The sequence below is a fragment of the Hymenobacter sp. 15J16-1T3B genome (genome assembly GCF_020711235.1).
Classification (GTDB): domain Bacteria; phylum Bacteroidota; class Bacteroidia; order Cytophagales; family Hymenobacteraceae; genus Solirubrum.
Genome location: NZ_JAJFAV010000009.1, coordinates 1 through 56,152, shown reverse-complemented (window position 1 = coordinate 56,152; position 56,152 = coordinate 1). Strand labels below are relative to the sequence as shown.

General features: G+C 62.9%; 51 protein-coding genes and 2 tRNA genes (1 of these 53 cut by a window edge). 21 read left to right on the top strand and 32 right to left on the bottom strand.

Translation table 11 applies throughout. The annotated features are described in order from the left end of the window. On the top strand, positions 1–444 hold the end of the coding sequence (locus LJ737_RS15895; protein ID WP_227767468.1) for a sensor histidine kinase. 573 nt of this gene lie to the left of the window's left edge; the window shows 444 of its 1,017 coding nt (coding positions 574–1,017); the start codon falls outside the window, past its left edge; it ends in the stop codon at positions 442–444. Between the two features lie 33 nt (positions 445–477). After that, a complete protein-coding gene (locus tag LJ737_RS15890; protein ID WP_227767467.1) occupies positions 478–1,224 on the top strand; it encodes a LytR/AlgR family response regulator transcription factor in 747 nt (248 codons plus the stop codon). 76 nt (positions 1,225–1,300) lie between these two features. On the opposite strand, the gene LJ737_RS15885 is transcribed toward LJ737_RS15890, so the two are convergent. After that, positions 1,301–2,095 carry an alpha/beta fold hydrolase gene (locus LJ737_RS15885; protein WP_227767465.1) on the bottom strand — a complete coding sequence of 265 codons (795 nt, stop codon included), beginning with the start codon at positions 2,093–2,095 and terminating at the stop codon, positions 1,301–1,303. A 230-nt stretch (positions 2,096–2,325) separates the two neighbouring features. On the opposite strand from LJ737_RS15885, the gene LJ737_RS15880 reads away from it, so the two are divergent. Next, positions 2,326–3,888, top strand: coding sequence for a M28 family metallopeptidase (locus LJ737_RS15880; RefSeq protein WP_227767463.1), 1,563 nt, complete (start codon positions 2,326–2,328; stop codon positions 3,886–3,888). 80 nt (positions 3,889–3,968) lie between these two features. On the opposite strand, the gene LJ737_RS15875 is transcribed toward LJ737_RS15880, so the two are convergent. The 4 genes from LJ737_RS15875 to LJ737_RS15860 all read right to left on the bottom strand — a co-directional run bounded on the left by LJ737_RS15875 (position 3,969) and on the right by LJ737_RS15860 (position 5,845). Continuing rightward, the gene (locus tag LJ737_RS15875; protein WP_227767461.1) at positions 3,969–4,262 is read right to left on the bottom strand and encodes a hypothetical protein; all 294 of its coding nucleotides are present in this window, start codon (positions 4,260–4,262) and stop codon (positions 3,969–3,971) included. 19 nt (positions 4,263–4,281) lie between these two features. Beyond that, positions 4,282–5,139, bottom strand: coding sequence for a dienelactone hydrolase family protein (locus tag LJ737_RS15870; protein ID WP_227767453.1), 858 nt, complete (start codon positions 5,137–5,139; stop codon positions 4,282–4,284). Between the two features lie 71 nt (positions 5,140–5,210). Then, positions 5,211–5,582 carry a cupin domain-containing protein gene (locus tag LJ737_RS15865; protein ID WP_227767451.1) on the bottom strand — a complete coding sequence of 124 codons (372 nt, stop codon included), beginning with the start codon at positions 5,580–5,582 and terminating at the stop codon, positions 5,211–5,213. A gap of 8 nt (positions 5,583–5,590) precedes the next feature. Then, positions 5,591–5,845 carry a Kazal-type serine protease inhibitor domain-containing protein gene (locus LJ737_RS15860; protein WP_227767448.1) on the bottom strand — a complete coding sequence of 85 codons (255 nt, stop codon included), beginning with the start codon at positions 5,843–5,845 and terminating at the stop codon, positions 5,591–5,593. Between the two features lie 268 nt (positions 5,846–6,113). On the opposite strand from LJ737_RS15860, the gene LJ737_RS27270 reads away from it, so the two are divergent. Both LJ737_RS27270 and LJ737_RS15845 read left to right on the top strand, forming a co-directional pair. Next, complete coding sequence (locus LJ737_RS27270) at positions 6,114–6,548, top strand: YtxH domain-containing protein (RefSeq protein ID WP_410779955.1); 435 nt, start codon at positions 6,114–6,116, stop codon at positions 6,546–6,548. A 152-nt stretch (positions 6,549–6,700) separates the two neighbouring features. Beyond that, positions 6,701–7,162 carry a YtxH domain-containing protein gene (locus LJ737_RS15845; protein ID WP_227767447.1) on the top strand — a complete coding sequence of 154 codons (462 nt, stop codon included), beginning with the start codon at positions 6,701–6,703 and terminating at the stop codon, positions 7,160–7,162. Between the two features lie 664 nt (positions 7,163–7,826). Here LJ737_RS15845 and lysS read toward each other — a convergent pair. From lysS to LJ737_RS15810, 7 genes are all read right to left on the bottom strand, one after another. Continuing rightward, positions 7,827–9,389, bottom strand: a complete 1,563-nt coding sequence (gene lysS, locus LJ737_RS15840) for a lysine--tRNA ligase (protein ID WP_227767445.1) — start codon at positions 9,387–9,389, stop codon at positions 7,827–7,829. A 187-nt stretch (positions 9,390–9,576) separates the two neighbouring features. Continuing rightward, positions 9,577–10,005: a DUF1810 domain-containing protein gene (locus tag LJ737_RS15835; protein WP_227767443.1), complete on the bottom strand. Its 429-nt coding sequence runs from the start codon at positions 10,003–10,005 to the stop codon at positions 9,577–9,579. A gap of 175 nt (positions 10,006–10,180) precedes the next feature. Beyond that, positions 10,181–11,230, bottom strand: coding sequence for a hypothetical protein (locus tag LJ737_RS15830; protein ID WP_227767441.1), 1,050 nt, complete (start codon positions 11,228–11,230; stop codon positions 10,181–10,183). A gap of 259 nt (positions 11,231–11,489) precedes the next feature. Beyond that, entirely contained in the window at positions 11,490–13,628 is a 2,139-nt protein-coding gene (locus tag LJ737_RS15825) for a carboxy terminal-processing peptidase (RefSeq protein WP_227767439.1), read from the bottom strand. Between the two features lie 222 nt (positions 13,629–13,850). Then, positions 13,851–14,819 (bottom strand): hypothetical protein, encoded by a 969-nt coding sequence (locus LJ737_RS27155; RefSeq protein WP_317206656.1) that lies wholly within the window; start codon positions 14,817–14,819, stop codon positions 13,851–13,853. Between the two features lie 250 nt (positions 14,820–15,069). Further along, complete coding sequence (locus tag LJ737_RS15815; RefSeq protein WP_227767437.1) at positions 15,070–15,453, bottom strand: hypothetical protein; 384 nt, start codon at positions 15,451–15,453, stop codon at positions 15,070–15,072. Positions 15,454–15,558: 105 nt separating this feature from the next. Then, positions 15,559–16,758: a proline dehydrogenase family protein gene (locus LJ737_RS15810; protein WP_227767436.1), complete on the bottom strand. Its 1,200-nt coding sequence runs from the start codon at positions 16,756–16,758 to the stop codon at positions 15,559–15,561. Between the two features lie 156 nt (positions 16,759–16,914). Between LJ737_RS15810 and LJ737_RS15805 the strand changes: the two genes are divergently transcribed. Next, entirely contained in the window at positions 16,915–17,997 is a 1,083-nt protein-coding gene (locus LJ737_RS15805; protein WP_227767433.1) for a bifunctional 3-deoxy-7-phosphoheptulonate synthase/chorismate mutase type II, read from the top strand. A 9-nt stretch (positions 17,998–18,006) separates the two neighbouring features. Here the strand turns inward: LJ737_RS15805 and LJ737_RS15800 are convergent, their stop codons facing one another. After that, complete coding sequence (locus tag LJ737_RS15800) at positions 18,007–18,423, bottom strand: hypothetical protein (RefSeq protein ID WP_227767431.1); 417 nt, start codon at positions 18,421–18,423, stop codon at positions 18,007–18,009. A 106-nt stretch (positions 18,424–18,529) separates the two neighbouring features. On the opposite strand from LJ737_RS15800, the gene aroB reads away from it, so the two are divergent. Together aroB and LJ737_RS15790 are read left to right on the top strand one after the other, a co-directional pair. Continuing rightward, positions 18,530–19,567: a 3-dehydroquinate synthase gene (aroB, locus tag LJ737_RS15795; protein ID WP_227767429.1), complete on the top strand. Its 1,038-nt coding sequence runs from the start codon at positions 18,530–18,532 to the stop codon at positions 19,565–19,567. A 63-nt stretch (positions 19,568–19,630) separates the two neighbouring features. Further along, the gene (locus tag LJ737_RS15790; RefSeq protein ID WP_227767428.1) at positions 19,631–20,869 is read left to right on the top strand and encodes a 3-phosphoshikimate 1-carboxyvinyltransferase; all 1,239 of its coding nucleotides are present in this window, start codon (positions 19,631–19,633) and stop codon (positions 20,867–20,869) included. 113 nt (positions 20,870–20,982) lie between these two features. Here LJ737_RS15790 and LJ737_RS15785 read toward each other — a convergent pair whose 3' ends face one another. The 6 genes from LJ737_RS15785 to LJ737_RS15760 all read right to left on the bottom strand — a co-directional run bounded on the left by LJ737_RS15785 (position 20,983) and on the right by LJ737_RS15760 (position 27,101). Then, positions 20,983–21,753, bottom strand: a complete 771-nt coding sequence (locus LJ737_RS15785) for an ABC transporter substrate-binding protein (RefSeq protein ID WP_227767791.1) — start codon at positions 21,751–21,753, stop codon at positions 20,983–20,985. 255 nt (positions 21,754–22,008) lie between these two features. Then, the gene (locus LJ737_RS15780) at positions 22,009–22,560 is read right to left on the bottom strand and encodes a hypothetical protein (protein ID WP_227767426.1); all 552 of its coding nucleotides are present in this window, start codon (positions 22,558–22,560) and stop codon (positions 22,009–22,011) included. 182 nt (positions 22,561–22,742) lie between these two features. After that, on the bottom strand, positions 22,743–23,615 hold the full coding sequence (locus LJ737_RS15775; RefSeq protein WP_227767424.1) for a glycosyltransferase family protein: 873 nt from the start codon (positions 23,613–23,615) through the stop codon (positions 22,743–22,745). 261 nt (positions 23,616–23,876) lie between these two features. Beyond that, positions 23,877–24,947, bottom strand: coding sequence for a M42 family metallopeptidase (locus LJ737_RS15770; RefSeq protein WP_227767423.1), 1,071 nt, complete (start codon positions 24,945–24,947; stop codon positions 23,877–23,879). Between the two features lie 307 nt (positions 24,948–25,254). Next, a complete protein-coding gene (locus LJ737_RS15765; RefSeq protein ID WP_227767420.1) occupies positions 25,255–25,518 on the bottom strand; it encodes a hypothetical protein in 264 nt (87 codons plus the stop codon). 14 nt (positions 25,519–25,532) lie between these two features. Then, entirely contained in the window at positions 25,533–27,101 is a 1,569-nt protein-coding gene (locus LJ737_RS15760; RefSeq protein ID WP_227767418.1) for an acyl-CoA carboxylase subunit beta, read from the bottom strand. Between the two features lie 249 nt (positions 27,102–27,350). On the opposite strand from LJ737_RS15760, the gene LJ737_RS15755 reads away from it, so the two are divergent. Then, positions 27,351–28,088 carry a restriction endonuclease gene (locus LJ737_RS15755; protein ID WP_227767416.1) on the top strand — a complete coding sequence of 246 codons (738 nt, stop codon included), beginning with the start codon at positions 27,351–27,353 and terminating at the stop codon, positions 28,086–28,088. Positions 28,089–28,149: 61 nt separating this feature from the next. Here the strand turns inward: LJ737_RS15755 and LJ737_RS15750 are convergent, their stop codons facing one another. Together LJ737_RS15750 and LJ737_RS15745 are read right to left on the bottom strand one after the other, a co-directional pair. Further along, a complete protein-coding gene (locus LJ737_RS15750; protein WP_227767414.1) occupies positions 28,150–30,747 on the bottom strand; it encodes an ATP-dependent Clp protease ATP-binding subunit in 2,598 nt (865 codons plus the stop codon). A gap of 52 nt (positions 30,748–30,799) precedes the next feature. Then, positions 30,800–31,477, bottom strand: a complete 678-nt coding sequence (locus LJ737_RS15745; RefSeq protein WP_227767413.1) for a WbqC family protein — start codon at positions 31,475–31,477, stop codon at positions 30,800–30,802. Positions 31,478–31,743: 266 nt separating this feature from the next. On the opposite strand from LJ737_RS15745, the gene LJ737_RS15740 reads away from it, so the two are divergent. Beyond that, positions 31,744–32,634 carry a hypothetical protein gene (locus LJ737_RS15740; protein ID WP_227767411.1) on the top strand — a complete coding sequence of 297 codons (891 nt, stop codon included), beginning with the start codon at positions 31,744–31,746 and terminating at the stop codon, positions 32,632–32,634. A 44-nt stretch (positions 32,635–32,678) separates the two neighbouring features. Further along, positions 32,679–33,539, top strand: coding sequence for a lysophospholipid acyltransferase family protein (locus LJ737_RS15735; RefSeq protein ID WP_227767410.1), 861 nt, complete (start codon positions 32,679–32,681; stop codon positions 33,537–33,539). A gap of 73 nt (positions 33,540–33,612) precedes the next feature. On the opposite strand, the gene LJ737_RS15730 is transcribed toward LJ737_RS15735, so the two are convergent. After that, positions 33,613–34,242, bottom strand: a complete 630-nt coding sequence (locus LJ737_RS15730) for an L-threonylcarbamoyladenylate synthase (RefSeq protein ID WP_227767407.1) — start codon at positions 34,240–34,242, stop codon at positions 33,613–33,615. Between the two features lie 359 nt (positions 34,243–34,601). Between LJ737_RS15730 and mltG the strand changes: the two genes are divergently transcribed. The 5 genes from mltG (at position 34,602) to LJ737_RS15705 (ending at position 37,641) form a co-directional block, all read left to right on the top strand. Then, on the top strand, positions 34,602–35,675 hold the full coding sequence (gene mltG / locus LJ737_RS15725; RefSeq protein WP_227767405.1) for an endolytic transglycosylase MltG: 1,074 nt from the start codon (positions 34,602–34,604) through the stop codon (positions 35,673–35,675). A 137-nt stretch (positions 35,676–35,812) separates the two neighbouring features. Next, positions 35,813–36,256 (top strand): acyl-CoA thioesterase, encoded by a 444-nt coding sequence (locus LJ737_RS15720; RefSeq protein WP_227767404.1) that lies wholly within the window; start codon positions 35,813–35,815, stop codon positions 36,254–36,256. Between the two features lie 58 nt (positions 36,257–36,314). Continuing rightward, the gene (locus LJ737_RS15715; RefSeq protein ID WP_227767401.1) at positions 36,315–37,283 is read left to right on the top strand and encodes a YihY/virulence factor BrkB family protein; all 969 of its coding nucleotides are present in this window, start codon (positions 36,315–36,317) and stop codon (positions 37,281–37,283) included. A gap of 131 nt (positions 37,284–37,414) precedes the next feature. Further along, positions 37,415–37,501: transfer RNA gene (locus tag LJ737_RS15710), tRNA-Ser, on the top strand. A 55-nt stretch (positions 37,502–37,556) separates the two neighbouring features. Further along, positions 37,557–37,641 (top strand) — tRNA-Ser (locus LJ737_RS15705). 509 nt (positions 37,642–38,150) lie between these two features. Here LJ737_RS15705 and LJ737_RS15700 read toward each other — a convergent pair. From LJ737_RS15700 to LJ737_RS15690, 3 genes are all read right to left on the bottom strand, one after another. Next, entirely contained in the window at positions 38,151–38,576 is a 426-nt protein-coding gene (locus LJ737_RS15700) for a cupin domain-containing protein (protein ID WP_227767399.1), read from the bottom strand. A 505-nt stretch (positions 38,577–39,081) separates the two neighbouring features. Then, a complete protein-coding gene (locus LJ737_RS15695) occupies positions 39,082–39,348 on the bottom strand; it encodes a DUF2798 domain-containing protein (RefSeq protein WP_227767397.1) in 267 nt (88 codons plus the stop codon). 43 nt (positions 39,349–39,391) lie between these two features. Next, positions 39,392–40,447, bottom strand: a complete 1,056-nt coding sequence (locus LJ737_RS15690) for an alpha/beta fold hydrolase (protein WP_227767395.1) — start codon at positions 40,445–40,447, stop codon at positions 39,392–39,394. Between the two features lie 1,134 nt (positions 40,448–41,581). Between LJ737_RS15690 and LJ737_RS15685 the strand changes: the two genes are divergently transcribed. The 5 genes from LJ737_RS15685 to pgl all read left to right on the top strand — a co-directional run bounded on the left by LJ737_RS15685 (position 41,582) and on the right by pgl (position 48,825). Continuing rightward, positions 41,582–42,160 carry an efflux RND transporter periplasmic adaptor subunit gene (locus LJ737_RS15685; protein WP_227767393.1) on the top strand — a complete coding sequence of 193 codons (579 nt, stop codon included), beginning with the start codon at positions 41,582–41,584 and terminating at the stop codon, positions 42,158–42,160. Between the two features lie 52 nt (positions 42,161–42,212). Beyond that, positions 42,213–44,837 carry a BamA/TamA family outer membrane protein gene (locus tag LJ737_RS15680; RefSeq protein ID WP_227767391.1) on the top strand — a complete coding sequence of 875 codons (2,625 nt, stop codon included), beginning with the start codon at positions 42,213–42,215 and terminating at the stop codon, positions 44,835–44,837. A gap of 266 nt (positions 44,838–45,103) precedes the next feature. After that, complete coding sequence (gene gnd, locus LJ737_RS15675; RefSeq protein WP_227767389.1) at positions 45,104–46,531, top strand: NADP-dependent phosphogluconate dehydrogenase; 1,428 nt, start codon at positions 45,104–45,106, stop codon at positions 46,529–46,531. Positions 46,532–46,577: 46 nt separating this feature from the next. Further along, positions 46,578–48,092, top strand: coding sequence for a glucose-6-phosphate dehydrogenase (gene zwf / locus LJ737_RS15670; protein ID WP_227767387.1), 1,515 nt, complete (start codon positions 46,578–46,580; stop codon positions 48,090–48,092). A 19-nt stretch (positions 48,093–48,111) separates the two neighbouring features. After that, positions 48,112–48,825: a 6-phosphogluconolactonase gene (pgl, locus tag LJ737_RS15665; RefSeq protein WP_227767385.1), complete on the top strand. Its 714-nt coding sequence runs from the start codon at positions 48,112–48,114 to the stop codon at positions 48,823–48,825. On the opposite strand, the gene rpiA is transcribed toward pgl, so the two are convergent. The 7 genes from rpiA to LJ737_RS15630 all read right to left on the bottom strand — a co-directional run bounded on the left by rpiA (position 48,822) and on the right by LJ737_RS15630 (position 56,035). Further along, positions 48,822–49,589: a ribose-5-phosphate isomerase RpiA gene (gene rpiA, locus LJ737_RS15660; RefSeq protein WP_227767383.1), complete on the bottom strand. Its 768-nt coding sequence runs from the start codon at positions 49,587–49,589 to the stop codon at positions 48,822–48,824. The genes pgl and rpiA overlap by 4 nt on opposite strands. 112 nt (positions 49,590–49,701) lie before the next feature. Beyond that, a complete protein-coding gene (locus LJ737_RS15655; RefSeq protein WP_227767380.1) occupies positions 49,702–50,775 on the bottom strand; it encodes an NAD(P)H-dependent flavin oxidoreductase in 1,074 nt (357 codons plus the stop codon). A gap of 96 nt (positions 50,776–50,871) precedes the next feature. After that, positions 50,872–51,279: a cupin domain-containing protein gene (locus LJ737_RS15650; protein ID WP_227767378.1), complete on the bottom strand. Its 408-nt coding sequence runs from the start codon at positions 51,277–51,279 to the stop codon at positions 50,872–50,874. Positions 51,280–51,380: 101 nt separating this feature from the next. Continuing rightward, complete coding sequence (locus LJ737_RS15645; RefSeq protein ID WP_227767376.1) at positions 51,381–52,658, bottom strand: alpha/beta fold hydrolase; 1,278 nt, start codon at positions 52,656–52,658, stop codon at positions 51,381–51,383. 349 nt (positions 52,659–53,007) lie between these two features. After that, entirely contained in the window at positions 53,008–53,865 is an 858-nt protein-coding gene (locus LJ737_RS15640; protein WP_227767374.1) for an oxidoreductase, read from the bottom strand. Between the two features lie 154 nt (positions 53,866–54,019). After that, positions 54,020–54,949, bottom strand: a complete 930-nt coding sequence (locus tag LJ737_RS15635; protein WP_227767372.1) for an NAD(P)H-binding protein — start codon at positions 54,947–54,949, stop codon at positions 54,020–54,022. Positions 54,950–55,039: 90 nt separating this feature from the next. Then, on the bottom strand, positions 55,040–56,035 hold the full coding sequence (locus tag LJ737_RS15630) for a nitrilase-related carbon-nitrogen hydrolase (protein WP_227767370.1): 996 nt from the start codon (positions 56,033–56,035) through the stop codon (positions 55,040–55,042). Between the last annotated feature and the right edge of the window lie 117 nt (positions 56,036–56,152).

Genomic DNA, 56,152 nt, shown 5'->3' with positions numbered 1-56,152 from the left:
GCCGGGCTCATGCGCTACCAGCTCGACAGCTCCCGGCAGGCCCACGTGACGGTGGGCACCGAGGCCGAGTACCTGGCCAACTACATCGGCCTGGAAAAGCTGCGCCTGCGCGACAACACCCGGGTGGAGTTCGTGGCGGAGCTGCCGCACCCCGAGCGGCCCGTGGCCCCGCTGCTGCTGCTGCCGCTGGTCGAAAACTGCTTTAAGCACGCCATCGGGCCGTCTGGACCCAACACCATCCGCATCGTGCTCACCCAAACCGACGCCGGCCTGACCCTGCGCACCGACAACAGCATTCCGCCGCACTTCCGGCCGGCGCCCTCGGGGCTGGGGCTGCCTACCTTGCGCCGCCGCCTGACGCAGTTTTACCCCGGCCCGCGCCACCAGCTCACCGTGGAAGCCACCGCCACGCGCTACGCCGCCACGCTTACCCTCGTCGGCTGATTTCGCCGCTAACCGCCCGTTCTTGTTGCCCCCATGCTGCCCGCTGCTACTCCCGCGCCCCTGCGCTGCCTGATCGTCGATGATGAGCCCCTGGCTCACACGGTACTGCGCACCTACCTCGACCGCCTGCCCGGCCTGGTCAGCTGGGCTGGCAGTTGCTACGGCTCGGTGGAGGCCCTCACCGTGCTGCGCACCACCCCGGTGGACGTGCTTTTTCTCGACGTGGACATGCCCGAGCTGACCGGCCTGGAGCTGCTGCGCGCCCTGCCCCAGCCGCCGGCCGTGGTGCTCTGCACCGCCCACGCCAACCACGCCCTCGATGCCTTCGACCTCGGCGTGGCTGACTACCTGCTCAAGCCCGTGCGCTTCGACCGGTTCGTGAAAACCATCAACCGCCTGCACGCCCAGCAGCCCGCTGCGGCCGCCGCGCTGCCCGTGGCCGCGCCCACCACCGCCCCGGCGGCGCCCGACTTCGTGTTTATCAAAACCGACGCCGGTACCGAGCGGGTGCGCTTCGCGGAGCTGCGGTTCGTGGAGGGCTACGGCAACTTCGTGAAGTGCCACCTGGCCTCGGGCCGTGTGCTGCTCACCGCCGAAACCATGAAGCAAATGGAAAATCAGCTGCCGGCCGCGCAGTTTGTGCGCACCCACAAGTCCTACCTCGTCAACCTGAGCGGCGTGGAGCGGCTCAGCGGCAACAGCCTGCTGGTGGGCGGCCGCGAAGTGCCGGTGGGCGCCACCTTCCGCCAGGAGGTGCTGCGCCGCCTGAACCTGCGCTGATGGCGGTACTGTAGCCGAGAGGCCAAAAGTCCGGCGGCGCAAACGCGGGCTGGCCGTGAGGCGGACTGGGGCTGGATCAGGCGGCCATGTAGGCTTCCAGGGCCGCCAGCGTCTCGCGCGGGGCACTCACGTGCGGGCAGTGCCCGCTCACCGGCAGCGTGACCAGCGTGGCCTGCGGAATGGTTTCGCGCAGGTAGTCGCCGACTTCCAGCGGGGCAATAAGGTCTTCGGCGCACTGCACCAGCAGGCAGGGCGTGCGCAGCTGCACCAGATCCGGGCGGTTGTCGGAGAGGAAGGTGACGCGGGCAAACTGCTTGGCAATGGCCGGGTCGTTTTGGCAAAAGCTGTGGATGAGCTCAGCCGAGAGGGTCGGCCGGTCGGGGTTGCCCATGATGAGCGGCGCAAACGAATCGGCCCACTCCACGAAGTCACGCTCCATGAAACCGAGCATGTTGTCGATGTCGGCCCGGTCGAAACCGCCGTGGTAGTCGGCCTCGTTGAGGTAGTAGGGCGAGGGGCAGAGCAGCAGCAGCCGGGCAAACCGGTCGGGCTCCCGGATGGCGGCCAGCGCCCCAATCATGCCGCCGACGGAGTGTCCTACCAGCGTCACGTCGCTCAGGTCCAGCTCCTGGCAAATGTCGAGTACGTCCTGGGCGTAGCCCTGCAGCGAGGCGTACTTCAGCGGGTCGTACGCCTTGGCATCGGAAAGGCCGGCCCCGACGTGGTCGAAGAGCACCAAGCGGAAGTGCTCGGCCAGCGCGGGCAGGATGTAGCGCCAGATGGTTTGGTCGCAGCCGAAGCCGTTGACAAACAGCAACGCTTGCTGGCCGCGGCCGGCTACGTGCACGTTGTTGCGTTTCAGCGCGCTCATGCGACAGGATTTAGGAGTGATACTACTGGGATAATATCGGGAAAAAACGGCAGAAGCAAGGCGTGCCCATATTGGGAAATGCCGGCATCGACTAAAGCTGACCAGGGCACGCTCTAGCCCGTTGGTGCCTCAAATCGGGATAAAGCGGCGGCAGCGCAACGCCTAAGTAAAAACCTCGTCCCTTTCGCGTTTCTTGGGTCCTCGCACAACCGCACCCCATTCGCTGCCCCATGCAAAAACTACTCTACCTGGCCGTTGCCTACGGCCTCACCGCTACCGCACCCGCGCTGGCCCAGCAAGCCGCCGAAAAACTCGACCAGGCCACCCTGGCCAAAATCCGCGACGAGGGACTGAACCGCTCCAAGGTTATGGAAACGGCCTTTTACCTCACCGACGTGTGCGGTCCGCGCCTGGCCAACTCCGAGGGCCTGAAGCGCGCCAACGAGTGGACGCAGAAGCAAATGGCCTTGTGGGGCCTCTCGAACGCGAAAATCGAGCCCTGGGGCGACTTCGGCCGCGGCTGGGACATCGAGAAGTCCTACGTGGCCATGACGGCGCCCTACTACCACGCCATGATCGGGGCGCCGAAAGCCTGGACGCCGGGCACCAACGGCGTGCTGAAAAAGCAGGTGGTGCTGGTGAAAGCCGCCGCGGAAGCCGACCTCGACAAGTACAAGGGCCAGCTGCGCGACAAAATCGTGCTGACGGAAGTGGCGCAGGAGCCCAAAACCACTTTCACGGCCGACGCCAAGCGCTACACCGACGACGAGCTGCAGAAGATGACCGCGCCGGCCGAGGCCAATGCCGCCCGCCCCGGCGGCGACGAGGCGGCCCGCAACGCCTACCGGGCCCGCGCCGCCTTACGCACCAAGATGACGGAAATGTTCCTGCAGGAGGGCGCCGCGGCCGTGCTCAGCACCCGCGGCGGTTCGCACGGCACGTTCTTCACCTCCAACGGTGCCCCTTACGCCGCCGACGCCAAGCCCGTGCTGCCCGAAATCGAAATGGCACCCGAGGACCAGCTGCGCCTAATCCGGCTGGTAGAAGCGGGCATCCCGGTAGAGTTGGAAATGGAGACTAAAACCAAGTTTCAGACCCAGGACCTGAAAGGCTACAACGTGGTGGCCGAAATTCCCGGCACCGACAAAAAGCTCAAGAGCGAAGTCGTCATGCTCGGCGCCCACCTCGACTCCTGGCACGCCGCCACCGGCGCCACCGATAACGCCGCCGGCTGCGCCGTGATGATGGAAGCCGTGCGCATTCTGAAAACCCTCAACGTGAAGCCGCGCCGCACCATCCGGGTGGCCTTGTGGGGCGAGGAGGAGCAGGGCCTGCACGGCTCGCGCAACTACGTGAAGAATCACTTCGGCGACCCGGCCACCATGAAACTGCTGCCCGAGCACGAAAAACTGGCCGCTTACTTCAACCTCGACAACGGCTCGGGCAAAATCCGCGGCATATACGCCCAGGGTAACGAGCAGGTGCAGCCCATCTTCACCGAGTGGCTCCGGCCTTTTGCCGACCTAGGCGCCACGACGGTGACGCCCCGCAACACCGGCGGCACCGACCACTTGGCCTTCGACGCGGTGGGCCTGCCCGGCTTCCAGTTCATCCAGGACGGGCTCGACTACAACACCCGCACTCACCACACCAACATGGACACCTACGAGCGGCTGCAGCCTGACGACTTAAAGCAGGCCTCCGTCATCGTGGCTTCGTTCGTGTATAACGCCGCTATGCGCGACCAAAAACTGCCGCGCAAACCGCTGCCCGCCCCGCAACCGAAGTCGTAGCTTGCCGTAGGCCAGTCAGCAAAAAGCCCCGACGGTACCAGTTACCGTCGGGGCTTTTTGCGTTATGCTGCTGGCGCTATTCAGGCGGCGTGCCGTTGATATAGCCGGAAGCCCACGGCGAAGCCAAAACCAAGCACAACGTGCAGAGTCACGGCCAGCAGCGCCCCAAAGGCTTGGCGCAGGCCGTATTCATCGTGCCCAAAACGGAGCAGCTCCGTACCAAAGAACAACATCAGGTAGCCCGCCAGCAGCGCCAGATTCAGCAGGAAGAATTGCCAAAAGCGGCGCCAGTCCAGTAACAGCACCACACTGACCATCCAAAGCACCGGCGAGGCCAGCAGCAGAAAGAGGAAGACGAATAATGCAACATCCATAACACGCAGGGGAAGTGGCCTATCCTAACTTCTGTTTGAACAGCTTTAGCGTCCGCTCCCAGGCCAGCTTGGCGGCGGCTTCGTTGTAGCGCGCCGGCGAGGAGTCGTTGTTGAAGGCATGTTGGGCGCCCTCGTACAGGTACTGCTCGTACTTCACGCCGGCATTCGTGAGGGCCATGGCCCAGGTCGTGAGCCCGGCATTCACCCGCTCGTCGAGGCCGGCGTAGTGCATCATCAGGTGGGCCTTCACTTTGGGCGCGTCGGCCGCGTCGGGCTGCCGGCCGTAGTAGGCCACCGCGGCATTCAGCTTCGGGTCGTGCACCGCCAGCTGATTGGCCAGGGCCCCGCCCCAGCAGAAGCCCACGCAGCCGGTTTTGCCGTTCGAGTCGGGCCGGGCGCGCAGGTACTCCAGCGCCCGCAGGTAGTTGTGGAGGTTTTGCGTCGCGTCGAGCTTGCCAATCAGCTCCCGGCCTTTTTCCTCGTCCGTCGGCGTGCCGCCCAGCACCGACAGCGCATCCACGCCCAGGGCCAAGTAGCCGGCCTTGGCCACGCGCCGCGTCACATCCTTGATGTGGGGTGTCAGGCCGCGGTTTTCGTGGATAACCACCACCGCGCCGCGCTTTTTCTTGCCCTTGGGGTGCACCAGGTAGCCCGTTACGGTGGCGCCCTCGCCGGGCCAACTCACCTCTTCCGTCACCAGGTCTTGGTCGTCCTCGGGCACCGTGGCGGCTTCGGCGTAGCCCGGGTCGAGCAGGCCCAGGGCCGTGGTGGCCAGGGCGAGGCTGCCGGTGAGCTGCACCAGCCGCCGCATAAACTCCTGCCGAGTAAGTGGGCGGTGGGTGTATTCGTCGAAAAGATTGATGATGCGCTGATCCATGGGCCGAGGGATAGATGAAAACGAAAAAGGCGCCTGAATATAGGCGCCTTTGCTGGGCATTGAATAGCCGCTTACTCGTCTTCGCGGTGCACCGTAGCCGGGCTGAAGGCCGGCACGCAAATCGACCAGTATTCGCACTCCGCGTCGAAGGGGTTGGAGTAGCGTACCCGCGCCCCGCCCTTGATGAGCAGCGCCTGCCCGGCGGCCAGCTCCACCACGTCGCCGTCGATTTCAAAGCGCTTGCGCCCGCGCACCACGATGGTAATTTCGTCGAACTCCGGGCGCTGGTGCGGCTCGCTCCACTGGGGCGGGGCCACCATGTGCGCCAGGCTATACTGGCCGCTGCCGGTGCTGGCCAGCCCCACGTGCTCCTCGATGAGCTTGCCGTCGGTGGTGGGCACCACAAAGGGCGCCGGGTTCAGGATGTAGCGTTTGTCAGCCATGCGGTGGGTTAGTTTTGGGTGCCGGGGCAGGCGCCGGGGGTGAAGGTTTTCACGCCGGCGTTGCTGGCCTGGCAGGCGTTGCTGTAGGTTTTGTTGTCGCAGCCGCACACCGGGTTGTACTCCATGGTGCACATGGCGTCTTTGCGAATCTTGCTGGGGTCGATGCAGTCGGCGGCGGTTTCGGTGGGCGCCGCGGCGCGGTGGCAGGCGCCGCTGAGCAGCAGGGCCAGCAGGGCGGCGGCCGAAAGCAAGCGGTTGGTCATGGGAAAGCGGCTTGGTGAGCGGAAAAATACGGCGAAAGCCGGAGCCGCGGTCATGCGCCGCGGTAAATGCCAGGGGTTCAGCGGACAGCCCGCGGTCTTAATATATTTTTAAAACTATATTGTTGCCGGCCGGTATTGGATTTCGCCGCCGCGCTTACAACCCGACCGTAGGCCTTCCGTATAGGCAGGTCAAATCGACTGTCGGATATATAGGCCGACCGGTTTATCAACCCCGAACCTTTCTTTCAACCCTACATCCTCCTTCACCATGTCTTACAACGAAGACAACAACACGGGCAAAGTCCTGCTGGCCCTGCTGGCCGGCGCCAGCGCTGGTATCGTAGCCGGTCTGCTCATCGCTCCCGACAAGGGCAGCGCCACCCGCGGCAACCTGAAAAACTACGCCGGCAAATACGGCGACCAACTGGGCGAGCAGCTGAACAAATTCGGCACCCAGCTCGACGGTTCGTTCAAGACCCTCGTGGAGAAACTGGAAGACCTGGGCGTGACCGGTGCCGGTTCCAGCCTGAACCTGAAGGGCGACTGGAACGAGTCGAAAGGCAAGCTGAAGCAGCAGTACGCCCAGCTCACCGACGAAGACCTGGAGTACTCCGAAGGCGCCGCCGACGAACTGGTGGGCCGCCTGCAGGAGAAGCTCGGCAAAGGCAAGCGCGAAATCGTGAAACTGCTCAACGACCTGTAGGTCTGAGCTGCTTAGTAGTTCTCAAAACGCCCCGTACCGGCCCGGTACGGGGCGTTTTGCATGATAACTTTCCCTGCACATTATCGTTAGCAACTACCGGCCCCGGCGGCCACCTGCATTCTTCCCCCACATCCAAACTCATCTAGCTTGTTATGAAAGACAACAGCGGTAAAGTACTTCTCGCCCTGCTGGCCGGTGCCAGCGCCGGCATCGTAGCCGGCCTGCTGATGGCCCCCGAAACCGGCACGGCCACCCGCGAAAACTGGGGCAAGTCGCTCGGCAAATTCGGCGACGACCTCAACAAGCTCCTGCAAGACGGCCTCTCCAAGCTCGATGCCCTTAAAGGGGGCGCCAGCGGCAGCGGCGAAGGCGACAACGCCGACCGCTCGGGGGCCGAAGACGCCCTGGCGGGCCTTGGCAGCAGCAGCGGCAAAAGCACCGGTAGCAAAGGCGGCGGAGGCCGCAAAACCTCGGGCAACGGCTCGTCGTCTGGTTCCGGTCCCGTCGACGGCCCTGATTCCGCCTCGACGGCTACGTATTCGCAAGGCACCGGCAGCCCCGAGGATGCGGCTGGTACCGGCGGAACGACCGGCGGTAGTGGCGTCGGCAGCTAAAAAAATTGCCGGCTGCGTAACCTTCCTGTAACGCGGCCGTTAAGGAGAGTAGAAATTGCCTTAGACAAATCACTGCATTTGTACTCCGAAGCAAAATTGCCAACGAGTTGAGCTTCTGTACGGATTGGTTTAACAACCGTGTCAGCAAAATCAACCTGATTTCTGGTAAGCTTCTTCGGCTTTTCAAGCAGTTGAATTAGCTACAGACAGTTTCTCAAAGAAAGGCCTCGTACCCGTCAATGCTGGTGCGAGGCCTTTCGACTTTTTGGGTTCAAAGGCAGCACACCGCTGCCGGACGCAAACAAAAAAAAACTTCCGGCTGCGTAACCTTCTCGTAATGCGGCCGTTAAAGACAGTGTAATCAGTTTAGTAAGAAGGTCGGATAAACCTTTGGAGTAAAATTGCCGACGGTGGAGCTTCTGCAAGGATCTGGTCAAACAACCTCGCAGCAAAATCGCACTTGTCCATCGCACATTTCTCCGATGTGTACTGACTGGAATGGTTAACTGATTAATAGAAGAAAGCCCCCCGTGCACGTTATTAGCACGAGGGGCTTTCGACATTTACGGCGGGTACCTTCCCTTCGGCCTGCCTTGCTTTAAAAGCCAAAACGCCCCGCCGGTGACTCCACCGGCGGGGCGTTTTGGCTTTTAAAGCAAGGCAGCTATTCCACCGGCTTTTCGCTCTTCTCGGTTTTCTTTTCCGCCTGTTCGGGCTTCATCTGCGGGAAAAAGAGCACGTCCTGGATGGAGTTGGAGTTGGTCATGATCATCGAAAGGCGGTCGATGCCAATGCCCAAGCCAGCCGTAGGCGGCATGCCGTACTCCAGGGCGCGCAGGAAGTCCTCGTCGAGCACCATGGCTTCGGTGTCGCCGCGCTTGCCCAGCTCCAGCTGGTCTTCGAAGCGCTGGCGCTGGTCGATGGGGTCGTTCAGCTCCGAGAAGGCGTTGCAGATTTCCTTGCCGTTGCAGATGGCTTCGAAGCGCTCCACCAAGCCCGGCTTGGAGCGGTGCTTCTTGGCCAGCGGCGACATTTCCACCGGGTAGTCGGTGATGAACGTGGGCTGAATCAGCTTGGGCTCCACGTGCTCCCCGAAGATTTCGTCGATGATTCTGGCCTTGCCCATGCTCGGCTCCAGGCCCACTTTCAGGTCCTTGGCGGCGGCACGCAGCTCGTCTTCGCTCTTGCCGTCGATGTTGAAGCCGGTGTAGTGCTCGATGGCCTCGGCCATGGTGAAGCGCTTCCAGGGGCGCTGGAAGTTGATGACGTTCGGGCCGACCTGCACTTCGGTTTTGCCGTGCAGGGCCAGGGCCACACGCTCCACCATTTCCTCCACCAGATCCATCATCCAGTAGTAGTCCTTGTAGGCCACGTACAGCTCCATCTGGGTGAACTCCGGGTTGTGGAAGCGCGACATGCCCTCGTTGCGGAAGTCCTTGCTGAACTCGTACACCCCGTCGAAGCCGCCCACGATGAGGCGCTTCAGATACAGCTCGTTGGCAATGCGCAAGTACAGCGTCATGTCCAGCGTGTTGTGGTGGGTCTTGAACGGGCGGGCGGCGGCCCCGCCGTACAAAGGCTGCAGGATGGGCGTTTCCACCTCCAAGTAGCCTTTGTCGTTGAGGTAATTGCGCATGGCCTGCACCAGCTGGGTGCGCTTCACAAAGGCGTCGCGCACGTGCGGGTTCACCACTAAGTCCACGTAGCGCTGGCGGTATCGCTGCTCGGGGTCGGTAAAGGCATCGTAGGTGATTTTCTCACCGGTGGCCTCGTCCACGCGCTCCTTCACCACCGGCAACGGGCGCAGGGCCTTGCTCAGCAGCGTGAAGCCCGTGACGTGCACGGACGTTTCGCCCACCATGGTTTTGAACACGTGGCCTTTCACGCCCACGAAGTCGCCCAGGTCCACCAGCTTCTTGAAGACGGTGTTGTAGAGCTCCTTGTCTTCGCCAGGGCAGATTTCGTCGCGGTTGATGTACAGCTGAATGCGGCCCGAGGCATCCTGCAGCTCGGCAAACGAAGCCTTGCCCTTCACGCGAATTGACATCAGGCGGCCGGCCAGGCTCACGTCCTGAAAGTTGTTTAGCTCGGGGTGGTAGTTGTCGTGAATCTCCTGGGCGTAGAAGGTCACGTCGAACAGCTCCGACGGGTAGGGCTCGATGCCGAGCTTCTGCAGCTCGTCGAGCTTGTTGCGGCGAATGATTTCCTGTTCGCTAAGGTGGTGCATGGCACGAGGCGTAAAAACAAGGCCCACAGCGGGCCGCAAAAGTCAAGCTGCAAAGATAGACCACGGACCGCCAATGATGATAGCCGGGCATTTAGAGATACGGTCGGGCCGGTTTGCAAACCGGCGCTTGTATTTCCGCGGGGCCCCGAAGTACACATTGGACAGTGTGCGTGATAGGGTTCAACATCTAGCTTGGATGGAGCAGGCGCAGCGTGTTGGCATCGGGCTGCCCCCGGAAGAACTTGTCCAAAACTTCCTGAAAGATAGGTTGGTCGGGACACACGGCGTCGAACAGGGTCATGCAGGAGCGCAGCTTCATATCGTCCGGGCTGCCCATGATGCGGGTCGCGTTATTGCCCGGCAGCGCGAGCAAGGCGGCACAGAGCAGCAGCAAACGGCTACCCAACTGCGGGTGCTGCGCGTAGGCCAGAGCTTCGGCGGCACCGTGCAAGCCGTAGTAGTGCGCGGTGCTGCTGCGGCCCAGTCCCTGCAATTGGGGAAAGATGTACCACATCCAATGGCTTTGCTTCTGGCCCTGCTGCAGCTCGGCCAAGGCCTTGGGGAAAGCCGTTTCTTGGGCCTCCAGAAATCGTTGCAGGGATTCGTCATGGTTCATGGGAATACGCGGTCATAGGGTTGATAACCTCAGCTACGCGCGTTAGCCGACTAGGATGCTACTGCTTAAAGCCAAGCCCGCTGTCGGGCCGGTGGTGGTCAAACAAAAACCGCCAGCCCAATGGGCCAGCGGTTACGTGTATATGCAGTCGTAAGTAGTCGGTGGTGCGGGCCGCTTAGGCCGCCATGCCCAATTGCGGCTCGCCTTCGGTCAAGGTAGGCGCAACGCGGGTGCGCAGGCGCTCTTCCACGAAGCCGTGCTGCAAGTGCTTGGGCAGGTTGTTGACCAGCTCCTGGTAACGCTCCAGGCCGAGGGCCTTGGCCACGTAGGTCTCGTGAATGCCGTTGAGGTAGCTCACGATGTCGAGCAAGGACTGGTGGAACAGGCGGAAGTCGATTTCGGCTTCTACGAAGCGCTCAATCTCGCGGCTGGTCTGCGAGATGCGCAGGCGGCCCAGCAAGTCGAAGATGGTGGTGTAGCCCAGGCGCCAAGTAATCTGCTGCCAGTGCTGCGCCGTCCACTTCTCCAGCGGCTGGCCCGTTTTCTGGCTGCGGATGGCCGTGCTGGGGTTAGCTTGCAGCTGCTGCCGCACGCTCACGGCTTTCTGCTTGCGGGTGGTGCGCAGAAACTGCCCGATCTGGGCCTGCGCATCGATAGCCTTGCTGGCAATCTGCAGCCCGGCCTTGTAGCCGGCCAGCGGCAAGCGGTGGATGCTGAAGTCGCCGTAAGAACCAGCGGCGTAGAAGGCCACCGGACGCGGGTAGGCGTTGCGCACGACCAAGCGGCCCACTTCGCGGCGAATCAGCGCGGGGTTGTTGGTGCGCACGCCGGCCGTATGCAGGAAGGCCTGCAGGCCAGCCATGATGGCGTGGTAGGCCTGCGGGAACGTCCAGTGCAGGGCGTTGCGCAGGTAGTCATCGTCGCCGAGGTCAGCGGTGGCGCGCAGGGCGTACTCCGTGCTCCAGCAGCTGTGCAGGTATTTCTCCACGGCGGCGCGGTCGGCTTCGGTCAACTCGGCTTGGTGGGCCCGGAAGAAGGGGAGATGCTGCAGCCCACCCGTCGCGTCGTCCGCCTCGCGGATGTGGTAGCTCAGGGCGAAGAAGTAGTTCAGGAACACCTGCGCCGGGATGGACTTGCGCCATGCCTCATCATGCTGAAGCTGTGCGTCGTCGGACACGGGCAATTGCAGGACGTTGTCGGTCAGTTGTTCGTTGTTCGTCATCATATCTGCTCAACGCAAGTTAACCCGATATGGTGCCGATTTGCTAATTTTTTTGGTATGATTTTACTAAAAATATTTAGTTGATAATCAATGTATTGAATGAGTGTTAGATAAATTTGTTGGGTAGAATAATCGCCGTTGATTATCAGCTGGATAGAACTACTCAAATAGCGTAGTCTAAGCATAGCCGTCAGTAAACGAAACACCCCCGGCGCCGCAAGGGCACCGGGGGTGTTTCGCTAAAGGCGTTGGCGAACCGCGCTTAGCGCTTGGTTACCTGCGGAGCGTCGATCTGGTCTTTCACCACCGCTACGGCTTCGCGCAGGTTGATGTCCTTCACCAGGTTTTTCGACATGCGGCTGCGGCGGTTGGTCTGCACCGAGTCGCCCTGCACGGTGCGCAGGTCGGCGGCCAGCGGGGCGATGCTCAGGGCCGGCGCGGCTTTCTGCAGGTCGTCGTACTTCTTCGACTCGGCTTTGGCTTGTTCCTGCTCGGCGCGGTAGGTAGCCAGCTTCAAGGACACGCTGGTGTCGTCCTTGCGCTTGCGCATGCGCTCCACGATGTCCGTCACCAGCTTGAAGCTCGGGCTAGCGGCCACGCGGGCCGTGCTGGCGGCTTTCAGCTTATCGATCTGCGGGGCCTGCTGCCACGCGCGGTAACGGGCCGGGTTGATTTCGTCCCACTTCAGCGGGTAATCCGAGTCTTTCTCGCCTTGGTCGAGGTAGCTATACGCGTCGGGCAGCACGATGTCGGGCACCACGCCCTTGAACTGCGTCGAGCCGCCGTTGATGCGGTAGAACTTCTGGGTCGTAAGCTTCAGCGAACCGAAGGGCTTGATAGCGTTGAACTCGGCCGGCAAGGCGTCATCGAGGTTGAAGATGCGCTGCACCGTGCCCTTGCCATAGGTGCTGGTCGAGCCCATAATCACCCCACGCTTGTAGTCTTGAATGGCAGCAGCCAGAATTTCCGACGCCGAAGCGCTGTACTTGTTCACCATCAACACCAGCGGGCCGTCGTACTGCACGCGCGGGTCACGGTCGTTGAGCACCTGGGCCGAGCCCTGGCCCGAACGCACCTGCACCACGGGGCCGCTGTCGATGAAGAGGCCCGCCATTTCCACGGCGTCGGTCAGGGAGCCGCCGCCGTTGGTGCGCAGGTCAAACACGATGCCCTGCACGTTCTCGGCTTTGAGCTTTTCCAGCTCCTTCTTCACGTCTTCCGCCGAGCTGCGGCCGCCTTTCTCGTCGTTGAAGTTGGCGTAGAAGGTGGGTAGGCGCAGGTAGCCAATTTTCTTGCCGCCCTCGTTGATGACGGCCGATTGGGCGTAGGTTTCTTCTACGATGACCACGTCGCGGACAATCGGAATAACCTGGGTACTGCCGTCGGGCTTTTTCACCGTCAGGCGCACTTCCGTGCCTTTAGCCCCGCGAATAAAGCTGATGGCTTTGTCGAGGCGCATGCCTTCGATGGTCACCGGCTCGGCGGCGCCTTGGGCCACGCGCTGGATGATGTCACCGGTCTTGAGCTGACCCTGGCGGTACGAAGCCGAGCCAGGGATAATGTCGGCCACTTTGATCTGACCGTCTTTCTCTTGCAGCGTCGCGCCGATGCCCTCGAAGCGGCCCGTCATGGCAATGTCAAACGACTCCTTGTCTTTCGGCGCGAAGTACTCCGTGTGCGGGTCGTAGGTGTTGGCAATGGTATTGGCCCACAGCGCCAACCGGTCGTTGGCGTCGTTCTGCATCAAGTCGCTGAACTGCTCGTCGAAGTACTTCAGCACGCGCTTGCGGGCTTCGGCTTCCATCTGCACCGCCGTCATGGCCGGCTCGGTGGCTTTCTTCGGGTCGCGCTTGGCCTGCTCGTCCTGAATTTCGGCCAGGCGCGTCATGGTGTGGTACTTCACGTACCGGCGCCACTCGTCGCGCTGAGCCGCTTTATCGGCCGGGAACTGGGCTTTGTCGAAGTCCGTCTGGAACGTCTCTTCGGTCGTGAAATCAAGGGGCTTGCTCAGCAGCTCGCGGTACAGGGCCTGCGCTTCTTTAGTGCGCTGGTCCATCAGCTGCGTCGACAGCTCCAGGAACTCGTGCGAGCCGCGCTTCACCTCGTCGTCGATGTCGGTCTGGTACTTGCGCAGCTGGGCCACGTCCGACTGCAGCAGGAATTTCTTGGAGTAGTCGATGCGCTTCAGGTACAGGTCGAACACCCGTTTCGAGAAGTTGTCGTCGATTTGCTCCGGTTGGTAGTGCGCCTGGCTCAGGCCCTGCAGCATGGCCTTGATCAGGACTTCTTCTTTTTCGGGGGCCGGGGCGCCGGTGCCACGGTAAAGCTTGTAGGAGGCCAGCACAAACACTGCCATCACGACAGCGGCGTACAGGCCTATTTTCAGGCGAAGGAATGACATGGGCAGGGACGCGGTAAAAAGTGGTGTGTTGATGTACGTAAAGCCGCACCGAATGGGTATGGTCAAAAATCGGCCCATTCATCTAGCTTAACCAGCCTCGCTGGGCAATAGTGCCCAAGGAATAGCTTCCGGACTATAGAAACAAAAAAGACCTCCCCGGTTGCGGGGAGGTCTTGATAGCCAGCCTAAAAAAATGGCCGGGCGTTGGTACTAGCCTAGCGGCTAGTAGTAGATACGGTCGCCGTTGTTGCGGCGGAACTCGTCTTGGAAGTGGCGGGCGTCTTCGTCGTTGCGGGGGCGTACGCCCATCACAATGCCGCCATTCTTGATGTCGTGCTCGTACTCAGCAGCCCGCTCTTCGGGGATGCCCGAGCCCACCAGGGCGCCTACCAGGCCACCCGTCAGGCCACCGGCACCGGCACCGGCCAGCGCAGCGGCCAGCGGGCCGGCCACGATCAGGCCCAGACCCGGCAGGGCTACCGAAGTACCGATAGCGGCAATGGCACCGATAACGGCACCGGCCGTGCCACCGATGGCCGAGCCTACGCCGGCACCTTCCATGGCTTTGCTGCCGAGTTCGGTATCGGGCGTATGGTCACCAAAGTGCGTTTTGCGGGTGTCGTCCGACATGAGCACGTTCACGTCATCCTTGGTGTAGCCCCGCGACGACAGCGTCGAGTAAGCGCGCTCAGCCGATTCACGGTCGCGGAAGGTCGAAGTCAGGTAACGGCCCGACTGGTTGCTCGAACCGTAGGTCGTGTCGTTGCCGGTTACGGCGCGGGCAGCGTCGCCGGCGGTGTTTTGCACGGCGTCAATGCCGCGGCCCACTACGGCGCCGGGGGTGCCGGCAATTTCGCCGCCTTTCTGGGTGGCGCTGTAGTCGTGGTGCTTGTCGTCCGGATCCACGCTGTTTTGCGGGGTGCTGTACGACGAGGTCGAGCCCATATTGCTGTTGCCCATGCCCGAGCCCGAGTTGTAGTTCGTGCCGGTGCTCTGGTCGGTGCCGGCGCCTACTTGCGAGGCCGACGACGTGTTGCCGCTCGAGTTGATGCCCGACGAGCCCATCGAGCCGCTGCCCGAATGCTGGGTGCTACCGTAGCCAGCACCAGCGCCGGTACCTTGGTTGGCGGGATTCATCGAAGAGCCAGTGCCGGGCGTGTTGCCCAGGTTGGAGGTGTTGTCGGTATTCATGACAGGTGAGGTTGTGGTTGGGTGAAAAGGGAAGGAGATTTTGCCGAAGCTAGCTCGAGGGGACGAGCTTACATTCGTTTGGGTCCTTAACGGGGGGCTTTCCGTCCGGGTTGCGTTGGCCGTTACAAAAGCCTATGCGCATTTGCAAGCCGAGGGAGGAAAAAGCGTACTTAATACCTCGTTAAACGCAAAAAAGCGAAGCTGCATCCGATGCAGCTTCGCTTAATCAGGTACCTCGCGGCGGGCCGGCTTACTCGACCGTGGCCCCTGAAAACTGGGCGTAATTTTTTTCGTCGCGCCAAAAGTCCCGGCACTCCGCCCGCAGATTCGACAGGAAGTCGGGGTTTTGCTTTAGCTCGCGCCACGGGCCCAGGCCCAGCCGTTCGCAGAGCTTGAAGAAATTGTCACCTTGGCCCTTGGAGCCTTCCACTTTCACCAAGCAGCTCAGTATAGGACGACCCGCGGTATATTCCGTTTCCGAAATTTCGGCCAGCAGCTCATTCAAGCGGGATTTTTCGTGCGAGATGTCGAGGTTGAGGCCTAGTTCCGCTTCTTGCACCACCGTCAGGTAGCTGACGGTGCCGGTCTGGTGCCGGGAGTAATTGATGAGGAAGCGGCGGACGCGAGTTATCATGTGAGGAGTAAGGGGAGTTGAGAGGGGTTAAAATACCAAAAAAGCCCGTGGCGTTGGACAATTCCAACGCCACGGGCCGGTTTCCAACAACTATGCCATTGATTGTTAGCGCCCTTTATTTTTGCGGCGGTCCATTTCGCGCTTTATAAGGAGAAACTCGCGGCTGCTCTGGCCCGAAATGGCCGTGTTTTCGTCGGCGCGGCGCAGCAGGTAGGGCATCACCGCTTCCACCGGGCCGTAAGGTACATACTTCGCCGTATTGTAGCCGGCGTGGGCGAGGTTGTAGCTCAAGTTGTCGCTCATGCCGTAGAGCTGCGCAAACCACACCCGCTCGTCGCCGGGCGCCAGGCCCGCTTCGGCCAGCAGCTCGGTGAGCAGGCGCGAGGAGGCCTCGTTGTGGGTGCCGGCGCAGATGGCAAGGCGGTCAAGATGGGCCACCGAGTAGCGCAGAGCCTCGTCGTAGAGGGCGTCGGTGGCTTGCTTGGTGGGGTTGATGGGGTTTTGGTAGCCGCGTTGCTGGGCCACGCGGGCTTCTTTCTCCATATAAGCACCGCGCACCAGCTTGGCGCCCACAAAATAGCCTTCCTGCGCGCCACGCTCCACGTCGGCCTGCAGGGCATCGAGTCGGTCGTGGCGGTAGAGCTGGTAAGTGTTCCACACAATGGCGCGCTGCTGGTTGTAGCGGCGCATCATGTCGCGGGCCAAGTCGTCGATGGTGTCCTGAAACCAGCTTTCCTCGGCGTCGACGAAGACGCGCACGTTCTGATCATGAGCACGGCGGCAGAGCGCGTCGATGCGTTCCTGGGCCCGCGCGTAGGCCTGCTGCTCGGCGCTGCTGAGCGCCTGGCCGGCCTGCACTTTTTCGAGCAGGGCGCTGTCGGCCACGCCCGTTACCTTGAACACCGAGAAGGGAATGTGCGGGTTGCCGGCGGCCAGGTCGATGGTGCGCAGCAGCTCGTCGCGGGTTTGGTCAAAGCTTTGTTCGCTGCCTTCGCCTTCCACCGAGTAATCGAGGATGGTGCCGATGTGGTACTTGCCCAACTCGGCAATGACGGGCTTGCACTCCTGGATGGTTTCGCCGCCGCAGAACTGCTTGAAGATGGTGTGCTTGATGATGCTCTTGGTGCCCGGGATGCCCCAGCTCAGGGCCTTCTTCATCACGCCGCCGCCGAAACTCACTAGGGAGTTGTTGTTCATGGCGGCGAACAGGGCGTACATCTGGCGCAGCTCCGCGTCGGATTTGCTGGCGAAGGCTACGGCCGTGTTGTCGAAGGAAACAGCGGGGTGGGTGAGGGGCTCGGGCATGGGGCGGGGAAAGGTTGGGGCCGCGAAGATAGCCACGAAACATCGGACCAAGGGCCGTAGTTTAGCAGCTAGAACGCGCCGGTGGCGCCCTTACAACGCTTACGCGGCAAGGGGAGTTCGGCCCCGGACCGGCCGCCCCCGCGGCCGCCGCTTCCCATGCAAATCGACACGTATTTTACCCGCCGGCTGGCCCAGAAAGGGCAGCCGCTGCTGTTTGCCGGCCCTTGCTCGGCCGAAACCGAAGAACAGGTAATGGCCACCGCCCGCGGCCTGCAGGGTCTGGGCGTCGACTTGTTTCGGGCCGGCATCTGGAAGCCGCGCACCCGGCCGGGCTCCTTCGAGGGCATCGGTACCGAGGGGCTGCGCTGGCTGCAGCGCGTGCGCCAGGAAACAGGCCTGGCGGTGACGGTGGAAGTAGCCACGCCGCGTCACGTGGAAGAAGCCCTGGCCCACGGCGTGGACGTGGTCTGGATCGGGGCGCGCACCACGGTAAACCCCTTTGCGGTACAGGAGCTGGCCGAGGCGCTGGGCGGCACCGGCGTGCCGGTGATGGTCAAGAACCCCGTCAACCCCGACCTGGCGCTGTGGGCCGGCGCGCTGGAACGCCTCGACCGCGCCGGCGTGCGCGACCTGGCCGCCATTCACCGCGGCTTCAGCACCGGCGCCCCGAGCAAGTACCGCAACGCGCCCACCTGGGGCATTGCCATCGAGCTGAAGACGCGCTTTCCGGAACTGCCGCTCATCTGCGACCCGAGCCACATCACCGGCCGCCGCGACTTGCTGCTGCCCGTGGCCCAGAAAGCCCTCGACCTCGACTACGACGGGCTGATGCTGGAAACCCACCCCGACCCCGACCACGCCTGGAGCGACGCCGCCCAGCAGGTGACGCCCGAGCGCCTGGGCGAAATCCTGCGCGAACTGAAGCACCGCTACCGCTCCACCGACAACGCCGACTACCTCAACAAAGCGGAGGAGCTGCGCCAGAAAATGGACGTGGCCGACCAGGACATCATTGAAGCTCTGGCCCGCCGCATGGCCTTGGTGGAGGAGCTGGCCGAATACAAAAAGCAGAACAACGTGAAGATTCTGCAGCTGGACCGCTGGAACGAAATCTTCAAAAGCCGCCCGGAGTGGGCCGCCAAGCTGCGCGTCAACGACAAATTCGTGGCCGAGCTCTACAAGCTCATTCACATCGAGAGCATCCGCAAGCAGACGGAAATCATGCAGCGGCCGGAGTAGCGGAAGCTGCTATTCCGCGCGGCGCGGCGCCAAGGTGTAGGTCTTGCGCGGCGCGTCGAAGCAAATGCCGTAGTCGATGACCAGGGTGTCGCCTCGCACGGTGTAGGTGGCTTTGGCGGGCTCGGCCGCGCCCGACCACGCCAAGGTGACGATGGGCGCGTTGGCTTCGCAGGCGGCCGCGCCGGTGGCCAGCTGGTAGGTGCCGGCTTGCTTGGCTTGCCCGTTCTCGAAAGCGGTTACGTGGCCCTTGCCGTCAAACTCAATGGCCTCTTGGGGCGTGGGCGTGTTGGGCGGGCAGTTGCAATCCTGGCGGCTGAGCGCCCAATAGCCCGTTATGCCGTCGGGTTTAGAGACGTTCTTGTCGGTTTGGCAGCCCATAAGAGCGGCCGTGCCCAGCGTGAGGCACAACGTAATGCGAAGCAGCATGCGGTGAAGAATGTGGGTGCAAGTGGATAGTATACGGCGACGCTGGCCGGTTGCCCACCCTCGTATGTCGCGTACAACCCATCCGTAACCCCGAACTTAGCGCCCCATGACCGATTACCTCCACCTCGGGCCCGCCGCGTTGCCCGCCCTGGCCGCCCAGCTCAGCCGCCCCGGCACCACGCAGGTGGCCGTGCTGGCCGACGCCAACACCGCGCGCCTCTGCTACCCGGAGCTGCAGCCCTACCTGCCCGCCGGGCACCGCCTCATCAGCATCCCGGCCGGCGAAGAGCACAAAACCCTCGAAACCTGCCAGCAGGTGTGGACGGAGCTGACCGAGCACGGCTTCGACCGGCACAGCGTGCTGGTGTGCCTGGGCGGAGGCGTGGTGACGGATTTGGGCGGCTTCTGCGCGGCCCTCTACAAGCGCGGCCTGCGCTGCGCGTTGGTGCCCACCACGCTGCTGGCCCAGGTGGATGCGGCCATCGGCGGCAAAACCGGCGTCGATTACCACGGCTACAAAAACCACCTCGGCGTGTTTCAGCTGCCCGAGGCCGTGTGCATCGACACGCGCTTCCTCGGCACCCTCGACCCGCGTGAGCTGCGCGCCGGTTACGCCGAAGTCGTCAAGCACTGGCTTATTGCCGACGCCGGCGCGTTCGAGCAGGGGCGGCGGCAGGGCTTGTTCGTCGACGACTGGCTGCCCGTGGTGGAAGCGTCGGTGGCCGTGAAGCAGGACATTGTGCAGCAAGACCCCACAGAGCGCGGCCCGCGCAAGCTGCTCAACTTCGGCCACACCGTCGGGCACGCGCTGGAAAGCTACTTGCTGCTGCAGGGCCGGCCCATTCTGCACGGCGAGGCCGTGGCCGTGGGCATGGTGTGCGAGGCGTGGCTGTCGGTGCAAAAAGGCTTGCTGACGCCCGAAGAGCTGGATAAAATCGAAACCTTCCTCTTCACCGTCTTCGAGAAAGTGCAGTTCATCCTGCTCGAAACCGAAGCCATTGCCGAGCTGGCCCGCCAAGACAAGAAAAACCAGGGCGAGGTCATCAACTGCACCCTGCTGCGCGGCATCGGGCAGGGCGTGTACGACCAACCAGTGACCCTGGCCGAGCTGGCCGCCAGCCTGCGCTACTACCACCGGCTCTAAGTTTGCCGCCGTATTTTCCTCGTTGAACCCGCGCAGCCTGGTCTTGCGCCCGCACTTGCCTTCGTGCTGACTCCCCACTTCCCCGACTCCCTGACGCTGCATTGGTCCGGCGGCCCCCTGCGGGGCACGGCCCTGCTGCCCGCCTCCAAAAGTGAAAGCAACCGCGCCCTCATCATTCAGGCCCTGGCCGGGGCGGGCACGCTGCACAACCTCTCCGAAGCGAACGACACCCAGCTCATGCGCCGCCTGCTGGCCCATCCCGAGGCGGCGGAGTTCGACGCCGAAGACGCCGGCACCGTGATGCGCTTTCTGACGGCCTACCTGGCCGCCACCGACCGCCGCGCCCTGCTCACCGGCACCGCCCGCATGCAGGAGCGCCCCATCGGCGTGCTCGTCGACGCGCTGCGCCAGCTTGGCGCCCGCATCGGCTACGAGGGCCGCGAGGGGTACCCGCCGCTGCGCCTGCAGGGCTGGGCGCCCGCGGCCGGTGCCCCGCTGAGCGTGCGCGGCGACATCAGCAGCCAGTTTATTTCGGCCCTGATGATGATTGGGCCGCTGCTGCCCGCCGGCCTGCACCTGCAGCTTACCGGCCACATCGGCTCGCGCCCCTACATCCTGATGACGGCGGCGCTGATGCGGCACTTCGGCGCCGAAGTGGACGTGCAGGAGCGCGACGTGCACGTGGCCGCGCGCCCCTACCAACCCGCCGACTACACCGTGGAAGCCGACTGGTCGGCGGCCAGCTACTGGTACAGCCTGGTGGCGCTGGCGCCCGAAGGCTCGCAGCTGCACTTGCCCGGCCTGCGCCGCCACTCCTGGCAGGGCGACCAGGCCATCGTGCGGCTGATGGAGCCGCTGGGCGTACGCACCGAGTTTGTGGCCGACGGCGTGCTGCTGCGCCAGGTGCCCGAGCGCGCCGCCCGCGTGGCCATGAACTTCACCGACTGCCCCGACCTGGCCCAGACCATTGCCGTGGTGGCCGCCGCCACCGGCGTGGTAGTTGATATGACCGGCCTGGAAAGCCTGCGCATCAAGGAAACCGACCGGATTACTGCCCTGCAGCGCGAGCTGGCCAAGTTTGGCGCGGTGCTGGCACCCGAAGGCCGCGACATGTTCCGGGCCTCGGCCCCCAATCTGCACGTGGGCGGCCAGACCGTGCATACTTACCACGACCACCGCATGGCCATGGCGTTTGCCCCGCTGGCCCTGCGCGGCGACATCACCGTGGAAGCGCCCGCCGTGGTGCGCAAGTCTTACCCCTTCTTCTGGGAGGAATTGCGCCAAGCAGGGTTTGAGCTGTAGCCCGGGCGGCAGCTGGCCCGCGGGTGGGAAGTGCCGACCGATTGATTCTGCTTTTTGACTAAGCATCCGACCTGATGCGAGCCAGACCGCAGGAAGGCACCGCCAAGCTTACGCTACTGCGGGTGTGCCAGCTCGCGCAGCTCCCGGAAATACGCCGCCGAATGCTGCAGCCGGCTGCCGTACCAGCTAAACAGCTCGCCGTCGACCACCCGCACCTGCGCCGCGGGGCACAGCGCCTGGAATTCGGCCACGTGCTTGGCCTGAAAGGGGTAGGGCTCGGAAGAAAGCAGGATGAATTGTGGCTGGGCCGCGGCCAGCTGCTCGGCGCTGATTTCGGGGTAGCGCGTCAGGTCGGCAAAGACGTTGCGGAAGCCGGCTAGCGGCAGCATTTCGTGAATAAAGGTGCCCGCGGCGGCCACCATGTAGGGCTGCCGCCAGATGAAATACGCCGCCGTCGGCAGGGCCGGTACTGGTGGTAGCGCCGCCAGCGAGGCGCCGATGCGGGCGGTGAGCTGCTCGGCGCGGGTTTTGACGCCCGTTATCAGCCCCACGCGCCGCATCATGTCCAGCGCATCCGCTAGGGTCACGATGTCGCTCATCCACACCGGACACTGCGCCGCCAGCTGCTCGATGCCTTCCTGGTAGTTTTCCTCCTTGTTGCCGATGATGAGGTCGGGCCGGAGCGCGGCAATTTTGTCGAAGTGAAAGTTCTTGGTGCCGCCAACTACGGTGGCTTGCTGCCGCGCTTCGGCCGGGTGTAAGCAGAATTTGGTCACGCCAACGACCCGCTCGCCGAGGCCCAGGTCGAACAGCAGCTCCGTTTGCGAAGGCACCAGCGACACGATGCGCCGGGGCGGAAACGGCACGGCCACGCGGCGGTTCATCTGGTCGGTGACGGTGAGCGGCGGGAAGATGGGTGGGGGAGTGAGCACGGCAGCAGGGTAGGGCCGCAAGATAAGCCGCTGGCCCGGTACGCCGGCCGCGTACGGCCCGCCGCGCGAGGTTCACGCTGGCGGCAGTACCCGTAGGACTGCCGAAAGCAACCACAGCGGTGAAAGCAGTTCGGGCCGGCGCGGCAGAAGTACCTGTCTTCTGCCGCGCCGGCCCGAGCAAGGTAAGCGCGTCGCTTGTAGCCGGGACTACGCGAGTTGCTGGTGTAGCTTGGTGGGGGAGACGTCCGAACGCTGAAACAGCCACGCGGCGGCGAGCCACAGCGCGGCAAAAACTCCACTGATGGCCCATTCCTGCGGGGCTATCTGCAGGTGCCAGATCAGTAGCCCTAGCACGGGAACCAGTATTTGCAGGCCCGCGGTGGCCAACATGGCGTAGGCCATGCCCCGCGGCTGGAAGCGCGCTACCACCGCCCCGGCCAGCCCCACTACGAGGACCACGCCGCACAGCAGGTTGGCTGGGTTGGGGCCGCTGCCGATAAAGCCCACTGCCAGGTTGGCCCACAGTTGCAGCAGCGCCGTCAGCACGGCCCCGGCCGCGGCCAGTCGGTAGGCCAGGGTCCCCCGCCGGCTGGCCACCAGCTCCAAGGCGAAGCCGGCGCTAAACAGCAGGGCGCCCATTACCACAAAATCGAACGGGCTCCAGTTGACTTCGGCCGTGAATTGCATAGCTACCAAAGGCACCAGCAGCAGAGCAGCGGTACCGAGCGAAACGCGGGTGAGGCTTTTGGTAAGGTTCATGGTTTTGGGAGTTTGGGCAGACGCAACCTGGTGATACCACAAAGGAAATAAAGAACTTTGTGTTTCAAAGTAATTTACGAACAAATATATTTTCAGTTGCCCGCAGCGGCCTGTCTTGCAATAGTTTGAAGCTAGATTTTGGGCACTGACTACGCCGGCCAGCGACTAATAAAGCTCAGAGCTTACACCAACCGGTAGTTGCGGTACTCAAACAGGCGCTTGCCCGTCAGCTGCTCAATCCAGTGCAGTACCCGGTTCTTCAGCTTGAAGTGCTTGCGCGTCACGTCGATGTCGACCTGCCAGTTTTGGCGGTTCACGCGGTCCTGCATCACCGCCGGGTGAGTGCCCGCGAAGCGGCGCAGCGAGTCGTAGTCGTCGAAGTTGAAGACTTCGGCCGCGGCCAGCGGGTGCTGCTCGGGCGCGCGGCCCTCGTCCCAGAGCGAATCCAGGTTCTTGATTTTGGTGAGCATTTGCTGCGGACTCTTCACCCAGCCGTAGTGGTACACGCTGGCGTGGGCGGGCTTCACCCGCAGCTTCTCGCCGTTGCGCCGGAAGCCCTGCGCGTCGCGGTAGGAGCGGATGGCCTTGTCGTTGCGCACTACGCGCACCTCGCGGCGGTACCAGCGGCGGCTGTCGCCGATGTAGTCGTAGGTGCCGTAGAAGTGGGTGTAGTCAAACAGCAGCCCGTCCACCTCGGGGTCGTGCAGGTGCTCTTTGCAGGCCTTGCGGATGGCGTGGTGGTACTGCTCGTGCACTACCTCGTCGGCCTGAATGTAAAACGCCCAGTCGGCCTCGGGGCTGATCTGGGCAAAGGCCTTGTCCGTTTCGGCCGCCAGCACCGCGCCGCCCTTGCGCAGGGCCGGGTCCCAGGTAGAGTGCACGATGCGAATCTTGGGCGAGTGAATGCTGCGAATCAGCCCCTCGGTGTCGTCGTCGCTGTCGCCCACGCTCACCACCATCTCATCTACCACCGGCAGAATGGAGCGGATGGCCTCCACAATGGGGTAGTCGTTGATGACCGCGTTGCGGATGATGGTGAAGCCGGAAATGAACATGCGGGCGGGGCGGGGAACGAATTACGGAGAAACAAAAGAACGTCATTCCGAGCGAAGCCGAAGAACGGAAGGAAGACGTAGCCACTGTGGCGAGGCTCACCAAACGACCAAATCAAAACGTCATTCCGAGCTTGTCGAGGAATCTCGCGAGCTGATGCCTGATAGCATTCTTCCTAATTGGGAGAAGATTTTACTACCGCAGGTCAGCACGCGAGATTCCTCGACCAGCTCGGAATGACGTTTTGATTTGGTCGTTCTGGCTTAGCTGAAATAACGGAAGTCGTGCTTGTCCTCGATGCGCAGCAACGCTTCGTAAATCAGGTCGATGACGTGCTGCACGTCGTCGTGGCTGACGGTTTCGACGGTGGTGTGCATGTACTTCAGCGGCAAGGAAATCAGGGCCGAAGCCACGCCGGCGCCAGCGTAGGCAAAGGCGTCGGTGTCGGTGCCGGTAGCGCGGGTGGCGGCGGCGCGCTGGAAGGGAATTTCCTTGGCCTGAGCTGCCTCAATGATCAGGTCGCGCAGGTTGTTTTGCACGGCCGGCCCGTAGGTAATGACCGGACCCTTACCGCAGTGAATGTCGCCGGAGGTTTTCTTCTCGTACATCGGCGACTGGGTGTCATGGGTCACGTCCGTCACGATGGCCACGTCGGGCATGATGCGATGGGCAATCATTTCGGCCCCGCGCAGCCCGATTTCCTCCTGCACCGCATTCACGATGTAGAGGCCGAAGGGCAAGATGTTGCCTTCTTCCTTCAGGCGGCGAGCCACTTCGGCAATCATGAAACCGCCGATGCGGTTGTCTAACGCCCGGCCCACCAGGTACTTGCCGTTCAGCTCCATCAGCTCGTCCTCGAAGGTGACGACCGAGCCCACGTGAATGCCCATTTCCTCCACTTCCTTCTGCGACGAGGCGCCGCAGTCGAGGAAGATGGTTTCGATGGTCGGCGCCTTGTCCTGCTCCACCTTGCGCACGTGAATGGCCGGCCAGCCGAACACGGCCCGCACCGGCCCGTTCTTGGTATGGATTAGCACCCGCTTCGACGGCGCAATCAGCGCGTCGGAACCGCCGTTGCGGCGCAGGTAGATGTAGCCCTCCTTCGTGATGTAGTTGACGAACCAGCTGATTTCGTCGGCGTGGGCTTCGATAACGACTTTGTACTCGGCCTTGGGGTTGACCACGCCCACTACGGTGCCGTAGGTGTCCACGAAATACTCGTCGATGTAGGGCTTGATGTACTCCAACCACACCTTCTGGCCTTCTTTCTCGAAGCCGGTGGGCGAGTGGGTGTTCAGGTATTTCTGCAGGAAGTCGAAACTCTCTTGGCGCATGGTTTGGAAAAGGAGCGGTTAGCTCACGGGTTGGTGAAGAATGTAAATGAATAAGGAAAATACCAAAAAGCAGCCTCCGATTAGCATTAAATAACGACTTGCGGGGTTGGCAGCAACCCACGAACTATCAGAAGGCGCGTCGTTGGCCAAGACCCAAAGCACGAGGAGCAACACACCCAGCAGCCGGTACTTGGGCTTATACCGCAGCACTATACCGGTAAATAAGCTAATGCCGCCGAGAATGGCCAATAGCGAATTGGCGGATGGTAAGTTCATGCTCTAACCTAGTTGGTGTTTGACATTCGACCTACCGATTCGCGGACGTTATGCCCCAGCTAATGAGCAGGCTGCCGCCGCCAATGAGTAACAACCAGCGGCTGGCTTTGTGCGGAGCGGAATCAATATTGGTGCCGGGGTCCGTCCAGTCACCGCTAAACAGGGACGCCAGCGTCAGCACAACCAGCAGGGCCCCGAGCAGCCAGCGCCCAGCCTTAAATCGCAGCAGCAGCCCGATAACCACCAATACGATGCCGAAGCCCGTCAGGATGGTACCGGTCTGCTGCCAATTCATGCGGCCTTCGTGGGTTACAGGGGAATATTCCCGTGCTTCTTACGCGGCAACTGGTCTACTTTGTTTTCGAGCATCTTGAAGGCGCGGATGAGCTTCTGCCGCGTCTGCGAGGGCACGATGACCTCGTCGACGAAGCCGCGGTGGGCCGCCCGGTAAGGCGTGGCAAACTTGCGCTGGTACTCATCGACCTTCTCCTGCAGCTTGGCTTCGGGGTCGTCAGCGGCAGCTATTTCGCGCTTGAAGATGATTTCAGCCGCACCCTTGGCGCCCATCACCGCAATTTCGGCCGTGGGCCAGGCGTAGTTCATGTCCGCCCCGATGTGCTTGCTATTCATCACGTCGTAGGCGCCGCCGTAGGCTTTGCGGGTAATAACGGTGATGCGCGGCACGGTGGCTTCGCAGAAGGCGTAGAGCAGCTTGGCGCCGTTGGTGATGATGCCGCGCCACTCCTGGTCGGTGCCGGGCAGGAAGCCGGGCACGTCCTCCAGCACCAGCAGCGGGATGTTGAACGAGTCGCAGAAGCGCACGAAGCGGGCCGCCTTGGTCGAAGCGTTGATGTCGAGCACGCCGGCCAGCACCGCCGGCTGGTTGCCCACGATGCCGATGCTGCGCCCGCCCAGCCGCGCAAAGCCCACCACGATGTTCTCGGCGAAGTTCTGGTGCACCTCCATGAACGAGTCCTGGTCGATGATACCGTGGATGACCTCGCGGATGTCGTAGGGCTGGTTGGGGTTGTCGGGAATGATGCTGTCCAGCTCCGTCCGCAGCTCGTCGCCCTGGGCTTCGTAAGGGTACACCGGGGCGGTGTCCTCGCAGTTCTGCGGCATGTAGCTCAGCAGCTGCTTGAGCTGCTGAATGATGGCCACCTCGTTGGGCGCCGTGAAGTGCGTCACGCCGCTTTTGGTGCTGTGGGTGCTGGCGCCGCCCAGTTCTTCGCTGGTCACCGTTTCGTGGGTTACCGTCTTCACCACGTTCGGGCCGGTCACGAACATGTAGCTCGTGTCTTCCACCATCAGGATGAAGTCGGTAATGGCCGGCGAGTACACCGCGCCGCCCGCGCACGGCCCCATGATGGCCGACAGCTGCGGCACCACGCCCGAGGCCAGGGTATTCTTGTAGAAGATGTCGGCGTAACCGCCCAGGCTCACCACGCCCTCCTGAATGCGGGCCCCGCCCGAGTCGTTCAGGCCGATAACCGGCGCGCCGTTCTTCATGGCCAGGTCCATGATCTTCACGATTTTCTCGGCGTGCGTTTCGCTCAAGGAGCCGCCCAGCACCGTGAAATCCTGCGAGAAAACGTACACCAGCCGGCCGTTAATCGTGCCGTAGCCCGTCACCACGCCGTCGCCGAGGTAGTATTCCTTGTCGAGGCCGAAGTCCTTGGAGCGGTGCATCACAAACTTGCCGATTTCCTCGAAGGAGCCGGGGTCCATCAAGAGGTCCAGCCGCTCGCGGGCCGTCAGCTTGCCCTTCTTGTGTTGGGCCTCGATGCGGGCCTGGCCGCCGCCCAGCAGGGCCTCGGCATTTTTCTGTTCCAGTACTTCGAGTTTGCTCAGCGTCGGGTCGGCGTGCGGATCGGACATAGGGTGGGAGAGGGGATGCGAAAGGTCAGTTGGGAAAGGAGGCCAAAGGTAAGTTGTGGAGGCAAGATAGCCGAATGGGTGTTGGGGTGGGTTTAGTATATAGCTTTAGAACAGAACCGTTATGTACTCAGATTGCTTAGCCGATAGTTGGGAATGCAATGTGTAATAGGTCGCTTATTTGAGATTTTTTGTTATGTTGATATATTAATTGAACTTAATTAGTGCTGGTACTACGGTATGCTCCATTTTATGAAGCCAAAAAACAGCTTATACTTTCTAAGATTGTTCAGGACGCCAAACAGCGAAGTTTGGCTAATTGATTTTAAAGGTCAAAGGTTGGGGGTTATTCATTTGCATTTCACAAAATGTATTTATGGGGATGTTATATTGTGGGATAAGATTACAGACAGCGAAATGAATGATCTTATTTCCTATTTAAAAGATTGGTTGGTAGATACGATTCAGGATAGAGATGATTTTATATTTTCTGTCTACCAGGCAAAAGAAATAGGGTCATATTCAGATACAGTAGATCATGATGATTACGCTCCTACAAAGAAGGATTTGAAAGAACACGGAGTTCTTATTAACAAGATGCTATCTAAATATCAAGATGCCAGAGGGCAGCTGAATGAACACGTAGTGAAAGAATATTTTGCAAAACTCGGCTTTGTCTCAATAAAAGCAAGTCAGCAACTTGATGCACTTAAGGTTGATGTTATTGCTGAAGATGATGAAAGGCTAATATGTTGCCAAGTGAAATCTGGTAAAGTTGATAATAGAAAAATGCACGATATATGTAAAGCTATTGCTGGTATTGATGAAAGTAATGGTAAAAGGAAAATAATAGCAATTGTTGCTGATTCTTTTCCATCCACCGTTGAGTTGATAAAGGATGGATTAGAAGCAAAATTTGGTTTAAGGGTTTGGTCGATACTTAAAAGTCAAATACTTCAGGAGCTTCCTCAATATAGAAAGACGTTGTAAAAAACAAAAAACGGCCGGCTCCCTCGCGGGAACCGGCCGTTCTTCATTTACTCAGGGCTGGTTATTCGCCCGTCTTGCCTTCCGGCGACTCCGGCGTTTCGGCCGGCCGCTCGTCGCTGGCGAGTGTGGAAGCCTCGTCGCTCTTGTGCGAGCTGAACGTGAGTTCCTCCTTGCCTTCCTCGAAGTCGGCAGTGATAACGTCGCCCTGGGTCAGCTGAGCTTTCAGGATTTCCTCCGCAATCGGGTCTTCGATGTACTTCTGGATGGCCCGGTTCAGCGGACGCGCGCCGTACTTCGGATCGTAGCCTTTCTCGGCCACGAAGGTCTTCGCGGCTTCGGTCAGCTCGATGCGGTAGCCCAGGGCTTGTACGCGCTGGCGCAGCTTGGCGAGCGAGATGTCGATGATCTTGAAGATATCTTCCTTCTGCAGGCCGTTGAACACGATAACGTCGTCCAGGCGGTTCAGGAACTCCGGTGCGAAGGTCTTGCGCAGCGCGCTGGCAATGGTGCCCTTCATCATGTCGTCCATGTTCTCCGTGCGGGCCTTCGTGCCGAAGCCGATGCCCACGCCGAAGTCGGCCAGATCACGCGCCCCGATGTTCGAGGTCATGATGATGATGGTGTTGCGGAAGTCCACCTTGCGGCCGAGGCCGTCGGTCAGGATGCCGTCGTCGAGCACCTGCAGCAGCAGGTTGTACACGTCCGGGTGCGCCTTTTCGATTTCGTCGAGCAGGATAACCGAGTACGGCTTGCGGCGGATTTTCTCCGTCAGCTGCCCGCCCTCTTCGTAGCCCACGTAGCCGGGAGGCGCGCCGACCAGGCGCGATACGCTGAATTTCTCCATGTACTCCGACATGTCGATGCGCACGAGCGAATCTTCCTTGTCGAAGAGGTAGGTAGCCAGCACCTTGGCCAGCTCCGTCTTGCCTACGCCGGTCGGGCCGAGGAATACGAACGAGCCGATGGGCTTCTTCGGGTCTTTCAAACCCACGCGGGTGCGTTGGATGGCCTTCACGAGCTGGGCAATGGCCTTGTCCTGGCCGATTACCTTGCCCTTCAACTCCTCACCCATGTTGAGCAGCTTGGCGCTTTCGTTCTGGGCCACGCGGCTTACCGGGATGCCAGTCATCATGGCAATAACCTCGGCCACGTTTTCCTCCTTCACGGTGTAGCGCTTCTTCTTGGTCTCCTCTTCCCAGTTCTTCTTGGCCTGGTCGAGTTGCTCAATCAGCTTCTTCTCCGTGTCGCGCAGGCGGGCGGCTTCCTCGTACTTCTGCGACTTCACCACCGCGTTTTTCTCGCCCTTGATGTTCTCGATCTGCTCTTCGAGCTTCACGATGTCTTCGGGCACCACGATGTTGTTGATGTGGACGCGGGCACCAGCCTCGTCAAGGATGTCGATGGCTTTGTCCGGCAGGAAACGGTCCGACATGTAGCGGTCCGACAGCTTCACGCACGCTTCAATGGCCTTATCGGTGTACACCACATGGTGGTGGTCCTGATACTTGTCCTTGATGTTGTGCAGGATTTCGATGGTTTCCTCCGGCGTGGTGGGGTCCACCATCACCATCTGGAAACGACGGGCCAGGGCGCCGTCCTTCTCGATGTACTGGCGGTACTCGTCCAGCGTAGTGGCACCGATGCATTGGATTTCGCCGCGGGCCAAAGCCGGCTTGAACATGTTCGAGGCATCCAGCGAACCGGAAGCACCGCCGGCGCCCACGATGGTGTGCAGCTCGTCGATGAACAGGATAACGTCGGGCGACTTCTCCAGCTCGTTCATCACGGCCTTCATGCGCTCCTCGAACTGGCCGCGGTACTTGGTACCGGCTACCAACGAGGCGAGGTCGAGCGTAACGACGCGCTTGTTGAAGAGCACGCGCGACACTTTCTTCTGCACGATGCGCAGGGCGAGGCCTTCGGCAATAGCCGTCTTACCCACGCCGGGCTCACCGATCAGAATCGGGTTGTTCTTTTTGCGGCGCGACAGAATTTGAGCAACGCGCTCAATTTCCTTTTCGCGGCCGACGATGGGGTCGAGCTTGTCGTCTTCGGCGAGCTTGGTCAGGTCGCGGCCGAAGTTATCGAGCACGGGCGTGCGCGACTTTTCGCCGGGCTTCTTGGCAGCAGCCGAGCCGGAGCCTTTGGACGAGCCAAACAGTTTGTCGTTGTCGTCGTCGTCGGTGTCCGAGGGGCCCGAGGTCGGGTTTTGGCTGGTGTTACCGCCGTGGTAATCCAGCGAGTCGCGTACGGATTCGTAGTTCACGTTGAACTTGCTCAGGATTTGGGAAGAAATGTTGTCTTCATCGCGCAGAATCGAGAGCAGCAGGTGTTCGGTGCCGATGATTTCGCTCTTGAAGATTTTGGCTTCGAGATACGTAATCTTCAGGACCTTTTCCGTCTGCTTCGTCAGCGGGATGCTGCCCGTTATACTGATACCTTGGGTGGCAGTGTTACGAGTGGCTTGCTCGAGGGCGTATTTCAGTTCCTCGACGGAGACGCCGAGCTTCTTCAACAGAGCAATGGCGGTGCCTTCACCCTCCCGAATCATCCCCAGCAACAGGTGCTCGGTGCCTATATAGTCGTGGCCGAGTCGGATGGCTTCCTCCCGACTCAGGGAGATGACCTCCTTGACTCTATTTGAGAATTTCGCTTCCATGCAGATAAGGTGAGAAAGAATCCGGATACGCGCAAATCAGGGGTTCCGGATATCAAATACTTAAACCGGCTCTCAGGGCAGAAGGTTCGCCGCCGGTCAGGGGGGCCGGCAGTAGCAGTTGGCCGGCCGCCGGACCCGCTGCGAATAGCAGGTCCAGCACGCTCAGCCCGGGTACAAACGCCGCGCCAAAGCACTGCCGATAGGGCCCGCGCAGCCCCGCACCTGACGCTGTGTCAGGCAGGGCCTTCGGGCTTAGCCAATCCCGCCGGTCCAGGACGGTGCCGGGCGGGTAGCTGGCATGCCACTCAGCCGTAAACTCCACCGGCAGGGTCAGGCGCAGGCTGCGCAGAATAAGGCGCAGCAGGGCAAGATTAAGGTCAAAGAGCCGGTCGGGTTTGCTTACGTAGATATCGTGGAAATAGTCGGCGTAGTACTCGAAAAAAGAGCTGTTGCCGTAGGCCGTTTGCAGGGTGCGCCAGTGGCGGTGCACCCAGTTTTGGCGGTAGTCGATTTCCAGCGCGTCGATGCCGACTTTTTCGGAGCGGTTGCCGTCGACGACGGGCACGGTGAGCGGCTGCACACCCTGGGCGGTAAGCACGAGGCAGCGGTTGCGGTAGGTTTGCTTGTGGTAGTGCTCGTGCCGCTCTAACAACAGCCGGTCGGCCGCGAGAAGTTCGGCGAAGAAAGCGGCCGGCGGGCAGTAGGGCAACTCGAAAAGAACCGTGGACATTGTGGCAGGTTTGGGCGGACGGCGTGGCGGCAGTACGACGCCAACGTCGTGCCGCTACCAGCTTTCAAAGACGGCAAAGGTGAGGAAATGGCCGAGTATTGACCGCTGCGCCGGGGCAAGCAGCAGCGGGTTGTTTGGGTCATGCAGTAACAATACCAAGAGTGCGCTTAAAAGTCGTGCTGCTGCTGCGGACACTGCGCGGGCACTTCGGCGGCGTTTTTGCGTTGTAGGCGCAGTACCTTTCGCTTTCACCGCCCTTGATGCCCATGCGCCTGCGCTTTTTGCTGCCCCTGCTGCTTTGGTTGCTGACTGCCGCGTCAGCTTCTGCCGCCACGCCCACGCTGCTGCTCGACGTGGCCCGCTTCCGCCCACTGGCGGCCGGCAACAGCTACGAAGTGGAGCTGTACCTCACTGTGCCGGGCAACGGCCTCACTTACATCAAGCGCACCCGCGACACCTACCAAGCCGCCGCGACCGTGACCCTGCAGGTGCTCGGGCCCGACGGGCGGGCGGTGCATGCGGAGACGATAACGCTGAAACCGCCGGTTATCAGCGACACCACCATCGGCATCAAAAACCCGCAGAGCTTCCTGCGCCGGCTGACCTTGCGCAGCGGACAGTACAGCATCAAGGCCGAGCTGAAGGACCAGTACCGCAAGACGGCTGGCACTTTCAAAGTCGATGAGCCGCTGACGCTGGATGCGCCGACGGCCACCCCGGCGCTCAGCGACATCGTGTTTTTGGCCAAGGCTGCCGGCAAAACGACCGAGCAAAGCAATTTCAGCCGCGGCGGGTATTCCTTGGTACGCACCCCGGCCGGCAACTACGGCCGCGGCGCCGACCAGCTGTACTTCTACGTGGAGCTCTACAACGCCCCGACCGGCCAGCCGCTGACGCTGCACTACCACGTGGAGTCGGCGGAGGGATTCGCCGCCGACGCGGATGCGCCGCTCGGGCAGGCCAAAGCCGGACGCGCCACGCCGGTGGCCGGGGAGCTGCCGCTGGGCGGGCTGAGCCAGCTGGGCGTGCAAACCGACGGCACCTACACGCTGACGGTGGAGGTGCGCAGCGGCAAGAAAGTACTGGCCGCCCGCACCGGGCAGTTTGTGCGCAGCCAGCAAGAGTACGCGCCGGCGGGTGCATCTTTGCCGCGATGAGTACCGCTGCAAAACCGCCCGTACGTCCTTTTCCGTGGTATTACTTGCCCCTGCAGTGGTTGCTGCTGGGGCTGGCGCACCTGCCGCTGTCCGTGCTGCACCGCCTCGCCGACGTGCTGTACCTGCTGATGCGCTTCGTGCTGAATTACCGGCAGCGGGTGGTGCTGGCGAATCTGCGCAACTCGTTTCCGGAGAAGCCCGACGCCGAAATCCGGCAGCTGCAACGCGGCTTCTACCGGCACTTTGCCGATGTCATCGTAGAAATCCTCAAGCTCGCCGCCATCAGCCCGGCCGAAATGACGCGGCGCGTGCAGATTCGCAACCTGGAGCTGTTTGAGCGGCATTTTGCGGCTGGGCGCACGGTGCTGGCGCTGGGCTCGCACATCGGCAACTGGGAGTGGATTTTGCCCGCCGGGGCGGTGTATTTTCCCGGCAAGGCCGATGGCGTGTACAAGCCCCTGCACAACCCGTTTTTCGAGGACTTCATGCTGCAGCTGCGCACCCATACCGGGGCGCGGCTCATTCCCATGCGCGACACCCTGCGCGACATGCTCCGCCTGCGCGGGCAGCCCCGCAGCCTTTCCATGCTCTCCGACCAAAGCCCCGGCGGCCTGGAGCAAACCTACTGGACCGACTTCCTGCACCAGGACACGCCCTTTTATACCGGTGCCGACAAACTAGCCGCGCAGTTTGGCTGCCCGGTGCTGTACGTGAACATCGTGCGCCAGCGCCGCGGCTACTACGAAATCATCGTGGAGGAACTGCACGACGGCCAGACCCCGCTTGACAAGCAGGCCCACGTCGTGACCGAGCAGTTTGCCCGCCGCGTGGAGCGCGACATCCGCGCCCGGCCCGCCGACTACCTCTGGTCGCACCGCCGCTGGAAACACAAAAGGCAAGGGTGAACTTGTGAAAGGGGAAGTTGAGAACAGGGGTTCTTCCAGTTCATAACCTCTCCTTTCACAAATTCATCTTTGACTACAGGTACTGTTCGATGTCGCCGGCGCCTTGGCGGATGACCTCGAAGTCCTCGGTGGTGCAGTCGACCACAGTGCTGGCCACGTTGTTGCCGTAACCGCCGTCGATGACCAGGTCCACCAGCGGGCGGTATTTCTCGAAGATCAGCTCCGGGTCGGTGCTGTATTCAATGATGGTGTCGTCGTCGTGCACCGAGGTGGAAACGATGGGGTGGCCGAGCTCCCGTACCAGGGCCAGGCAGATGGCGTTGTCGGGCACGCGGATGCCGACGGTTTTGCGCTTCACGCCGCCGTACTTGGGCGCTTTGGCGCTGGCCTCGAAGATGAAGGTGAACGGGCCGGGCAGGGCTTTCTTGAGCAGCTTGTACACCGGCGTGCTAATGCCGTGGGCGTAGTCGCTGATGTGGGAGAGGTCGGAGCAGATAAACGACAGATTGGCCTTGTCGGGCTTCAGCCCGCGGATGCGGCACAGCTTCTCGACGGCGCGCTGATTCGTAATGTCGCAGCCCAGGCCGTAGATGGTATCGGTGGGGTAGATGATGACGCCCCCCTGGCGCAGCACTTCGGCGGCCTGCTGAATTTTGTTCTGGGGCGGGTTATCGGGGTGAATGCGCAGCAGGGATGCAGCCATAGGAGGTCAGCGGGCTAAGGTGAAACGAAAGGCGGCTTAGTTACACAATCCTGCTATGACGCGCAAGCGGGCCGTTGAGTTGTGTCGAATGTGGGAATGAGCGCAGGCGGGCGGGCCGGGCGCCGCGCGGCAGCTTGCGTGCTGACGCTGGCTGGTTGAATCCCCGTGCAACAAAGAAATTACTCGCAGGAGCCGGCACGCGGGCCGGGCCGCGCCTTCCTGCGGGTCCTCGGCTTCGCCCGGCCTGAGGTTCTGACGACTTCCTGTGCAATCAATGCCGCGGGTCGTATTTTTGACCCGAACGAGCCCGTCAGGCAAAGCCTGCTGCCTGCCCGTTTGTTTGCCATTCGCCCCGTTTTATGCCAACTCCTGACGAGTACCGCGCCCGCGCCACCCGCCGCCGAAACCGCTTTGCCTATCCGCTGGGCATTTTCGGCATCCTGCTGATTACCTTTTCCTACTACGCCTACCAGATCATCTTCACGCCGAACGTGGATACCCACGGCCGCCCGACCTACGTGGTGGTGCGCCCCGGCGAGTCGGCCAAGGCGGTGCTCGACAGCATCGACCGCTCGGGCGCCATCATCGACAAGCTCAGCTTGCACTTCGTGGCCCGGCTGATGAAGTACGACAAGCTGGTGAAGCCCGGCCGCTACGAAATCAAGAACGGCTACACCAACCGCCAGCTCATCAACGACCTGCGCCGCGGCATTCAGTCGCCGGTGAAGCTGACCTTCCAGAACATCCGTCTGCGCCAGGACCTGGCCCGCAAGCTTAGTGAGAGTTTCGCCGCCCGGCCCCAGGAATTCGATTCGCTGCTGAGCAGCAACGCCTACGCCCAGACCCTGGGCTTCAAGGACACCACGCAGCTGCTCACCATGTTCATCCCGAACACCTACGAGCTGTACTACACCACCGCGCCCAAGAAGGTGCTGAATCGCATGAAGGAAGAGTACGAGCGGTTCTGGACGCCCGCCCGCGACGCCAAAGCCAAGGCCCTGGGCCTCTCGCGCGCCGAGGTGAGCACCCTGGCCAGCATCGTGGAGGCTGAGCAGCAGCAGCACCCCGACGAGCGGCCCCGCGTGGCCGGCGTGTACCTGAACCGCCTCAAGCGCGGCCAAAAGCTGCAGGCCGACCCCACCGTGGTATACGCCAACGGGGACTTCGGCATCCGCCGCGTGCTGAACGTGCACCTGACCAAGGACTCGCCCTACAACACCTACAAGTACGCCGGCCTGCCGCCTGGCCCCATCAACCTGCCCAGCATTGCCAGCATCGACGCGGTGCTCAACCCGGAGCAGCACAACTACTACTACTTCTGCGCCCGCGAGGACTTCAGCGGTTACCACGCCTTTGCCGCCACCGAGCGGGAGCATATCCTGAACGCCCGCCGCTACCAGGCCGCGCTGAACCGCTCGGGCATTATGAAGTAATTGTGCGAAAGGTGTTGAGTGCAGGAATTGCGAAAATGCCCGGCCAGCAGGCGGGCACCGCCGCAACAGCCCATCAGCACCTGTTTCACCTTAGCGAAGCGCTGCTCATTCCACCACATTCCGCCCAGTAGAAAAGAATGTACTCTTCCGACGTTCACATCCGCGTCCGCTACGCCGAAACCGACCAGATGGGCTACGTGTACCACGGCAACTTTGCCGCGTACTTCGAGGTGGCCCGCACCGAAGCCTTTCGCCAACTCGGCATCAGCTACAAGGAAATGGAAGCCGAGGGCGTGGGTATGCCCGTGGGCGAGCTGCGCATCAAGTTCAAGCGCCCCGCCCGCTACGACGACCTGTTGCGCGTGCGCATGCTGCTGCGCCAGATGCCCGAGGGCTCCCGCGTGCTCTTTGAATACGAAATTTACAACGAGGCCAACGACCTGCTCACCGAGGGCAGCACGTTGATGGTGTTCGTCAACGGCAGCACCGGCCGGCCCACCGCCATTCCGGGCCACGTGCTCGACAGCATCCGGCCGTATTTTGCGGAGCAAGCCCCGGCTGACGCGCCCCGGGAAGGCTAGGGGCACCCGTGGCTGCCCGGCGTTGTTCATGCCGCACTGATACTTGCTCTCTGACTCAATGGACCTGCCCGACCGTTACCGCAAAGCCCTGATCCTGCGCCGGCGCCGCACTTACCGCCGCTTTATTCAGTGGCTGGAAGGCTTCCGGCTGCGCGGCGGCGCCTCGGTCTACGACGTGGTCGACCGCATGCTCTACGAGCTGCGCTTCGACTCGCTGACCAAGCGCAGCTCCTACATGGCCTTCAACTTCACGGTGGCCGTGTTTCCCACCATTATCTTCCTCTTCACCCTGATTCCGTACATCGCGCGGATTCCGGGCGTCGACATCGACATCCTGACCTTTCTGGGCGACGTGATGCCGCGGGAAATGTACGCCGCCACCCGCGACACCATCGAGGACATCGTCAACATCCCACACGGCGGCCTGCTCTCCTTCGGTTTCGCCACCGCCCTGGTGCTCAGCTCCAACGGCATCATGGCCTTGCTCGACGCCTTCGACAAGAAGCACGGCATCTTCAAGCGGCGCTCCTACCTGCACAAGCGCCTCATTGCCACGGTGCTGACGGTGGTGTTGTCCCTGGCCTTGCTGGTGGCCGTGGCCAGCCTGTTCTTCGGCACCTACATCATCGATGCGCTGGTGTACTACGAAATTGTGCCCGAGCGCCTCACCGAATTCATGATTACCGTGCTGCGCTACGGCTCGGTTATCGGGCTGTTTCTCTTCGTTACCTGCCTGATTTACTACTACGTGCCCGCCGTGCAGGACCGCTGGCCCTTCCTCTCGGCCGGGGCTGTGGTGGCCACCATCCTGATTCTGCTGGTGTCGCTGCTGTTCGTGCTCTACATCAAGATCTTCGACAGCTACAACCACTTCTACGGCTCCATCGGTACGCTCGTAGGCTTCATGGTGTGGCTGGATTTTGTGTGCATGACCTTGATTCTGGGATTCGAGGTCAACGTGAGCGTGGACGCGGTAACGGGGAGGGGCAAAATGCGGGCAGAAGAGGAAAAGCTGCTCAAGTCCTGAAAAATATCGGCCTGAAAGCCAAATAACTGCGGCGCGGCAAGCTGGTGCAGCGAAAAAAGTTGCGCCGCAGGCTTGCATCGGCTGCCGCAGCCTTCTACTTTTGCCATCCCAAACCACTCGATTTGGGCTACAGAGAGGTGGCAGAGTGGTCGAATGCGACGGATTCGAAATCCGTTATACCTGCAAGGGTATCGGGGGTTCGAATCCCCCCCTCTCTGCAAAAAAGGCTTTTCCGGATTCCCGAAAAAGCCTTTTTTTGTGAGTAATAGCCACAGAGGAGTGGCAGAGTGGTCGATTGCGGCGGTCTTGAAAACCGTTGAGGGTAACACCTCCGGGGGTTCGAATCCCTCCTCCTCTGCGTAAACCCCCGCTTCTGACTCAGAAGCGGGGGTTTTGTTTCTGTGGGGGACACCATAGGGGACAGAATTGGCTACTAGCTAGGCAAGGCAATGAGCAGCCATAGGCATTAGGGGACAGTTAATAACTCGCATAGAGCTACTCGCATTCACCTGCCTACACAGCTGAAAAAAACCTGACTATCGGTGAGTAGCTGAGCTCAGCCAAGTTGGACATGCTAGAATTTAGTCAACTACCCCGGCGCCAGTGGGAGGGTTGGGTGGGCCGCTGCTGAGCAACGGGTGTCCCTCGAGGTCCGATATTGCCGCTGATCATGAACTGCCGTCTTACAGTCAAATGGATGTTTTGCTTGACGTCTGCTTAGCAGTGTGCCATCCTAAAAAAGCTGGCTCGTGAGCACGTCCATACACAAGCAGAAGCCCTAATGGAATTGCTCCGTTAGGGCTTCTGCTTGATTAGGAGGGTAGGCCAGAAAAAAGGATTACTGTATTGATTGCCGCTTCAGATTTCCTAAACACGGGGAATCGGCGCGCCGGGGGGAGCAAGATTCTCATCACCAATTTCTGCTGAAATCCGCATAAATGCCTCCAGATCAGGTGGCGAGGTCGGCAGGTTGCCACTGCCGTCGGAGGGCGTGCCCACGGCTTGGATCAAAGCAGCAAAGCCGCTGGGAGAAGCCACGACCAAGCCCTTTGCCGGCTCCGGGCTGGTAGCGGCTACGCTGTGGGCTATTCCCTGCGGGATGAAGTGGCTTTGGCCGGGGCCCAGCACCACCGTGCCGCCTTCCGTGCGCACGGTGAATTCACCGGCTAGCACGTACAGCTGTTCGGCGTAGGTGGTGTGTCGGTGCACGGGCGTTTCGACGCCGGGGGCAAACGTGCCCTCAATCAGGTCGTAGCGGCCGTCGGTGTCGGTTTGATTGGCCAGTATCGTCAAATGCGTACTGAAAAGCCAAAATGAGTTGTTCATTTGAAATGACTACTAAAGTGAATCCACGGTGTGCCAACAGAAGGTTGGGCGGTGGGGCGTTCCGCCGGGAATTGCCCGGCGTGGAGCGGGCTGCCGTTATAGGAAGCTGAAAGCCAATATTTTGACGACCAAACTGGGCTTCCGGAGTAAGCCTGGTTTTGCAACAGCACGGAGTGGTGTAGCCGGCTTAGCGCGCTAAACGGGGAGGTGCTTGGTGGTGGCCTCGGCGTTCAACACGCCTACATATCCGGCGGCAGGTGGGCCGGTTGGTCTTCGGGAGCCAGAATAACGGCTCTTGGCGCCGGCTACCCCTAAGCCCGGGCACCACCCCGAGCCGCCGAACCGCCGGCTGCGCTATTCAGGCCTAAACTGCTAAGCGCTTCTGCTTCAATGCTCGCTTCTGCACAAGGAGGCAAGTGCGGTGAGATGACCTGATTGCAATACAACGCGAGGCCTTCCGCACCGGGCCGCGTCAAGTTTTTTCAATGCCAGCATCAGGAAGAAGCGGAGCCTCTGCGGCGGGTAGCCTTTCCCGGAGCAGCAGGCGGGCCAGCCGCTGCACTAGGGGCGAAATGAGCAAGACAACGGGGACTACCTCCGCACAAGCTATGGCCCAGGACCGTAGCCACACCCAGACGAACCCGGTTGCGAAGCCCCGGTTTACCCCCAGGAGCGTGAAGGAAATGATACTCGTGGTGATGATTCCGGTGAGAAATGCAACAACAATTTTTTGCTTCATGGCGGCGGAACAATGGCGTTGCGGATTGAAATTGGGTATGGCGTTAGAGGGACCCAGCGTCCAGGACCGCCTGCGCGAAATCACGCGGAGCTTCCTGGGGCAGATTGTGGCCGACTCCGCGAATGATGCGGTGGTGGCGTTTTCCCGAAAACTTGCCGGCGTACGCCTGGCCGTCCGTTGCCGGCACCACGCCGTCCGAGTCCCCATCCAGGGTAATGGTGGGCACCGGGATGGGCGGGGCCGCGGCAAGTCGCTTTTCCAGGTCGTCGTACTGCGGGTCGCCGGCGGCCAGGCTTAAGCGCCAGCGGTAGTTGTGAATGACAATGCTGACGTAATCCGGATTGTCGAAGGAGGCCGCCGTGCGACTGAAGGTAGCGTCGTCAAAGCTCCATTTCGGGGAGTTGAACTGCCAGATCAGCTTGGCCAACTCCCGCCGGTTCGCCTCTAAACCGGCCCGGCCGCGTTCGGTAGCGAAATAGTATTGGTACCACCAGCCCCATTCGGCCCGGGGAGGCAACGGCAGCTTATTGCGCTCCAGGTTATTGATCAGGTACCCATTTACCGAGACCAGGGCTTGACAGCGTTCTGGCCAAAGCGCCGCGATAATGTTTGCCGTGCGCGCCCCCCAGTCGTAGCCGGCTAGGGTGGCCTTCTTGATGTTCAGGGCATCCATCAGCGCCAGGATGTCGAGGGCGACGACGGACTGCTGCGCATTGCGGGGCGTGGTATCGGACAGAAACCGCGTCGAGCCGTGCCCCCGCAAGTGCGGCACAATGACCCGAAAGCCGTTTGCGGCTAACACCGGGGCCACATCAACGAAACTGTGAATATCATAGGGCCAGCCGTGCAGCAGGATGACGGCCGGGCCGTGCGCCGGACCAACCTCGGCGTAACCGATGCGCAGCAGCCCGGCATCGATTTGCTTCAGGGGGCCAAACGAGTTAGCGGCATTTCGGGCCGGGGTAGCGGAAGGTCGCACGCCAGTGCCGTCGGCCTCACCGCCGGCTAAGGCCAGCGACCCAAATGGAATGACCGCCATGCTCGTGACCATCTGGCTTAAGAAGCGGCGGCGACCGTTGATTTGTTGTTGCGACATCATAGGTTGAATCTGGAAGTTGTCAAGTCGCTTCTCTGCTTTCTACTCTCAGTTCATCACGCCTCCCAAGGGAACCAGGGATGCGCGAGCACCGCTAATCCGGCGGGCTGTGAGTGCCAAGAGCTGTGCCAGAAGGAAGCCATTCCTTGAAGAAGGCAACGGAGAACAGCAAGACGCACAGCCGGCGGTTGGGGAGTAGGGCATCAGGCTTACGCCCAGCACGCCGACTCCAACTTTGCGTAGGTGAAGGCGGGTTTCACCCAATACAATGGAGGCGCCGCGGCCGGCTATTCTCGGCGCCGCCCGTTCCCAGCTTGTCTGCGTTGATGCCGGCTTGCTCTGGCGTATTGGACCCAAGGGCACCCCATAAGGGCGCTTCTCAGCGCAGCCTGTTTTCTATTCTTCCAATTGCTGGGCTGACCAAGAGTTGACATGCGGTGCTCGTAGTTGACCAGTGGACCGGGAAGGCAGTGCAAAACTCCACCGGATAGGGGCAGCGGGAAAACAGAAATGGATGAGTGCGCGATTTTGCAGATAGAGCCCCGATCGGAGCCGATGAACCGTAAGCGAAGCGGCTCAAGCCCAGCGCGGGACATGGGCAAATCGGTGGCCTCCAGCAACCAAGAACTCCTAATTGACGCGGTGCGCATTCGGCGTCTCGCCGCGGCCTGTCATCCGCCGCCGCTGCAGCTTTTCCAACCGAAAAGCACCAACGCTCCTACGACCAGAACCCAGAATAATTACGAAAAGATGGAGTTCGATAAGCTTGTGCTCCAATTTATTGGAGGAAGGAGGCATAGCCGGCCCGCGTCGGCGGACCTGATACGCCCCGCAACCGGAAAAAAACGGTGCTGATTGGCTCGGGCGGAAGCCGGGGTGAGCTTTACGCATGGCAGCGGCGCCTTGGTACAAGGGTTGATTTACGGTAGAGAGCCGCCTTGGCTTTCAACCCGCTAGCGCATGCCTCATGTCCCTGCTCTCACGCGCCCCTGCTTCCCGGTTCTGCCTCGGCTCGTAGTGCTGGTGCTGCTTGGCTTACCGGCCTGTCAAACCTCGCTGCCCAATGCCGAAAGCCCCAGCCCGGGCGCTGCTTCTCCTCCCGCGAGGGCAGGAGGATTGGGCCCGAATACGCCCCCGATGCAGAAGCCGAAGGTGCAAGCCGTGGGCGGGCCGGCGGTAGTGGTCAACGGCGCCTTGAGGGCCGCGCGCACCTACCCGTTGCTGAATCCGCAGGCCGGATGGGTGCGGCTCTCCTACATCAGCTCAGGGCAATTCGTTACGCGCGGTCAGTTGTTGCTGAAGCTGGACCTGGTCCCCGCCACCGGCGCCAAGACCACCAGTTTGTCACCTGGCTTTGTCAAGGCGCCCGCTCCTGGGCTTCTCACCCACGTGCCGGTTCAGCTTGGGCCCTATCTGGGTCGAGGGGCGCCGGTAGCTACGCTGCACGACTGGTCGCGCGTACGCGCCACCTTTCGCCTGTCCCCGGCGCTAGCGCGGCCCTTGGCCGCGGGCCAACGCTGGCCGCTGTTGGTGCCGGAGCTTCCTGGGCGCACGTGGGTGGGCGAAGTGGAGCCTCTCCCCAGCCTTGCCCGCGAGGCGCTGGTCTCGTTGCTGCTGGACAATCCAGGGGCAGAACCGGCTATCCGGCCCGGTATGCACGTGCGCCTGCGGCTGCCGGCGCCCGCGGCCCAGGTGGCCAGCTCCAAGCCCCGCTGATGCTGTGTAAGCAGGTTGCGGCCTGCCATTGCTTCGCCCTAACCCCATTGCCATGCGCTTTCTCCTACTTGGTTTGCTGCTTTGGCTGCCTTGCACGTCGACTCTTCAGGCGCAAACCAACTCGGCCGCGCCGCTTGCTCATCACCGCGTGGACGCACCCACCCGACAGGCGGAAGACAGCGCCGTCGTGCAGGCCGGCCGCCGCTACGCCGGCGGCAAGGTCCATGGCTGGGTTCTGGGCCGCAACTACCGCCAAGTGTGGGAGCAGCCGGTGCGGGTGCCGGTGCTTGACCTGAGCCGGGAAGCGGGCGGGCTGGTCCCGGTGAAGCTGGGCGGCGGCATGCAAACCAAATCCCTGCGCCTGCAGGCGGCCGACGGGCGCCAGTTTGTGCTGCGTTCCGTGGACAAAAATACCGAACAGGTCCTCGCGGCCGACCTGCGGGGCACGGTGGCGGCTCGGGTCGTGCAGGACCAGATTTCCGCCGAGCACCCGTACGCCGCCCTCGTCGTTCCGCCGCTGGCCGAAGCCGCCGGCGTGGGCCACACGGCGCCGCGGCTGGTCTTGGTGCCGGATGATGAGCGCCTGGGTGAATTCCGCACGGCGTTTGGGGGCACGCTGGCTTACCTCGAAACGCGCGAGCCGGCGCCCCCGCCCGCCTTTGCCGGGGTGCCGCGCCCCCGCTCGCTCAGCACCGACAAGGTGTTGGACCTGCTGGCGCAAAGCGCCGCCAACCGCGTGGACGAGCGGCAGGTGCTGCGCGCCCGGTTGTTTGACTTGTTCCTGGCCGATTGGGACCGGCACGACGAACAGTGGCGGTGGTGGGCCTACCCGCAGCCCGACGGGGGCGTGCTGCTACGCCCCGTGCCCCTCGACCGCGACCAGGCGTTCTTCGTCAACCAGGGCGTGGTGCCGCGCCTGGCCAGCCGGGAATGGGCCCTGCCGAAGTTTCAAGGCTTCGACGACGAGCTTCGCGACGTGAACACCTTCTCCTACAACGCCCGGTACTTCGACCGCTCGTTTCTGGCGGGGCTGGAAGAAGATGTGTGGCAGGCCGAAGCGGCCTCCCTGCAAGCCGCGCTGACCGACGAAGTAATTGAGCAGGCGGTGCGCCAACTGCCGGCGCCGATTTACCGCCTGTCGGCGGCCCGGATCAGCCGGGCGCTCCGCCAGCACCGGGCTGCCCTGCCGCGCTACGCCCAGCGCTACTACCGTTTTCTGGCCCGGCAGGTAAACGTGGTGGGCAGCAATGAGCCGGAACGTTTCGACGTCACGCAGGTGGGCGACAACCGCACCCGGGTCCGGGTGACGCCCCTCGTGCATGGACAGCTGGCCACGCGGCCCAGTTACGAGCGCACCTTCGACGTGCGGGAAACCCACGAGCTGGACTTGTACGCCCGCGGCGGCGCCGACCAGGTGGTGGTTTCCGGCACGGTTCCCGCCGGTCTGCGCCTGCGCGTCATCGGCGGACATGGCGCCGACACGATAACCGATCAGACCAATGCCGGCCGCGGCAGCCGGCGCCTCAACATCTACGACACCCGCGCGGGCAACGACCTGCGCCTGGGCGCAGCCACCCGCAACCGAACGCAATCCGACACGGCCGTGAACCGCTATGACCGGCGCACCTACCGCTACCCCTACACCGGGCCGCTGCTGCCCTGGGCGTATAACATGGACGACGGCTTGTTCGTGGGCCTGGGGCTGAACCTGCGCCGCGCCGGTTTCCGCAAGGACCCGTGGGCGGCCGAGCACGTGCTCACGGGCAACGTCGCGCTGGGCACCGGCGCATTTACGTTTCGTTACGCGGGCCGCTTTACGCACCTCGTTGGCCGCACCGACCTGCTGCTCAACGCCGACGTGCAGGCCCCCAACTACGTGCGCAATTTCTTCGGGCTGGGCAACGAAACTGCCTACGATCCGGCGCGCAGCATCCGGTATTACCGGGTACGCTTCCGCAACCTGGCCGTGGAGGCGCTGGCGCGCCGGCAGCTGGGGCTGCGCCATGAGCTGCGAGCCGGGCCAGTGTACCAGGCCGTGCGGGTGGAAAACACCCCCGGCCGCTTTATTTCCTTGTGGCAAGCTGAGTCGAGCACCGGCGACCAGCTGTTTCGCAATCGGCAGTACGGCGGGCTGCGCATGAGCTACGCTTATGACAGCCGCTTGCCGCGCGTAGTGCCGGTTTCGGGCTTTACCTGGCGGCTGGACTACCTGCTGCTGCACCGCCTGGACGCCCGCGCCCGGCCCCTGTCGCAACTCAGCACAACGCTGGCCGGTTACCTGCTGCCCCTGCCGCGGCTTACCCTGGCGACGCGCGTGGGCGGCACCGCCAACATGGGCAGCTATGCGTTTTTCCAGGCGGCCACGCTCGGCGGCATCGAAAACCTGCGTGGCTACCGCCGCACCCGGTTTGCCGGGGACCACAGCCTGTACCACAACGCGGAAGCCCGCTGGCGGCTGGCGACTGTTCATTCCCTGTTGCTAAACGGTGAAATCGGCTTGCTCGCTTTCCACGACTTGGGCCGCGTCTGGCTGCGCGGCGAGTCGTCGCAGCAGTGGCACCGCGGCTACGGGGGCGGCTTGTGGTTCCGCCCGCTCGACCGGCTGGTGCTGACGGCCATGTACGGCTTCTCCGAGGAAGACCAGCTACCCTTGGTGCGCCTCGGCTTTTTCTTCTAAGGCCGCCGGCCATCCGCCGGCTATGACTTGAAATGCAGAATGTACGCCGCTGGTGGTGACGGGCAAGTGGAGTAACCCGCGTAGCAAGCCAAGTCCGCCGCGAGGGGGCGCTGCAGATGCCTGGCCAACTTTGTGGTCGTGGGCTAGTTGATGCAGAAAGGGTCGTAACCCGACAGTTGGGTCCTTCTGCGTGCTTAGTTGGATGTAGTTCCGACGCCTCCGGTATACATTACGGCGGTTAACCCTCCTTCCCCTCAGTGACTGACATGAGCGCAACGTCTACGCAATACCGCTTGGGCATGATTGGCCTGGGCACCATGGGCCGCAACTTGCTGCTGAACCTGGCTGACCACGGCTTCGCCGTGGCGGGCTACGACACGGCCGCCACCAAGCTGGAGCTGCTGGCGCAGGAAGGAGCCGGCAAGCCGGTGGCCGGGTTTGGCAGCCTGCCGGACTTTGTGGCCAGCCTGCAGCAGCCCCGCGCCATCATGCTGCTGGTGCCCGCCGGGCGCGTGGTCGACAGCGTGATAGAGGAGCTGCGGCCCTTGCTGGCGCCCGGCGACCTGATCATCGACGGGGGCAACTCCCATTTTACCGATACCGAACGCCGGGCCACGGCCCTGTCGGCCCAGGGCCTGCACTTTTTCGGCATGGGCGTGTCGGGCGGCGAGGCCGGCGCCCGCTTCGGGCCGAGCCTGATGCCCGGCGGCGACCGGCAAGCCTACGAAGTGGTACGGCCCCTGCTCGAGGCCATTGCCGCCCGCGTCGACGGGGAGCCCTGCGTGGCCTACCTCGGGCCGGGCGCGGCCGGGCACTTCGTCAAGATGGTGCACAACGGCATCGAGTACGGGCTCATGCAGCTCATTGCCGAAACCTACGCCGTGCTGCAGCACGGCCTGGGGCTGAGCAACCAGGCCATCGGCAGCTTGTTCGGCCAGTGGAACGAAGGACGGCTGCAATCCTTTCTGCTGGAAATCACCCGCGACATTTTCGCGTTCCGCGCCCCTGGAGCGGATGGGCTCTTGCTCGACGCCATCAAGGACGAGGCACGGGCCAAGGGCACGGGCAAGTGGACCTCGCAGGTAGCCATGGACCTGGAGCTGCCCATCCCCGTCATCGACGCGGCCGTATCGGCGCGGGACACCTCGAAATATAAGGCGCTGCGCGAGCAGCTAGCGGAGCTCATCGGCGGCAACGCGGCTTTTGCGGGCGAGGCCGCCGCGCTGGCGGCGCAGGTGGAGCAGGCGCTATATTTTGCCGCGGCGCTGAGCTACGCGCAGGGCATGCACCTACTCAGCAAAGCCTCGCAGGCCTACGGCTACGAGCTGCAACCGGCCAGCATTGCCAAACTCTGGCGCGGCGGATGCATCATCCGCGCCGCCTTCCTGGCCGACATCCTGCAGGCGTACCAGCAGGAGCCCGCGCTGCCCCACCTGCTACTCGACCCGGCCATTCGCCAACACGTGACGCAGGCCGCGGCCGGGGCGCGGGCCGTGGTGGGGGCCGCCGTGGCCGCGGGCATTCCGGTGCCGGCCTACGCCGCTGCCCTCAGCTATTTCGACGCCCTGCGCACGGAGCGGCTGCCGTCCAACCTCATTCAGGCCCAGCGCGACTACTTCGGCGCCCACACCTACGAGCTGATCGGCCGGGAGGGGGTGTTTCACACGGAATGGCAAGCGCCCGGGCAGGCCTAACGCCCGGCCCGCCTTCTTTTGCTCAGCACTTTCTTCGCGCGTTTGTATGAACCCTCGCATCCAGTCGCAACCCACCATTTTCGTCATCTTCGGCGGCACCGGCGACCTGAACGCCCGCAAGCTGGCGCCGGCGCTCTACCACCTGTTTCTCGATGGCTGGTTGCCGGAACAGTTCGCCGTCATCGGCACGGGCCGCACCGCCCTCACCGACGAGGCGTTCCGCGACAAGCTGCGGGAGGGCCTGGACCAGTTTTCGCGCAGCGGGCGGGTGCAGCCGGAGCGGTGGCGTACTTTTGCCAGCCATTTATTCTACCAAGCGGCCGACGTGGCGGACCCGAGTGCTTATCAGGGCTTTGGGCAACGCATCAAGGTGCTGGAGCAGCAGTGGCACGCCCCGGCCACGGTGGTGTTCTACCTGGCCGTGGCCCCGAACCTGTTCGGCGTCATTGCCAACAATATTGCCCAGAACGGCCTGACGGCCGACGCCGACCGCGTCCGCATCGTCATTGAAAAACCCTTCGGCCACGACCTGGCGTCGGCGCGCGAGCTGAACCAGCAGCTGTGCCGGTTGTTCGAGGAGCGGCAGATTTACCGCATCGACCACTACCTGGGCAAGGAAACGGTGCAGAACATCATGGCGTTTCGCTTCGCCAATGCCTTGTTCGAGCCGCTGTGGAACCGCAACTACATCGAGCACGTGCAGATTTCGGTGACCGAGCAGCTGGGCGTCGGCGACCGGAGCGGCTACTACGAAGGTGCCGGGGCCCTGCGCGACATGATTCAGAACCACCTGCTGCAGCTGCTCTGCCTGGTGGCCATGGAGCCGCCCGTCAACTTCAACGCCGACGAGGTCCGCAACCGCAAAGTGGACGTGCTGCGGGCCCTGCGCCGGTTCACGCCCGAGGCCGTGCGCGAATCGGCGGTGCGGGGCCAGTACGGCCCGGGCTGGATCGAGGGCAAGCAGGTGCCGGGCTACCGGCAGGAGGAAGGCGTGAACCCGCGTTCCAACACCGAAACCTTCGCCGCCGTCAAGTTTTTCGTCGACAACTGGCGCTGGCAGGATGTGCCCTTCTACCTGCGCACCGGCAAGCGTATGCACAGCTCTTCGTCGAGCATTACCGTGCAGTTCAAGGACGTGCCGCACTTCATCTTTCCGCCCCAAACGGCCGAAAGCTGGCAGCAAAACCGCCTGATCATCAGCATTCAGCCCGAAATGAGCATCCGGCTGCAGGTGCAGGCCAAGCGGCCGGGCCTCGACATGATGCTCAACACGGTGGACATGGTCTTCGACTACGACGGCACCTACACCAGCCAGGCCCCTGAAGCCTACGAAACCCTGCTGCTCGACACCGTGCTCGGCGACCAGACTTTGTTCATGCGCGGTGACCAAGTGGAGGCGGCCTGGGAGGTACTCATGCCCATCCTCAGCTCCTGGCAGGGGCGCACCAGCCAGAGCTTCCCCAACTACGCGGCCGACTCCTGGGGCCCCGAGCTGGCCGAGGCCCTGATTGCCCGCGACGGGTACCACTGGTTTATGCGCCCGCTCAATGGTAAGAAATAGCTCGGAGTCGCATTTGCACGTGCATGCTTCGCCCGAAGCGGCCGTGCGCAGCCTGGCCGACTACCTGGTGGGGCAAGCCCGGCAAGCCGTGCAGCAGCGCGGGCGGTTTGTCTGGGCGCTGGCTGGCGGCAGCTCGCCGCGCCGGCTCTACGAGCTCCTGGCGTCGGCCGAATTCCGCAACCGAATCGACTGGGCCGCGGGGTATTTCTTTTTCGGGGATGAACGCTACGTGCCGCACACCTCGCCCGACAGCAACTACCGCCTGGCACGCACGACCTTGCTCGAGCCCCTGGGCATTGCCGCCGACCATGTGTTTCCCGTCGACACCGCGTTGCCGCCCGCGGCGGCGGCCCAGGCTTACACCGAGGCCTTGCAAGCGTTTTTCGGGCCGCCGCCCATGCAGTTCGACCTGGTGCTGCTGGGCCTGGGCGACAACGCCCATACGGCTTCGCTTTTTCCCCACACCCCGGTGCTGAACGAGCAGGTGGCTGGGGCCCGGGAGGTGTACCTGCCCGAGCAGCAGGTGTACCGCATCACCCTGACGGCTCCGCTGATAAACCAGGCCAACCAGGTGGCGTTTCTGGTCTACGGAGCGGAAAAAGCCGCGGCGGTTCGGCAGGTGCTTAGGGGCGAAAACGACCCGGCGCAGTACCCGGCGCAGCTTGTTGCGCCCGCACAGCCCGCCGAGTGGTTCCTGGATCAGGCCGCGGCGGCCGAGTTGGCAACGAGTTAAAGATTCCGGCCCAAGCCACTCATGAGCGCGGGCAACTGCTGCGGGTGCTCCACGCGCAGGGGCGGCTGGCCGGGGCGCAGCAGGCTCAAATGCCCCTCATGGGCCAACAAGGCCGCGTCGGCCAAGCCCAAAAACAAGCCGTGCGCTACCAGGCCGGGAATGGCCTGCAACTGCATAGCCAACACGGCTGGCTCTGCGATGAGGCCGAAGGCCGCGTCTACCAAGTAGTTGGCCTGATCCGACAGCACGGGCTGGTCCTGCGCATTTACGCGCAGGTGCGGGTCGGCGCCCAACGCGGCTACCGCGTCGAGCACCCAAGGCAGGGCAAACGGCACCACTTCCAGGGGCAAGGGAAAGCGGCCCAGCGCCGGCACCAGCTTGGAAGAATCGGCCAAGATGAGCCGGATGGCGGCGGCCGTGGCCAGCACCTTCTCGCGCAGCAGCGCCCCGCCGCCGCCTTTGATGAGTTGCAGTTGCCCGTCCAGCTCGTCGGCGCCGTCGAGGCAGAGGTCGAAGCGCAGGCCGCGCTGCGGGCTCTGAATCGGAATACCGGCCGCCCGAGCTTGTTGCTCGCTGGCGCGCGAGGCCAGCGTCGCCTGCACGCGCAAGCCGGTAGTGCGCACCGCCTGCCCCAGCGCCTGCAGAAAGGCCGCCACGGTACTGCCGCTGCCGACGGCGAGCTGCATGCCGTCTTGCATCAGGGAAACGGCGGCTTGGGCAACCAGCTGTTTTTCCGCTTGTTGCCGGTCGGCGGGTGGTGGCATCGAAGCTGCGTTTAAGTGGCGGTGCCCCCTATTTAGGGAGCGGGTTGGCCGCAAATGTCGTGGTTGTCTTCGGTACCTGCCGCCCGGTGCGGCAACGCGCCGGGGCCGGGGCTTACGCCAGCAGGGCTGAGGTTTCCGCCAGCAGCGCCTGCATGAGGGCCGCGGCGTTGCGGTGCCGCAGCAGCGGCGCAATCTGTCCGCCCCAGAAAAAGACCGTGTCCAATTTCTGCTGTTCCAAGGCCGCCTTGCGCAGCGGAGCCATGAAGGTAGTTTGCAGTGGGAAGGGCAGGTGGCTGGCCGCGTGCGCCAGCAAATCGAGCGTAATGCGGGTGCGCAGTCCCCGGCCCAACCGGCCCGTGTACGCACGGGTCAGCGTGGTGTACTTCGCCTCTGCCGAGAACAGCGCGGCTTTGTGCACCGGCAGGGCGCCGGATTCGTCGCAGGCCAGAAAGGCCGTGCCGATTTGGACGGCGTCCGCGCCCAGGGTGAGGGCCGCCGCCACGCCGCGGCCGCTGGCAATGCCGCCCGCCGCAATGACGGGCAGCTTGGTTTTCTCCCTGATCAGCTGCAGCAGCACGAAGGTGCCGGTCGTCGACTGCTCGGCCGGCGCCAGAAACGACGGCCGGTGCCCGCCGGCCTCAAACCCCGAGGCCACGATGAGGTCGACGCCCGCGTTTTCCAGGGCCAGGGCCTCGTCCAGGGTCGTGGCGGCGCCCATCAGCTTGATCTGCCGGCGCCGACAGGCTTCGAGCACATCCGGGGAGGGAATGCCGAACATAAAGCTGAAGACCGGCGGCCGAATGTCCAGCACCGCCTGCACCTGGTTGGCAAACCGGGACTGAAACGGCGCCGGCTTGGGCGGTACGTCCAGCCCGAGCGCGTCGAAATAGGGCCGGAACTGCGCCGCTACCTGCGCGTACTGCGCGTCGCTGACCGTTCCGTCGGCCGCATCCGTGTCCGATACCCACAGGTTCAGGTTGTAGGGCTTGTCGGTAGCCGCGCGGATTTGCTTATCGACGGCGTAGATTTCCTCGGGGCTGAGCGTGTAAGCCCCGTAGCCGCCCAAGCCGCCCAGGTTCGAGACCGTGCTGACCAGCGCCACCGTAGACAGCCCGCCGCCGAAGGGCCCCTGCAAAATCGGGTATTCAACGCCGAGTAGGGCGCTTGCTCTGGTGCGGTGCCACATGGTGCGGGGCTAATATCCGGGCGTAAAGAAACAAGCTGGGCTTGCTGATGATCAATGCTGCAGTTGTCGAACTGTTGAGCTGCGCGGGCGCGGGTCTTACTCAACCAGCGTCAGCAACGGCTTGTTTTTGGTCACCACGTACGTGGCCAGCTCGGCCGCCTGGCCTTTGCCCACGTTGCGGGCGGCGTGCACCGTGCCGGCGGGGATGAACAGCGTTTCGCCGGCGCGCAGCGTCACCGGCGGTTTGCCGTCGACCAGGTACTGCAACGAGCCGTTCAGCACGTAGATAATTTCCTCCCCGGGGTGCTTGTGCCGCCCGAAAGCCGCCCCCGGCTCAAAGTCGATGCGGGCCTGCACTGCCTCCAGCCCGGGCGTGGCAAGATCATGCTGCTGGAGCGTGCTGCGCCGGATGCCCGTAGGAGGCGCCTGGGCGGCAGAGGTGGGCGCCAGAAACGCGCCGAGTACCGCCAAATCGAGGACGCCCGCATAAAAGTGCTTTTTCATATCACAGAACAGAGTGGGGGGCTTAAAACCCAGTGCGCAAGGCCGATTCTAGGAAAGGCTGGCATGGGCGGAGAGGAATCGAGGAATGCTGCTGTCCGGCCCTAGCGCAGGGATTTGAACGCTGCCCGAAGCTCCTGGGCGTACAGCTGGGGCTGCTCCCAGGCCGCGAAATGCCCGCCCTTCTCGGCCTCGTGGAAATACAGCAGGTTGGGGTAGGCCCGCCGGGCCCACGACTCCGGCGCGCGGTAGATTTCGTCCGGAAACACCGTGACAGCCACCGGCAGACGGATTTCGGCCGTGCGCTGAGCCCCGGCACCCACCAAGCCGCGGCCGTGGTTTTCCCAGTACAGCCGCGCCGCCGAGGTGGCCGTTTGGGTGAGCCAGTACAGGGTGATGTCGTCCAGCATTTGGTCGCGGGACAGTAGGCGCTCCGGCTCGCCGTTGTTATAGTCGTACATCCAGGCTGCCAGCCCCACGGGCGAATCGGTCAGGGCGTAGCCAATCAGCTGCGGGCGCGTGGCCATCAACACTGAGTAGGCGCGGTTTTGCTGGTAAAAAGTGCTCAGCGCATCGAATGCCGCGCGCTCCTGCGGGGATAGGCCCGCCGGCGCGGCACCCCCACTCAGCTGCGCCGCCACGTCGGTAGGCACGGTAGCGGGCAGGCTCACGTGAATGCCCAGCAGTCCGGCCGGCGCCTGCCGGGCCAGGGCGTGGGAAACAGGGGCGCCCCAGTCGCCGCCCTGCGCCACGTAGCGCGGGTAGCCCAGCCGCTGCATGAGCGTAGCCCAGGCGCGAGCAATGTGGTCGGGGTCCCAGCCGGGCCCGGTGGGCTTGTCTGAAAAGCCGTAGCCCGGCAGGGAGGGAATGACCACGTCGAAGGCATCTTCGGCCGTGCCGCCGTAGGCCGTGGGGTCGGTTAAGGGCCCCACGGCGCCAAGCAGCTCCAGCACCGAGCCGGGCCAGCCATGCGTGATGAGCAGCGGCAAGGCATTCGGATGCTTGGAACGCACATGGATGAAGTGAATATCGAGGCCGTCAATCTGGGTCTTGAATTGCGGCAGGGCATTGAGTTTGGCTTCCGCCTTGCGCCAGTCGTAGCCGGTGCCCCAGTACTTGAGCACGTCCTGCAAGTGAGCCAGTTGCATGCCCTGGGAGCGGTCGGGTACGGTTTCCGGCTCGGTCCAGCGGGTAGCGCGGATGCGTTTGCGCAGGTCGGCGAGGTCGCGTTGGGGAATGTGCACGCGGAAGGGCCGAATGGCCGCCGCAGATGTGGTGGTAACGTCCGGACTCGGTTGAGCCTTGACGCGGCAAGGAAGCAACACCAGGGCGCCGGCGAGCATCAGCAGCTGAATGAGAGAGGAAGCGGTACTGCTTTTCACAGCTCAAGATGAATTAGCGAAGAAGTGACCCGCGTGGGCATACCAAGCGGTTATGGCGCCGCGCGTCGTAAAACGCTTGCAAACCTGCGGTATCCGGGCGGCGCGGGGAAACCAAAGCGGATCAGCGCCGAATCTGGCCGATGAAGGGCCCGGTTTGGGGGAAGAGCGCCGCCCAACAGCTTTGCGCAGGAAACGACTTTCCGGCGGCGTTTTTCCCGCGCGGCGCGGGCCGGGCAATACAAGTCCTAACGGCTCATGCTCTCAGGCTCCCGCCGCGCTAGTCTTGCACGGCGCGGTGCGCCCACAAGCTCTACAATTCGTCCACCGATGCCGGAGCAGCCAGAACGAATCAGGCTACCGCCTCGGTCGTACGGTCCGTGCTAACCGCTACGCTTTCCCATGCCTGCACTTCCGCCTCCATCGTCGCTACTTTCGAGCGGAAGGCGGCTACGGCATCCCGGCCAACCGGCAGGTGCACCGGGGGCGCCTGGCTGTAGGCCAGTAACAAGACCACCTTTGCCAGCTTGGCCGGGTCGCCGGGTTGGTTGCCGTGGATGTGGCCGGCGGCGGCGCGGGTGCGGCCCACTGTCGGTTCGTAGGCCTCCAGCACAGTGGCGCCTGCAGCGTAGGAATCGGCCGCCAGAAAGTCGGTGCTGAACAGGCCTGGAGCCAGGGCCGTCACATAAATGCCCAAGGGCTGCAGCTCGAGGGCTAGGCCTTCCGAGATGCCTTCCACCGCAAACTTGCTCGACGCGTAGAGGCCGAAGCCCGGAATAGACGCCTGGTAGCCGAACAGCGAGGAGAAGTTGATGATGTGGCCGCTGCGGCGCTGGCGCATGTGCGGCAGCACGGCCTGGGTGACGCGGATCAGCCCGAATACGTTGGTGTCAAACTGCCGGTGAATTTCTTCTTCGGTTGCTTCCTCGACGGCGCCGAGGAAGCCGTAGCCGGCGTTGTTGACCAGCACATCGATTTGGCCGAAGCGCTGTACGGCCTGTTGCACGGCCGCCTGTACCTGCGGCCCGCTGGTCACGTCCATCACCACCACTTCCAAGTTAGGGTGCTGCTCCAGGGCGGCGAGCAGTTGCTCGGGTTGCTTGCGCACGGTAGCCACGACTTCGTCGCCGGCTGCAAGTGCCGCGCGCACAATTTCCTGCCCAAACCCCCGGGATGCCCCGGTGACAAACCAGACTTTCTGCGTTTTCATGGTTTACGATGTTATAACGAAAGGATTGAGGACCGAAAGGCCCATTTCAGGGGGAAAGAAGACAGATGCTGCGTGCGGCAAACCCAACTCACCGAGTTGGAACGGGAGGATCAAAGGCCGGCACCGACTTCTATTGCTGGCCTTGATTCAGCCGTTATGCCGTCACGGCGCTGCGGGTGAAGGCGGCGGCGTGTTGGCGGACGAAGGCTTGCACATTAGTCGGAGCCTGGCCCGTGAGGCGCGTCAGGTCGTCGGTCATGCGGTCGTAGCGGCCTTGCTGGTGCAGTTCGGCCATCGTGGCCAGGTGGCTGACCAAGTGCGGGGGCACCCCTAGTTCGCGCAGCCGTGCGGTCCACGCGCTGAGCGGCACGTCGCGGTAGCGGATGGGCCGGCCGAGGGCTTCGGAGAAGGCCCGCGCGTAGTGGTCCAGGTCAGCCGATTCGTACCCCGTCAGGTTGTAGACCTGCCCGATATGCGGGGCGGGATTATCCAGAATTACCGCAACGGCCCGGGCCACGTCGGCGGCGGCAATGGGCGAGGTTCTGCTGTGGCCCAGCGGCAACTGCAGCTCGTCCTGGTCGCGCACGCCGGCTTCCACCAACTTTAGGAAAAAGCCCTCCAGAAAGACCGTGGGCCGCACCGTGACCACCGGCAGCCCGGACCAGGCCAGCACCTGCTCGGCCAGCCAGTGCAGCTTGTGCTGGGGGCTGGGCGTGGTTTCGGTGATGCTCATCTGCGTCACCGTCATCTGCGACATGTTCACCAGGGCCTCCACGCCGCGGTGCCGCGCCACGGCCGCCACGTTGACGGTGGCTTCCAGGTAGGCGGGCGAAATCGACATGCCGAAGTACACGCGCCGGCAGCCCTCGAGGGCGCGGTGCACATCGGCCAGGCTGGTCAGGTCGCCTTGCACGACCTCAGCGCCGAGCCGGCGCAGCGCCTCGGCCCGTTCGTCTTCGCGCCGTACCAGGGCGCGCACCCGGTGGCCCTTGGCCAGCAGCTCAGCGGTGAGGTGACGCCCGATGGCGCCGACGTCGCCGGCCGCACCGGTGACGAGAATGGGCAGATTTGGAGTGAATTTCATGCTTGCTGGGGTTACTTGTTTGCGGCGTGCTGCAAAAGCGCGCGGTGAGACCAAGGCTGCCTGTTGCCGAAGGCAAAGGAGCCTAAGGGCTCAGAAAAGCTCGGCGGCCAGTTCTTCCGGAGCAGCCGCCCGGGGGGCCTCCGCGGGCTGCGGGGCCGTGCGTTCGTGGACGGGCGTCATGGGCGTGCGGTCGATGCGCAGGCTCAGCAGTTCGGGGCGGTTGTAGTGGCCGCGCGTGTCGATCAGCCGTTTGCGCGCGTCGATCAGCGACAGATCGAGTTGGGCAATGACCTCGCCTTCGCCGCTGGTGAGCGGTTCGCCAATGAGCCGGCCGAAGGGATTTACCAGGGCCGTGAAGCAGCCGCCCGAGATGGGCTCAATGGGGCAGCCGGTGTCCTGCATGATCTGCGCCTGCTGCGCAGCGTCGAGCCAAGCCGTGGCGCAGACCACAAAGCAGGCCGACTCGAGCGCGTGCTGGCGCACGTTGATTTCCGCCTGTTCGCCAAAGAGGGGACCGGCAAACGAGCCCGGGTACATGGCCGAGTGAATCTGTTCCCCGTCGGCGATGAGCGCGTAGCGGGCCAGCGGGTTGTTGTGCTCCCAGCAGGCCAATTGCCCCACGCGGCCCACGGCGCTGTCCACGGCCCGCAGGCCGGAGGCGTCGCCCTGGCCCCAGAGGATCCGCTCGTTGTAGGTCGGGGTGAGCTTGCGCCGGCGCTGAATTAGGGTGCCGTCGGCGTCGAAGAGCAGCTGCGTGTTGTACACCGTGCCGCCGTCGCGCTCGTTCACGCCGATGGACACGACCATGCCCGCCTGCCGCGCCGCCTCGCCTATGGCCCGCGTTTCGGCCGAGGGCACCGTCACCGACTCCTCCATCAGGCGCAGGTGCTCCTTGGCCAGCTGGTAGGGGGCCACCACGTAGCTGAAGTAGGGGTAATACGGGATGATGGTTTCGGGGAAGGTGGCGAACTGCACACCCTGCCGGCCCAGCTCCCGGATTTTGGCAACGACTTTTTCGACGGTGCCCCGGCGGCTGTACAGCACGGGGCTAATCTGCACGGCGGCAGCGGTGATAGTGGCACTCATGGCGTGGTAAGAAGGAAAAGGGTGAAGCTGCGGGAAAGCCCGCGCGGGCAGTTACCCGCCCGCACGCCGGCAAATGAGCCGGTAAAGCCGCCGGGCCCTACTCGTCGCGGTGGGTCA

Excerpts from the sequence above, each read along its gene's own strand:
- LJ737_RS15780 (WP_227767426.1), bottom strand. The coding sequence starts at position 22,560 with ATGAACCTTACCAAAAGCCTCACCCGCGTTTCGCTCGGTACCGCTGCT.
- LJ737_RS15845 (WP_227767447.1), top strand. The coding sequence starts at position 6,701 with ATGAAAGACAACAGCGGTAAAGTACTTCTCGCCCTGCTGGCCGGTGCC.
- LJ737_RS15805 (WP_227767433.1), top strand. The coding sequence starts at position 16,915 with ATGCAAATCGACACGTATTTTACCCGCCGGCTGGCCCAGAAAGGGCAG.
- zwf (WP_227767387.1), top strand. The coding sequence starts at position 46,578 with ATGAACCCTCGCATCCAGTCGCAACCCACCATTTTCGTCATCTTCGGC.
- rpiA (WP_227767383.1), bottom strand. The coding sequence starts at position 49,589 with ATGCCACCACCCGCCGACCGGCAACAAGCGGAAAAACAGCTGGTTGCC.
- LJ737_RS15830 (WP_227767441.1), bottom strand. The coding sequence starts at position 11,230 with ATGATGACGAACAACGAACAACTGACCGACAACGTCCTGCAATTGCCC.
- LJ737_RS15800 (WP_227767431.1), bottom strand. The coding sequence starts at position 18,423 with ATGCTGCTTCGCATTACGTTGTGCCTCACGCTGGGCACGGCCGCTCTT.
- LJ737_RS15635 (WP_227767372.1), bottom strand. The coding sequence starts at position 54,949 with ATGAAATTCACTCCAAATCTGCCCATTCTCGTCACCGGTGCGGCCGGC.
- LJ737_RS15760 (WP_227767418.1), bottom strand. The coding sequence starts at position 27,101 with ATGTCCGATCCGCACGCCGACCCGACGCTGAGCAAACTCGAAGTACTG.
- LJ737_RS15630 (WP_227767370.1), bottom strand. The coding sequence starts at position 56,035 with ATGAGTGCCACTATCACCGCTGCCGCCGTGCAGATTAGCCCCGTGCTG.
- LJ737_RS15730 (WP_227767407.1), bottom strand. The coding sequence starts at position 34,242 with ATGGCTGCATCCCTGCTGCGCATTCACCCCGATAACCCGCCCCAGAAC.
- LJ737_RS15650 (WP_227767378.1), bottom strand. The coding sequence starts at position 51,279 with ATGAAAAAGCACTTTTATGCGGGCGTCCTCGATTTGGCGGTACTCGGC.
- LJ737_RS15815 (WP_227767437.1), bottom strand. The coding sequence starts at position 15,453 with ATGATAACTCGCGTCCGCCGCTTCCTCATCAATTACTCCCGGCACCAG.
- gnd (WP_227767389.1), top strand. The coding sequence starts at position 45,104 with ATGAGCGCAACGTCTACGCAATACCGCTTGGGCATGATTGGCCTGGGC.
- LJ737_RS15655 (WP_227767380.1), bottom strand. The coding sequence starts at position 50,775 with ATGTGGCACCGCACCAGAGCAAGCGCCCTACTCGGCGTTGAATACCCG.
- LJ737_RS15695 (WP_227767397.1), bottom strand. The coding sequence starts at position 39,348 with ATGAAGCAAAAAATTGTTGTTGCATTTCTCACCGGAATCATCACCACG.
- LJ737_RS15715 (WP_227767401.1), top strand. The coding sequence starts at position 36,315 with ATGGACCTGCCCGACCGTTACCGCAAAGCCCTGATCCTGCGCCGGCGC.
- LJ737_RS15765 (WP_227767420.1), bottom strand. The coding sequence starts at position 25,518 with ATGAATTGGCAGCAGACCGGTACCATCCTGACGGGCTTCGGCATCGTA.
- LJ737_RS15750 (WP_227767414.1), bottom strand. The coding sequence starts at position 30,747 with ATGGAAGCGAAATTCTCAAATAGAGTCAAGGAGGTCATCTCCCTGAGT.
- LJ737_RS15775 (WP_227767424.1), bottom strand. The coding sequence starts at position 23,615 with ATGTTCATTTCCGGCTTCACCATCATCCGCAACGCGGTCATCAACGAC.
- LJ737_RS15835 (WP_227767443.1), bottom strand. The coding sequence starts at position 10,005 with ATGAACCATGACGAATCCCTGCAACGATTTCTGGAGGCCCAAGAAACG.
- LJ737_RS15890 (WP_227767467.1), top strand. The coding sequence starts at position 478 with ATGCTGCCCGCTGCTACTCCCGCGCCCCTGCGCTGCCTGATCGTCGAT.
- LJ737_RS15825 (WP_227767439.1), bottom strand. The coding sequence starts at position 13,628 with ATGTCATTCCTTCGCCTGAAAATAGGCCTGTACGCCGCTGTCGTGATG.
- LJ737_RS15680 (WP_227767391.1), top strand. The coding sequence starts at position 42,213 with ATGCGCTTTCTCCTACTTGGTTTGCTGCTTTGGCTGCCTTGCACGTCG.
- LJ737_RS15770 (WP_227767423.1), bottom strand. The coding sequence starts at position 24,947 with ATGCGCCAAGAGAGTTTCGACTTCCTGCAGAAATACCTGAACACCCAC.
- LJ737_RS15870 (WP_227767453.1), bottom strand. The coding sequence starts at position 5,139 with ATGGATCAGCGCATCATCAATCTTTTCGACGAATACACCCACCGCCCA.
- LJ737_RS15745 (WP_227767413.1), bottom strand. The coding sequence starts at position 31,477 with ATGTCCACGGTTCTTTTCGAGTTGCCCTACTGCCCGCCGGCCGCTTTC.
- LJ737_RS15685 (WP_227767393.1), top strand. The coding sequence starts at position 41,582 with ATGCAGAAGCCGAAGGTGCAAGCCGTGGGCGGGCCGGCGGTAGTGGTC.
- LJ737_RS15720 (WP_227767404.1), top strand. The coding sequence starts at position 35,813 with ATGTACTCTTCCGACGTTCACATCCGCGTCCGCTACGCCGAAACCGAC.
- LJ737_RS15865 (WP_227767451.1), bottom strand. The coding sequence starts at position 5,582 with ATGGCTGACAAACGCTACATCCTGAACCCGGCGCCCTTTGTGGTGCCC.
- LJ737_RS27270 (WP_410779955.1), top strand. The coding sequence starts at position 6,114 with ATGTCTTACAACGAAGACAACAACACGGGCAAAGTCCTGCTGGCCCTG.
- LJ737_RS15640 (WP_227767374.1), bottom strand. The coding sequence starts at position 53,865 with ATGAAAACGCAGAAAGTCTGGTTTGTCACCGGGGCATCCCGGGGGTTT.
- lysS (WP_227767445.1), bottom strand. The coding sequence starts at position 9,389 with ATGCACCACCTTAGCGAACAGGAAATCATTCGCCGCAACAAGCTCGAC.
- LJ737_RS15740 (WP_227767411.1), top strand. The coding sequence starts at position 31,744 with ATGCGCCTGCGCTTTTTGCTGCCCCTGCTGCTTTGGTTGCTGACTGCC.
- LJ737_RS15810 (WP_227767436.1), bottom strand. The coding sequence starts at position 16,758 with ATGCCCGAGCCCCTCACCCACCCCGCTGTTTCCTTCGACAACACGGCC.
- LJ737_RS15755 (WP_227767416.1), top strand. The coding sequence starts at position 27,351 with ATGAAGCCAAAAAACAGCTTATACTTTCTAAGATTGTTCAGGACGCCA.
- LJ737_RS15885 (WP_227767465.1), bottom strand. The coding sequence starts at position 2,095 with ATGAGCGCGCTGAAACGCAACAACGTGCACGTAGCCGGCCGCGGCCAG.
- mltG (WP_227767405.1), top strand. The coding sequence starts at position 34,602 with ATGCCAACTCCTGACGAGTACCGCGCCCGCGCCACCCGCCGCCGAAAC.
- LJ737_RS15875 (WP_227767461.1), bottom strand. The coding sequence starts at position 4,262 with ATGGATGTTGCATTATTCGTCTTCCTCTTTCTGCTGCTGGCCTCGCCG.
- LJ737_RS27155 (WP_317206656.1), bottom strand. The coding sequence starts at position 14,819 with ATGAATACCGACAACACCTCCAACCTGGGCAACACGCCCGGCACTGGC.
- LJ737_RS15880 (WP_227767463.1), top strand. The coding sequence starts at position 2,326 with ATGCAAAAACTACTCTACCTGGCCGTTGCCTACGGCCTCACCGCTACC.
- aroB (WP_227767429.1), top strand. The coding sequence starts at position 18,530 with ATGACCGATTACCTCCACCTCGGGCCCGCCGCGTTGCCCGCCCTGGCC.
- LJ737_RS15860 (WP_227767448.1), bottom strand. The coding sequence starts at position 5,845 with ATGACCAACCGCTTGCTTTCGGCCGCCGCCCTGCTGGCCCTGCTGCTC.
- LJ737_RS15690 (WP_227767395.1), bottom strand. The coding sequence starts at position 40,447 with ATGATGTCGCAACAACAAATCAACGGTCGCCGCCGCTTCTTAAGCCAG.
- LJ737_RS15785 (WP_227767791.1), bottom strand. The coding sequence starts at position 21,753 with ATGAACCGCCGCGTGGCCGTGCCGTTTCCGCCCCGGCGCATCGTGTCG.